Annotated in this window: 41 protein-coding genes (1 of these 41 running past the window's edge); 25 read left to right on the top strand and 16 right to left on the bottom strand. The window is 44.2% G+C overall.

Annotated features, from left to right (window positions below; all coding sequences use genetic code 11):
- The 4 genes from map to N473_RS26145 form a co-directional block, all read right to left on the bottom strand.
- On the bottom strand, positions 1-400 hold the 5' portion of the coding sequence (gene map / locus N473_RS09215) for a type I methionyl aminopeptidase (RefSeq protein WP_063367652.1). It extends 383 nt beyond the left edge of the window; 400 of the gene's 783 nt are visible here — the first part of the coding sequence; its start codon is at positions 398-400; its stop codon lies off the left edge, out of view.
- The gene (locus N473_RS09210; RefSeq protein WP_039607922.1) at positions 381-587 is read right to left on the bottom strand and encodes a ParD-like family protein; all 207 of its coding nucleotides are present in this window, start codon (positions 585-587) and stop codon (positions 381-383) included. The genes map and N473_RS09210 overlap by 20 nt, the downstream gene beginning before the upstream one ends.
- A 375-nt stretch (positions 588-962) precedes the next feature.
- Positions 963-2414, bottom strand: a complete 1452-nt coding sequence (gene rsmF, locus N473_RS09205) for a 16S rRNA (cytosine(1407)-C(5))-methyltransferase RsmF (protein WP_063367651.1) — start codon at positions 2412-2414, stop codon at positions 963-965.
- 129 nt (positions 2415-2543) lie between these two features.
- Complete coding sequence (locus N473_RS26145) at positions 2544-2702, bottom strand: hypothetical protein (RefSeq protein WP_023400447.1); 159 nt, start codon at positions 2700-2702, stop codon at positions 2544-2546.
- 324 nt (positions 2703-3026) lie between these two features.
- Here N473_RS26145 and N473_RS09200 point away from each other — a divergent pair, with 324 nt between their 5' ends.
- Together N473_RS09200 and arsJ are read left to right on the top strand one after the other, a co-directional pair.
- Positions 3027-4037, top strand: a complete 1011-nt coding sequence (locus N473_RS09200) for an ArsJ-associated glyceraldehyde-3-phosphate dehydrogenase (RefSeq protein ID WP_063367650.1) — start codon at positions 3027-3029, stop codon at positions 4035-4037.
- 4 nt (positions 4038-4041) lie between these two features.
- A complete protein-coding gene (arsJ, locus tag N473_RS09195; RefSeq protein ID WP_063367649.1) occupies positions 4042-5250 on the top strand; it encodes an organoarsenical effux MFS transporter ArsJ in 1209 nt (402 codons plus the stop codon).
- A 21-nt stretch (positions 5251-5271) separates the two neighbouring features.
- Here arsJ and N473_RS09190 read toward each other — a convergent pair whose 3' ends face one another.
- The 10 genes from N473_RS09190 to N473_RS09145 all read right to left on the bottom strand — a co-directional run bounded on the left by N473_RS09190 (position 5272) and on the right by N473_RS09145 (position 17194).
- A complete protein-coding gene (locus N473_RS09190; protein ID WP_063367648.1) occupies positions 5272-7263 on the bottom strand; it encodes a methyl-accepting chemotaxis protein in 1992 nt (663 codons plus the stop codon).
- A gap of 414 nt (positions 7264-7677) precedes the next feature.
- Positions 7678-8526: a protease HtpX gene (gene htpX / locus N473_RS09185; protein WP_063367647.1), complete on the bottom strand. Its 849-nt coding sequence runs from the start codon at positions 8524-8526 to the stop codon at positions 7678-7680.
- 321 nt (positions 8527-8847) lie between these two features.
- Positions 8848-9507: a 3-oxoacid CoA-transferase subunit B gene (locus tag N473_RS09180; protein ID WP_039607928.1), complete on the bottom strand. Its 660-nt coding sequence runs from the start codon at positions 9505-9507 to the stop codon at positions 8848-8850.
- 10 nt (positions 9508-9517) lie between these two features.
- A complete protein-coding gene (locus tag N473_RS09175) occupies positions 9518-10216 on the bottom strand; it encodes a CoA transferase subunit A (protein WP_063367646.1) in 699 nt (232 codons plus the stop codon).
- Between the two features lie 34 nt (positions 10217-10250).
- On the bottom strand, positions 10251-11159 hold the full coding sequence (locus tag N473_RS09170; RefSeq protein WP_063367645.1) for a hydroxymethylglutaryl-CoA lyase: 909 nt from the start codon (positions 11157-11159) through the stop codon (positions 10251-10253).
- Entirely contained in the window at positions 11152-13104 is a 1953-nt protein-coding gene (locus N473_RS09165; protein ID WP_063367644.1) for an acetyl/propionyl/methylcrotonyl-CoA carboxylase subunit alpha, read from the bottom strand. Before N473_RS09165 ends, N473_RS09170 begins: the two co-directional genes overlap by 8 nt.
- Before the next feature lie 10 nt (positions 13105-13114).
- Positions 13115-13897, bottom strand: coding sequence for an enoyl-CoA hydratase/isomerase family protein (locus tag N473_RS09160; protein WP_063367643.1), 783 nt, complete (start codon positions 13895-13897; stop codon positions 13115-13117).
- A gap of 10 nt (positions 13898-13907) precedes the next feature.
- Positions 13908-15515: a carboxyl transferase domain-containing protein gene (locus tag N473_RS09155; protein WP_063362433.1), complete on the bottom strand. Its 1608-nt coding sequence runs from the start codon at positions 15513-15515 to the stop codon at positions 13908-13910.
- A gap of 11 nt (positions 15516-15526) precedes the next feature.
- The gene (locus N473_RS09150; RefSeq protein ID WP_063367642.1) at positions 15527-16702 is read right to left on the bottom strand and encodes an isovaleryl-CoA dehydrogenase; all 1176 of its coding nucleotides are present in this window, start codon (positions 16700-16702) and stop codon (positions 15527-15529) included.
- A 96-nt stretch (positions 16703-16798) separates the two neighbouring features.
- Positions 16799-17194: a MerR family transcriptional regulator gene (locus tag N473_RS09145; RefSeq protein ID WP_023400459.1), complete on the bottom strand. Its 396-nt coding sequence runs from the start codon at positions 17192-17194 to the stop codon at positions 16799-16801.
- A gap of 356 nt (positions 17195-17550) precedes the next feature.
- Here N473_RS09145 and N473_RS09140 point away from each other — a divergent pair, with 356 nt between their 5' ends.
- From N473_RS09140 to N473_RS09100, 9 genes are all read left to right on the top strand, one after another.
- Complete coding sequence (locus tag N473_RS09140; protein ID WP_063362432.1) at positions 17551-18729, top strand: thiolase family protein; 1179 nt, start codon at positions 17551-17553, stop codon at positions 18727-18729.
- A gap of 74 nt (positions 18730-18803) precedes the next feature.
- Positions 18804-20294: a CoA-acylating methylmalonate-semialdehyde dehydrogenase gene (locus N473_RS09135; protein ID WP_063367641.1), complete on the top strand. Its 1491-nt coding sequence runs from the start codon at positions 18804-18806 to the stop codon at positions 20292-20294.
- 128 nt (positions 20295-20422) lie between these two features.
- Entirely contained in the window at positions 20423-21580 is a 1158-nt protein-coding gene (locus tag N473_RS09130) for an acyl-CoA dehydrogenase family protein (RefSeq protein ID WP_063367640.1), read from the top strand.
- Between the two features lie 11 nt (positions 21581-21591).
- Positions 21592-22368, top strand: a complete 777-nt coding sequence (locus tag N473_RS09125) for an enoyl-CoA hydratase (protein ID WP_046357797.1) — start codon at positions 21592-21594, stop codon at positions 22366-22368.
- Positions 22368-23507, top strand: coding sequence for an enoyl-CoA hydratase/isomerase family protein (locus N473_RS09120; protein WP_063367639.1), 1140 nt, complete (start codon positions 22368-22370; stop codon positions 23505-23507). Before N473_RS09125 ends, N473_RS09120 begins: the two co-directional genes overlap by 1 nt.
- Positions 23508-23517: 10 nt before the next feature.
- Positions 23518-24408 carry a 3-hydroxyisobutyrate dehydrogenase gene (gene mmsB / locus N473_RS09115; protein ID WP_063367638.1) on the top strand — a complete coding sequence of 297 codons (891 nt, stop codon included), beginning with the start codon at positions 23518-23520 and terminating at the stop codon, positions 24406-24408.
- A 24-nt stretch (positions 24409-24432) separates the two neighbouring features.
- Positions 24433-25194: an SDR family oxidoreductase gene (locus tag N473_RS09110; RefSeq protein ID WP_039607941.1), complete on the top strand. Its 762-nt coding sequence runs from the start codon at positions 24433-24435 to the stop codon at positions 25192-25194.
- 245 nt (positions 25195-25439) lie between these two features.
- Entirely contained in the window at positions 25440-25973 is a 534-nt protein-coding gene (locus N473_RS09105) for a hypothetical protein (protein WP_063367637.1), read from the top strand.
- Between the two features lie 179 nt (positions 25974-26152).
- A complete protein-coding gene (locus N473_RS09100) occupies positions 26153-26476 on the top strand; it encodes an alpha/beta hydrolase family protein (protein WP_269202334.1) in 324 nt (107 codons plus the stop codon).
- A 56-nt stretch (positions 26477-26532) separates the two neighbouring features.
- Here the strand turns inward: N473_RS09100 and N473_RS09095 are convergent, their stop codons facing one another.
- Both N473_RS09095 and N473_RS09090 read right to left on the bottom strand, forming a co-directional pair.
- Entirely contained in the window at positions 26533-27747 is a 1215-nt protein-coding gene (locus N473_RS09095; RefSeq protein ID WP_063367635.1) for an alpha/beta fold hydrolase, read from the bottom strand.
- 32 nt (positions 27748-27779) lie between these two features.
- Positions 27780-28664, bottom strand: coding sequence for a pirin family protein (locus N473_RS09090; protein WP_063367634.1), 885 nt, complete (start codon positions 28662-28664; stop codon positions 27780-27782).
- Between the two features lie 1220 nt (positions 28665-29884).
- On the opposite strand from N473_RS09090, the gene N473_RS09085 reads away from it, so the two are divergent.
- The 14 genes from N473_RS09085 (at position 29885) to N473_RS09020 (ending at position 57543) form a co-directional block, all read left to right on the top strand.
- On the top strand, positions 29885-31504 hold the full coding sequence (locus tag N473_RS09085; RefSeq protein ID WP_063367633.1) for an HAL/PAL/TAL family ammonia-lyase: 1620 nt from the start codon (positions 29885-29887) through the stop codon (positions 31502-31504).
- 40 nt (positions 31505-31544) lie between these two features.
- The gene (locus N473_RS09080; RefSeq protein ID WP_039607946.1) at positions 31545-31817 is read left to right on the top strand and encodes a phosphopantetheine-binding protein; all 273 of its coding nucleotides are present in this window, start codon (positions 31545-31547) and stop codon (positions 31815-31817) included.
- Positions 31818-31831: 14 nt separating this feature from the next.
- Positions 31832-32311: a MaoC family dehydratase gene (locus tag N473_RS09075; RefSeq protein ID WP_063367632.1), complete on the top strand. Its 480-nt coding sequence runs from the start codon at positions 31832-31834 to the stop codon at positions 32309-32311.
- Positions 32308-33846 carry an AMP-binding protein gene (locus tag N473_RS09070; protein ID WP_063367631.1) on the top strand — a complete coding sequence of 513 codons (1539 nt, stop codon included), beginning with the start codon at positions 32308-32310 and terminating at the stop codon, positions 33844-33846. Before N473_RS09075 ends, N473_RS09070 begins: the two co-directional genes overlap by 4 nt.
- On the top strand, positions 33833-36070 hold the full coding sequence (locus N473_RS09065; RefSeq protein WP_063367630.1) for a beta-ketoacyl-[acyl-carrier-protein] synthase family protein: 2238 nt from the start codon (positions 33833-33835) through the stop codon (positions 36068-36070). Before N473_RS09070 ends, N473_RS09065 begins: the two co-directional genes overlap by 14 nt.
- Positions 36071-36072: 2 nt before the next feature.
- Positions 36073-36846 carry an ABC transporter ATP-binding protein gene (locus N473_RS09060; protein WP_063367629.1) on the top strand — a complete coding sequence of 258 codons (774 nt, stop codon included), beginning with the start codon at positions 36073-36075 and terminating at the stop codon, positions 36844-36846.
- Positions 36839-37939, top strand: a complete 1101-nt coding sequence (locus N473_RS09055) for an ABC transporter permease (RefSeq protein WP_063367628.1) — start codon at positions 36839-36841, stop codon at positions 37937-37939. Before N473_RS09060 ends, N473_RS09055 begins: the two co-directional genes overlap by 8 nt.
- Complete coding sequence (gene fabZ / locus N473_RS09050) at positions 37936-38355, top strand: 3-hydroxyacyl-ACP dehydratase FabZ (RefSeq protein WP_046357813.1); 420 nt, start codon at positions 37936-37938, stop codon at positions 38353-38355. The genes N473_RS09055 and fabZ overlap by 4 nt, the downstream gene beginning before the upstream one ends.
- Positions 38348-39067: an SDR family NAD(P)-dependent oxidoreductase gene (locus N473_RS09045; RefSeq protein ID WP_063367627.1), complete on the top strand. Its 720-nt coding sequence runs from the start codon at positions 38348-38350 to the stop codon at positions 39065-39067. Before fabZ ends, N473_RS09045 begins: the two co-directional genes overlap by 8 nt.
- A complete protein-coding gene (locus tag N473_RS09040; protein ID WP_063367626.1) occupies positions 39064-39780 on the top strand; it encodes a hypothetical protein in 717 nt (238 codons plus the stop codon). Before N473_RS09045 ends, N473_RS09040 begins: the two co-directional genes overlap by 4 nt.
- 87 nt (positions 39781-39867) lie before the next feature.
- Complete coding sequence (locus N473_RS09035) at positions 39868-40626, top strand: SDR family NAD(P)-dependent oxidoreductase (protein WP_196766383.1); 759 nt, start codon at positions 39868-39870, stop codon at positions 40624-40626.
- Between the two features lie 90 nt (positions 40627-40716).
- Complete coding sequence (locus N473_RS09030; RefSeq protein ID WP_063367624.1) at positions 40717-49746, top strand: non-ribosomal peptide synthetase; 9030 nt, start codon at positions 40717-40719, stop codon at positions 49744-49746.
- Positions 49747-49749: 3 nt separating this feature from the next.
- Positions 49750-57018, top strand: coding sequence for a non-ribosomal peptide synthetase (locus tag N473_RS09025; protein ID WP_063367623.1), 7269 nt, complete (start codon positions 49750-49752; stop codon positions 57016-57018).
- Positions 57019-57030: 12 nt separating this feature from the next.
- Positions 57031-57543, top strand: a complete 513-nt coding sequence (locus N473_RS09020) for a DUF2141 domain-containing protein (protein WP_063367622.1) — start codon at positions 57031-57033, stop codon at positions 57541-57543.
- Positions 57544-57671 lie beyond the last annotated feature (128 nt).

The raw sequence follows: 57671 nt of genomic DNA, 5'->3' as shown, positions 1-57671 counted from the left end.
TTGCTTCATAGGTGGTTTGCACCAGTTTTTTAGCAAGTCCTTGTGCTGCCGCCATGACATACATTTTACTAGAGTCGGCAAGGTATCCTTCATATTTAAGGGTGATATCGACATTGATGATATCGGTAGACTTAATTTTTTGATTAGCCTTTGGCATGCCGTGACAAACGACTTCATTAATTGATGTGTTGATTGCATAAGGGTAGCCATATTGCCCTTTTGTTGATGCAATCGCGCCAAGCTGTTGCGTTATATACGCTTCAACAAAGTCATTCACTTCCATTGTCGTGAGCCCAGGTCGGATAAAGTCATCAAGCGCTTTAAACACCTGGGCTAATAACTGCCCTGACTGCCTCATCTTGATGATTTGGGCTTGGTCCTTAATGATCACAGGATTCATATTGCTTCTTTTTTACTTGTTCTAGTTCTATTTTTATTAGCTCTGCGAATGGCTTGTCGGGGTTTTGCTCTGCTAGGCGGCCCATTTTTAGCCAGAATTCAGCTTGTGAGTTGATTGAGCGAGACATAACTTGGCTGGCAAGGCGGATCTCTTCATGAAGTTCTTCGGAAATTTTAACAATGCCCATTTTTATATGATTTATGATAAAACATATATGAATTGTATTGTTTGCTCTGTTTTTATGCAACTCCAAATTGGGGCTGTACCGCAATGTTGTTTAAACATGTTGTTAAAATAGATTGTTGCGTATTTAGGCTCGAATTTTTGGCATAAAAAAACGCCCAGTAATGTGTGCATCTGGGCGTAGGGGAAGGCTCATATGGAGCCGTGCGCTAACTTAAACACCTTCTAAAACGTTAAGGGAGAAGTAGAAAGTTCTTTAAGTGTAGTTAATGCATTACAAAAGTTACAAACAGAATGACATTTTTAAAACATATAAAAAACATGATGTTATAGCCATATAAATTAATAATCTTAAAGTTGTCAAAAAGTTCTAATCAGGTTATACCCAAGTTATTAACTGACCTTGTGCGATAAGATCCCTAGGTAGGTTGTTTTTAATCTTGTTTTTTTGCCATTTTCCAAGTCCTACAGGGGCACCGCATAAAGTGAGTATGACTTCACCTGTTTGATTAGTTGGATTTTCTAAACGAACATCCTTACCTTGGAAGTACTCAGCCGCTTGTTTGCCGCTGAGTGCATGCACATTGGTTGCTGCCAAATGTCCGTAGGCAGTGGCAAGCTCGTGTTCAAGGCGAACGCCATTTTTATGTATTGATCCGACCTTGATACCTAAGCGGGCATATTTGATTTTGTTTTGCACTTCTTCGAGCTTCTCTGGAAATAACCACAGCTCTTTATCTCTTTGCATGAGCGTGCCAGGAAGCTGCTTAATCTTAAACTGCTTTTTTAAATAGCTGGAAAAGGCCTGATGCGCTTTAGCTGCAAAGGGCTCGAATGGAAAGGCGCCTTTTTTGCGTTGCTGGTTGTGGTGCTCAACAGAGCTGAGTTTCTTAAATTTAGCAATGAAGAACCCTTCACTGTCATAAATTTGAGGCCAAACGTGCAAGTACCCTTCGCTTGTGGTGGCCTGACTGGCATTTTCAAATAGGTTGTCTAGTGGGGTGATTTCGATAGCATCTGCGAATTCTTCGAGTAAAAATGTACAAACTTGCTGATTTTCAAGTGGTGTGAGGGTACATGTTGAGTACACTAAACTGCCACCAGGCTTTAAAGCTAAAAAAGCACTTCTGATGAGATCTTTTTGTACATCACTAATATCGACATTAGATTGAATAGACCAATTTTTAAGTGCACTCGCGTCTTTTCTGACTGTACCTTCACCTGAGCAGGGGGCATCGAGTTGTATGTGGTCAAAACATTCATACATGTAATCACCAAATATCTTGCCGTCAAAGTGTGATAATGCACAGTTGGCTATCCCCATACGTTTCAGATTAGCAGCGAGGACTTTTAAACGTGAAGATGAAAACTCATTGGCAACAAGTAAGCCTCGGTTTTCCATTAAGGCGCAAAGCTGTGACGTTTTAGAGCCCGGAGCGGCTGCCATATCGAGTACGGCGTAATGATCTGTCTGCATATTTTCTATTTCAGATCTTAATGCCAAAGGCGGAAGCATAGAGCTGGCTTCTTGCACGTAAATACAGCCACTTAAATGTAACGCTGTATTACCTATTGGGAGATTGGCTTGCTCTTCTTCACTTCGAGTGATCCAAAAGCCTTCCGGACACCAAGGTACCGGCGTTATCTGCCAGCCGAGTTTTTGCGCTTCGAGTTCAAATTCGTTTACAGACATTTTTAATGTATTGACCCGGATAGATAGCCTCAAAGGCTTTTGGCAGTGATCAATGAAGTCATCTAAATCTAAATGCTCAGGCAGGTAGCGCTTTACGTCTTCGATAAAGTCTTCTGGGATGTAGGTATTCTTATCCAATCTAAAATACTCGAAACAGCTGGGATTGAACACAGTTTAACATTAATCGCTTTGGAGTAGGTAAGAATTAGGAGGGGGTAAGCAAACGCCATCATCAATGTAACAACGTTTGCATCATGGTTATCTTAATTATGGTGTCTCAGAATCGCAGTGATAATACGTTTCACATTCTTGGGTTGGACCATTGCTTAAACCCGCCCCCCCTACAAGTGGAGTCAGTTTTTTATCGAGTGGAAGACTATCATAACTCAATTTTTTCAATGGCTTCTTGGTGACTTTAAGCTTCATAGTGATTAACTCCTTTCTATTTAACATTACTTTTTACTTTCAATTTCATGTTAGTAAATCGCGAAAAAGTTTCAAATAAAATTAATAAAAATGATACAAAATCATTACAATTATTCGCTTGAATATATGTGAAAGTGTATATATGATTTTCCGTATATTGTAATTACCTCAATCAATAGACATAATTTTGTCTGCTTGGCACTGGCAATGTAGATTCTGACTGTGCCTTAGCTCAAAGTGGGTAGTGTAATTTTAAAGATCTGAGTGTATTGACCATCGTTACATAGGCGTGCGTGAATAGCTCAATAATGGGAGAAAAAATCGATGACAATTAAAGTTGGGATCAATGGCTTTGGTAGAATGGGCCGATTGACCATGCGCGCACTGTGGAACTCACCGGGTATCGAAGTGGTAAAGATTAACGATCCAGCAGGCGATGCGCTCACTTTGGCACACTTGATGAACTTTGATTCTGTGCATGGTAAGTGGCAATACGAGGCGTTAAGTGAAGGAAGTGACATCATCATTGAGCAACAGCGTATTGCTGTCACACAGCAAGTGTCTGTTGCTGAGAATGACTGGTCAATGTGCGATCTGGTCATTGAAGCATCAGGTAAGATTAAAACCAAAGATAAACTCGCTGCTTTTTTTGCACAAGGCGTTAAACAGGTGGTCGTCACAGCACCCGTAAAAGAAGAGGGTGTACTGAATGTTGTGATGGGTGTAAACCATGCTGATTATGATGTTGATCAGCACCCAATCGTCACCGCGGCATCTTGCACGACGAACTGCTTAGCGCCAGTTGTTAAAGTACTGCAGGACAATATTGGTATTAAACACGGATCAATGACGACGATTCATGATATTACCAATACACAAACCATCATCGATGCGCCACATAAAGACCTGCGCCGTGCCCGTTCATGTGGCACTAGTCTTATTCCAACCACCACAGGTTCTGCGACTGCAATCACGCATATTTTCCCTGAGCTTAAAGGTAAATTAAATGGTCATGCTGTGAGAGTGCCTTTGACCAATGCATCGATCACGGATTGCGTGTTTGAAGTCAGTCGTGAAACAAGTGTTGAAGAGATTAACGGTTGGATGGAGCACGCAGCAAGCGGTGAACTTGCTGGTGTACTAGGCTATGAAACTCGTCCACTGGTATCGATAGATTATAAAACGGACCCAAGAAGCGCCATTATTGATGCGCCGTCTACCATGGTGGTAAATGGTACACAAGTAAAGCTTTACGTTTGGTACGACAACGAATGGGGTTATGCAAACAGAACTGCTGATCTGGTTCGTCTAGTTATCGACAAACGCTGGGGTTAACGCTATGACGCAGTCACTCATTGCAAGGCTATCACCAGAGATAAAGCAATATCTGGTGATCACAGGCAACTATTGGTCATTTACCTTGACAGATGGTGCGCTGCGTATGCTTGTGGTGCTGTACTTTCATCAATTAGGATACAGCCCACTGGCCATTGCCTCTTTGTTTTTATTTTATGAGATTTTTGGTGTAGTTACGAACTTACTAGGTGGCTGGTTAGGTGCCCGTCTTGGTTTAAATAAAACCATGAATATTGGCCTGTTTCTACAAATTGTGGCTGTATCTATGTTAGCACTAGATGAGCAATTGCTGACCATTGCGTATGTTATGGTGGCACAGGCTTTATCTGGTATTGCTAAAGATCTCAATAAAATGAGTGCTAAAAGTGCTATAAAATTACTTGTCCCCAAGGATCAAGATAGCACTTTATATAAGTGGGTAGCGCTGCTCACAGGTTCGAAAAACGCGTTAAAAGGTGTCGGTTTTTTCCTTGGTGGTTTGTTGCTGACTTTACTGGGTTTTCAAGGTGCCTTGTGGTTTATGGCGGCGATGTTGTCTATCACTTGGCTATCTAGCTTATTGTTATTGAAACAAGATTTAGGTAAGAAAAAGAATAAACCGAAATTTAATGAACTGTTTTCTAAAAGTCGTCAGTTGAACTTGCTGGCCGCAGCACGATTGTTCTTGTTTGCATCGCGAGATGTTTGGTTTGTAGTGGCTTTACCCGTCTTTTTGGCGTCAACATTTGGTTGGGATCATTGGTGGGTTGGCGGCTTTATGGCATCTTGGGTGATTGCGTATGGCATTGTTCAAGCGAACGCGCCAAAGATCACAGCCAAGCAGGGCGGTCATTATCAACAAGCGCTCAAGTGGGTTGTTTTGCTGTCTTTTATTCCTGCGTTGCTGGCGTTGGGCCTATGGGTAGACTGGCAAGTTAAAGTTGTGATCATCGCTGGGCTGTTGATATTTGGCGCGGTGTTTGCGGTGAATTCATCACTTCATAGCTTTTTGATTGTCAAAATAGCGGACAGTGACGGGGTATCTATGGATGTTGGCTTTTACTATATGGCCAATGCAATGGGCAGGTTATTAGGCACCGTACTCTCTGGACTTGTTTATCAGTTTTATGGCCTGGATGCGTGTTTATTGATCTCAAGCGCGATGTTGGTTTTGGCATCACTGTTTACTTATGGGCTTAGCAAGCGCGATTAAGCGCTTGCTAAGCAAGAAGGGTTAATTTAACTGCTGTGGCAGCTTAAAGGCTGAAGTGACTTGCTTTAACGTTTTAGATTGCTTATCCAGCTCTAAACTTGCGCTAGTCACTTGATCTGCACCAGCGGCGTTATCAATAGCAGCTTGCCTAATCGATTCAACATTATAAGAAATCTCTTCTGTGGTCGCAGATTGTTCTTGAGCGGCTTGCGCTATAGTTTGTGCACTGAGCGCAATTTGATTGATCTGATGTACACTTTGCTCAAGAAGCGAAGCGCTGTCATTAGCTGCCGTGATCGTCTGTTTAGTTGCTTCAGCAGATGCATGCATTTCAGATACCGCGGTCTGTGAAGTAGACTGCAAGCTAGCAATCATATTTTCGATATCGGCTGTAGACGCTTGCGTTTTTTGCGCAAGTTGCCTGACTTCATCCGCAACAACAGCGAATCCACGACCGTGCTCTCCTGCACGCGCAGCTTCAATGGCTGCATTGAGTGCGAGTAAGTTAGTCTGCTCAGTCACTGCTTGGATCACTTCGATAACACGGCTGATATTTTGCGTATTGTATTCAACTTCCTTAATCGCTGTTTCTGAGTTCTCAACAGCGGTACTGAGTGCTTCCATCTGTACCACTGTGTCTCTTAGGGTCTGGTTTGCTGACAATGATGTTTTTTCTGCATCTAAACTCAAGTCAGCAACCGTACGGGCATTGGTTGCCACTTCATCGATTGAATGAGAAGTTTGCTGGATTGCTTCTGCCACCTGCTCAATATTAGCGTGTTGTTCTTGTAAGCTGGCGTTAGCTTGTTCACTGGCAGCACTTGTCTGTGTTGCTGTGGAGGCCAGTTGTGCTGTGGTTTCAACTATGGTGCCAATGACACTGGTCAAATAGGTATTCATCTGTCTCATCGCGCCATAAACACCAATCGCATTTTCATCACGACTAAATTGTTCTCTGAGGTCACCTGCGGCAATGCGCTCACTAATTTTGCGCATTTCAATCGGCTCACCGCCGAGCGGTTTGAGTACCGAACGTGCAATGAGTACTGTAGCCACTGCAACCGATAAAACGGTAATCACAAAAATGGCTGCGATAATCCAATACAATTTATACACAGGCGCAAAAGCTTCTGCTTTATCAATCTCTGCTAGGAGTACCCACTTTAAACCAGCAAATGTATAAGGTAGATAAGCTGATAATACAGGGTTACCATTGTAATCGATGATGATTTCGGTATCTGACACACCCTGCAAACCTCTTCTAACCGCAACCGTATCAACACCGTTGGCTTCAACGGAACCTGCGAAGCTCGCAATGACAGTATGATTAATAGGATCTAGATATGAATCAGAACGCATACGGAAATCATTACCAACAAGATATGACTCTCCTGTTTCACCCATGCCATCTCGTTGTTGCATGATGGCGTTGATGGCATCAATCGATAACTGTAAAGCGAGGACAGAGTTAACTTGTCCGTTTATAATAACTGGGATACCAATAAACGCAGCGGGCTCATTATTACTTGGTGCGTAAGCACTATAATCCGCTAAGATGAATTTTTTTGAAGAAATGACTTGGGTGAATAAAGTAGCGAGTCCTGAGCTGTTAAATGGACCAGTGACCAAATTAGTTTTGTAGTCAGACTCTTTAGCGACGGTGTAACTTATTAAACCATCTCGTTCAATAACGAAGAAATCATAAAACCCTTTTTCTGTGATAAAGGTATCAAACAAGCTGTGGTAATTATGGGCAAGTTCAGAGTTTGAGAGTGTCGGGTTTTGTTCAACAAGTAGCTGCCATTTTTTAGCAATTACAGACAAATCGCCTTTTCTCGCACTGAGGTAGTCATCAATTTGTTTATGCTTTATTTGCTTGATGGAAGTAAGCTGATTATATGCCTGTTGTTCAAGTGCTGTAGACGCTGTCCACAGAGAGACCATCGCTAATATACCTGCTGGTAGTAAACCAATAAGCATAAATGAAATGAGTAATCGAGTTTTGATCAACATACTTCTTCTTACCTTTAGTATCTAGAATATTGCTATTATGTCAATAAAATGGGTTACATATTTTAAACAAATGGGCCTTGTATAGATACACGCAAAAAGTATGGTTTAGGTTAATATTACAGTTAAATGTCGGTTAACAATTAACCAAAAAGATACTTTTTATAAGGGGTGTATAAGATTTAAACGCAATTTTTACTGTTTTAGGGAAAAAGAGAAGACTTAAGTGCTGCTTTTAAGGTGCTACATAGAAAAATAGTTTATATGTGTTTGTCGCATATAGATATAATTTTTTATAACTGAATATGATATAAATACCCAAACAAATACTCTAAATTTAATTATTTGTAAATCGTCATTAAAAAGGCCCGTTAGGGCCTATGGTTATAAATCAAACAATTAATTTACATCAAAATGCTAAGATAGTGCGGCAATTCTTTGCTCCAGAGGCGGGTGAGAAGCAAATAAGTCGACCACGCTTTTTCCGGGGGCGATCCCAAACGCCATCATTGAGCCTTCGAGTTTAGACTCTTGATTGCTGCGTAGACGCTCTAGTGCAGCTTTCATTTTATGTGCTCCGACTAAGTCTGCAGCGCCTTTATCAGCCGCATATTCCCTTTTTCGGCTAAAGTAAGCAACAATCATGGAAGCTAAGAAGCCAAATAAAATTTGGAAGACTAAGTCAAAGAGCATATAGGTCCAACTAAAGCCTTCGTTTTCTTCATCGCCATTTAAGAAGCCATCTACAATATTGGCCAAGACTTTTGAAATAAAAATGACGAAGGTATTGACTACACCTTGGATCAAGGTCAGTGTCACCATATCGCCGTTGGCAACATGTGATACCTCATGGGCAAGCACAGCTTCTGCTTCACTTTGGCTCATGCCTGCAAGCAAACCACTACTGACAGCAACGAGTGAGTCATTTTTGCTGGGGCCTGTAGCAAAGGCGTTGATCTCTGGGCTGTCGTAAATAGCAACTTCTGGCATATTGATACCTGCTTTTTGCGCCTGTGATGCCACAGTACTGACTAACCAGTGCTCAGTCTCATTACGAGGTTGGTCAATCACATAGGCTCCGGTTGATTTCTTAGCCATCCACTTAGAGATATACAGTGAAATAAACGCGCCACCAAAACCAAAAAATGCTGATATGGTAAGCATGCCTTGATAACTTCTAGACGGTACCCCAAGAATGGTTAAAATAATGGACAACACAACCATGATGGCTAAGTTTGTCGCTAAAAAAAGTACAACGCGTGTCATAGTCACCTCATTAGAATTGAATTTACTTACTGATTGTTACGCTTTTTGAACGAAAAATGTTCATTACCTCATTATCAATATGGAGACCATATTGATATTCCCAAGGGCGAGTATGGCGTTAATGTGTTACAAGGTGTTGTCGCGTGAAAAAGCCTCTAAATAGCTTTGTCTTGCAAAGAGGGTAAGTAAACTAAACCAAGAGGATAAAAAAAACCCCTCTTGCGAGGGGTTTTGGGTAACTCAGCGCCTTTGGCACTGGGAATGAGGTCGGTACAATTGTGTTAGTTTTTAATCTTCTATGTTGACCACGTAATATACGTTTTATGCAAACTGCATTTCAGGGATATCGCCTTCGACGATTAATTTACCTGCAGTCTTGCTGATAATTTCATCAACACTAACACCTGGCGCGCGCTCAAGCAAATGAAATGCGCCGTCTTTTACTTCTAACACAGCGAGATCGGTGACAATCTTTTTCACACAATTTACCCCAGTCAGTGGCAGTGTACATGACTCAAGTAATTTAGAATCGCCGTGTTTACTAGCATGGGTCATGGTCACAACAATATTTTGTGCGCCCGCGACAAGGTCCATCGCGCCACCCATGCCTTTGATTAACTTTTTCGGGATCATCCAAGAGGCAATATTGCCGCTCTGATCCACTTCAAATGCACCTAATACCGTTAAGTCTACATGACCACCACGTATCATGGCAAAGCTTTCAGCGCTATTAAAAATAGCTGCTCCTGTGGCTGCTGTCACGGTTTCTTTACCCGCATTGATCATATCTGCGTCAACTTGGTCAGCATCTGGGTACGGACCCATGCCCAGTAAGCCATTTTCAGACTGTAGCATCACTTCCATATTGTCAGGTACGTAGTTTGCTACAAGCGTTGGTATGCCAATGCCCAGATTCACGTAGTAACCATCTTGAAGTTCTTGCGCAACGCGCATTGCAATTTGTTCACGATTTAAAGCCATGGTGATCTCCTTACTTGCGCGTGGTGACACGTTCGATGCGTTTTTCAAAGTTACCCTTGATAACGCGGTTAACATAAATACCTGGGGTATGTATCTCGCTTGGCTCTAATTCACCAGGCTCAACAATTTCTTCTACCTCAACAACCGTGATTTTACCTGCTGTTGCAGCCATCGGGTTGAAGTTCATCGCGGTATGACGGAACATTAAGTTACCATAGCGGTCCGCTTTCCAAGCTTTAACAATGGCAAATTCACCGGTGATAGATTCCTCAAGAATATACGGGCGACCGTTAAATTCTTTAACCTCTTTACCTTCAGCAACAGGTGTACCATATCCAGTTGCTGTATAAAAACCTGGAATGCCCGCACCGCCAGCGCGCATTTTTTCTGCAAGGGTGCCTTGTGGGGTGAGCTCTACGTCAATAATGCCGTCAAGTAACTGCTGCTCGAATAGGGCGTTTTCGCCAACATAGGATGCGATGATTTTTTTGATTTGACGGTCATGTAATAAAATACCAAGACCAAAATCATCAACACCGCAGTTATTAGACACCACAGTCAGCTCTTTTGTTTGCTTACGCTTAATTTCAGCGATCAAGCCTTCTGGAATACCACACAGTCCAAAACCACCGGCAATAACGGTATCTCCATCTTTGAGACCCTCCATTGCTTCTTCGTAGCTTGAAACTACTTTATCGAAACCGGCCATAAGCCCACTCCTCGTTGTCAATATTGTCTTGTTGTTAAGACTGGCACGTATTTTTTAATGCCAAAGAAACCTTACTTACAGGTGCTTTGTTGAGCGCATCGCAAATTTGCCAACCTGCTTTTGCTAGCCTTTCTAAATCAATTTCGGTACTAATGCCAAGTCCTTGCAGCAAGTAAATAACATCCTCAGTGGCAACATTTCCTGACGCTCCTTTGGCATAAGGGCAGCCGCCGAGACCTGCAACCGCACTGTCGATTGTTGCAATACCCATTTCAAGCGCTTTATGGATGTTTGCAAGGGCTTGCCCATAAGTATCATGGAAATGTACTGCAAGCCTTTGTGCTGGGATATGTTTGAGTAGCAAGCTTAGTAGCGATTCTATTTGATTTGCGGTGCCGACGCCTATGGTATCGCCGAGGCTTATCTCATAACAACCAAGTGCCAACAATTGTTTACATACTGCGAGAACCTGCTCGGGTTCCACTTTTCCCTGGTAGGGGCAGCCTGCAATACAACTGACATAACCTCTTACTTTAATGTTGTTTTTTTGTGCAAGTTCAACCACAGGTCGAAAGCGTTCAATGCTTTCTTCGATGCTACAATTGATGTTTTTTTGCGTAAACGCTTCACTCGCTGCTGTGAAGATAGCAAATTCATCAACTTGGTTTTCAAGGGCTAATTCAGCCCCTTTTAGATTCGGTGTAAGCGCACTTATCTCCACATCTTCTTTGCGTATAATGCCTTGTATCACTTGCGCCGAATCAGCCATTTGCGGCACCCATTTAGGGGAGACAAAAGCGCCTGCTTCGAGGTGCTTAAGCCCCGCATCTGCCAGAGCATTTAAAAGCGCTATTTTGCTTTGGGTACTGACCGAGGCCTCGTTTTGCAAGCCATCGCGAGCACCCACTTCGACAATTTTAACTTGAGTAGGGTAGTTAGCCATTCGCTTGTTCCTCAACGATAGCCAGCATCGCACCGTGGCTAACGAGTTCACCTTCATCAAAGCAATAGCTTGTCAGTGTGCCATCAAATGGTGCGTTGAGGGTATATTCCATCTTCATCGCTTCAATGACGACAATAGGATCTCCTTTACTGACTGTTGCTCCCACTGTTTGTAAGTGTTTCACGACCGTGCCATTGAGCGGCGCAGCCAAAGGGGCCTCTTGATGTTCTTGCTCGCTCACGTAGTGCTTAGTTTTGAGCTCGAAGGTGTGCTGATAAGGGCCGTACATTACGGTGATGGTTGACTCGTCAATGAGTACATCGGCAATCATGCGTTTGCCATCAACATTCGCAATCAGTTGGTGACCTTCAAGCTTGGCTTCTACGCGGTGTTCAAAGTCTTGGTAGTGAACTTGCCAATGAAGACCTTGTGCTTGTGCAACGACAAAGTGCTCGGTAAATGGTACGGTGAGTTTGCGAGCTTGATTGAGCCTAAAGCCCACTTGCTGCCACGGAGTGTTAAGTTTTGGTGCTTGTTTGTGAGCAAGATACGCAATGCTTGCTAAGCACACTAAAGTATCACTGGGGGCTTTAGATGCAGTCAGCTCGTCTGTTTGCGTATCAATAAAGTGCGTATCAGGCGCGCCAGCCATAAAGGTTGGGTGTTCAGCTAAATGATGTAAAAATGCAATGTTACTTTTAACCCCCGCAAGATGCACTTCATTCAGCGCAGATCTGAGCTTGAGCAAAGCCGTGCGTCTGTCGTGACCGTGTACAATTAATTTGGCGATCATTGGGTCATAGAACGGACTAATTTCATCACCTTGTTGTACGCCAGTGTCTATTCGCACACCGCGCTGTGTTTTAGGGAAGCTCAGATGCGCTAAATTACCCGAGTAGGGCATGAAGTTTTCTTCAGGGTCTTCAGCATAAATACGCGCTTCGAAGCTGTGGCCTTGCAATGTGATGTGCGCTTGCGAAAGTGGTAGGTGCTCATTATTTGCCACACGAATTTGCCATTCTACAAGGTCTTGTCCAGTCACCATTTCAGTCACCGGGTGCTCTACTTGCAGGCGCGTATTCATTTCCATAAAGAAGAACTCTTCACCGCACAGTAAAAACTCAACCGTACCAGCACCGCGGTAGTTAATGGCTTGTGCACAGCGAACAGCCGCTTCACCCATCTCTTTGCGTAGCGCATCACTTAAGTCGGGTGCAGGCGCTTCTTCAATGACTTTTTGATGACGTCGTTGCAGTGAGCAATCTCTATCGCCCAAGTAAACGCAATTGCCATGGTTATCAGCAAACACCTGTACTTCTACGTGGCGCGGTTTATCGACAAAACGCTCTAGTAACACTAGGTCGTTACCAAAGCTTGCCAAAGCTTCGCGCTTAGCGCCTTCTAATGCACTCAAAAACTCATCAGCACTTCTGACAACACGCATACCTTTACCACCGCCGCCAAAAGCGGCTTTGATAAGGACTGGGTAGCCAACCTTTTCAGCTTCTGAGGTTAAAAACTCGGTGTCTTGCTGCTGGCCATAGTAGCCTGGTACCAATGGGACATTGGCTTGTGCCATTATTTCTTTTGCGCGGGTTTTTGACCCCATGGATTCGATTGAGCTGGCAAGTGGACCAATGAAAACAATATTGTTTTCTTCACAAGCATTAGCAAAAGCGTCATTTTCTGACAAAAAGCCGTAGCCTGGGTGAATGCAATCAGCGCCACTTTGCTTGGCAACTTCTAAAATACGTTCACTGACAAGGTATGAGTCTTTGCTGGGGGCAGGTCCAATGAAATAGGCTTCATCTGCTTGTTTAACATGCAGTGCATCGGCATCTGCTTCTGAATAAACCGCGACTGTACTCATGCCTAAGCGTTTTGCGGTGCGCATGACTCGACAGGCGATTTCACCTCGGTTAGCGATTAAGATTTTTTTTAACATGCTATTCTCCTTATTCGCTTGCCGTCGGTTGCCAATTAGGCGCGCGTTTATCAAAAAAGGCACTCAAGCCTTCTTGTCCTTCTTCACTCACTCGAATTTCAGCGATGCGTTTTGCGGTGTGTGTGATCAGTTGCTCATCGATGGCTTTTCCAGCGACCTCATCAATCAGCGACTTTGCACTTTTGACGGCAGTTGGGCCGTTATTTAACAGCTGCTCAATGAAGTATTCTTCACTTTGTTCTAAATTGTCACTGATCTGGTGAATAAGCCCTAGTTCAAGAGCTTTTTCAGCCTGGAAGACTTCAGCTGTTAAAAAGTAACGTCTTGCTTGCCTTTCGCCAATCGCTTTAATCACGTATGGACTGATAACCGCAGGGATAAGGCCGAGTTTGACTTCGCTTAAGCAAAATTTTGCATTGGGCGAGGCAACCGCAATATCGCAACAAGCGATAAGACCAAGAGCGCCACCAAAAGCGGCACCTTGCACCAAACATAGAGTTGGGTGAGGAGAGGAAGCCAGCACTTGCATCAGTTTTGCCAGCTCTAAAGAGTCAGCGACGTTTTCTTCATAATTGTTATCCGCCATTGACTTCATCCAAGCTAAGTCAGCGCCGGCTGAAAAGTGTTTGCCTTGGGTTTTTAAAACCAATGCGCGAATGTCTAGTTCATTGGCATAATCAATGGTTTTGATTAGCTCTGCGATAATTTCAGCATTAAATGCATTGTGTTTTTCAGGGCGACTTAATTCTAAAATCGCCACTTTGCTCTTTGTAATATTTAAAGTGACAGACATGTACGCCCCCTTACATTCTGAAAATACCAAACTTAGATTCTTGACTCGGCGCGTTCGCCGCAGCTTCTAGTGCCAGACCTAATACGTTGCGTGTGTCTGCCGGGTCGATGATGCCATCATCCCACAGTCTTGCACTGGCGTAGTAAGGGTGACCTTGCTTTTCATACTGCTCGACAATCGGCTTTTTGAACTCAGCTACTTCGTCGTCACTCATGCTCAGGCCTTTGCGCGCTAAGCCATCTTGGCGGACTTGTGTGAGTACGCCTGCCGCCTGTTCACCGCCCATGACGGATATTCGCGCATTTGGCCACATCCACATCATGGTGGGCTCGTACGCACGACCACACATACCGTAGTTACCAGCGCCGTATGAGCCACCAATAAGTACCGTAAACTTAGGTACGTCTGCACAAGACACCGCGGTTACCATTTTGGCACCATGTTTGGCGATGCCTTCGGCTTCGTATTTTTGGCCAACCATAAATCCGGTGATATTTTGTAAAAACAACAGAGGAATATCACGTTGGGCACACAGCTGGATAAAGTGCGCGCCTTTTTGCGCCGACTCTGAAAATAAAATCCCATTATTTGCGACGATCCCCACAGGGCGACCAAATATTTCGGCAAAGCCGGTGACAAGTGTTTCGCCAAAGTAGCGCTTAAACTCATCAAACTGCGAATCATCCACGATGCGCGCAATCACTTCTCTGACATCAAATGGTTTTTTAAGATCGGTACCGACAATGCCGTAGATCTCTCTAATATCATATCTTGGTGGCTTGATGTCTTTCAAAATAGGTTGGGTAGGGCGTTGGTGGTTTAGTCGTTCAATGCATTGGCGGGCTATTGATAGGGCGTGTTCGTCATTTTCTGCATAGTGATCGGCCACACCAGACACTTTACAGTGGACATCCGCGCCCCCTAAATCCTCTGCACTGACCTCCTCACCAGTAGCCGCTTTTACCAAAGGCGGGCCTGCTAAGAAAATCGTGCCTTGCTCTTTAACTATGATGCTTTCATCAGCCATGGCGGGTACATAGGCACCACCTGCTGTGCATAAACCCATGACCACGGCAATTTGTGGAATGCCTTTGGCTGACATACGGGCCTGATTATAGAAGATGCGACCAAAATGCAGTTTATCTGGGAATACTTCGTCTTGCTCAGGTAAGTTAGCGCCACCAGAGTCGACTAGATATATACATGGTAAGTGGCAGCGCTCTGCGATTTCTTGCGCTCTTAAATGCTTTTTAACCGTCAAAGGGAAATATGTGCCACCTTTTACAGTGGCGTCGTTGCCAACAATCATACATTCGACGCCCTTGACGCGTCCGATCCCAGCGACCACACCAGCACATGGGATGTCTTGTTCGTATACGCCAAACGCGGCAAATTGAGAAATTTCTAAAAAGGGAGAGCCTTCGTCAAGTAGGGTATCAATTCTGTCGCGTACAAATAGTTTTCCGCGACTTTGATGGCGGGCTATCAGGGCTTCGCCGCCACCTTGACTTAAATTTGCGACCTTATCATTTAAATCTGCAACCAATGACGCCATTGCGTCATGGTTGTCTTTAAATTGCTGGTCATGCGTATTAACTGAAGTATTTAATACCGTCATGCCACTTCTCCTTAACGGCTTTCATTGAATAACTCACGACCAATCAGCATACGACGTATCTCAGACGTACCTGCGCCAATTTCATAAAGCTTGGCATCACGTAAAAGTCGACCTGTTGAGTATTCATTGATGTAACCATTACCGCCAAGTAGCTGAATCGCATCTAGAGCAAGTTTGGTAGCAAGTTCAGCGGCATATAAAATTGCGCCAGCAGCGTCTTTACGAGTGGTTTCACCACGGTCACACGCTTTTGCTACGGTATATACGTATGAACGCGCCGCATTCATTTGCGTATACATATCTGCGATTTTGCCTTGTACCAATTGGAATTCGCCAATCGATTGATTGAACTGTTGACGCTCATGAATATATGGCACAACCACATCCATACATGCTTGCATGATACCCAGTGGACCACCTGCTAATACAACGCGCTCATAATCAAGTCCGCTCATGAGGACTTTCACACCCTCATTCAACGTACCTAGAATATTTTCTTCAGGCACTTCACAGTCTTCAAATACAAGCTCACAGGTGTTTGACCCGCGCATACCTAACTTATCGAGTTTTTGCGCAGTAGAAAAACCAGGAGAGTTACGCTCAACGATAAAAGCGGTAATACCGCGAGGGCCTGCATCTAATTCAGTTTTGGCGTATATAACAAATACATCAGCATCAGGACCATTGGTGATCCACATTTTGTTGCCGTTCAGTATGTATTTATCGCCTTTTTTCTCGGCTTTGAGTTTCATTGAAACCACATCAGAACCTGAGTTAGGCTCACTCATTGCCAATGCGCCGATGTGCTCGCCGCTGATTAGCTTAGGTAAATATTTTTCTTTTTGTGCTTGGTTACCGTTGCGGTTGATTTGGTTTACACACAGATTAGAGTGTGCACCGTAGCTTAAACCAATAGATGCGCTTGCACGGCTAATTTCTTCCATCGCGATTACGTGCTCTAAATAGCCCATATTCGCACCGCCAAATTCCTCTGGCACAGTGATGCCGAGTAAGCCCATTTCGCCAAACTTTGGCCATAGCTCATTTGGAAAGTTATTTTCTTGGTCGGTCTTTTCTGCCAATGGTGCGATTTCGCTGGTGGCAAAGTTATTGACATGATCACGGATCATATCTGCGGTTTCACCAAGTCCAAAATTGAGTTCTTTATAGAGTGATACTGTGCTCATCTTGTTGTCATCCTGTGTGAGAATTTGTGTTATACCCTAGCGGGTGGCTGAAGCTGCTTTAGGTATACGCCTCAGCGAACAAATACTGTGTACTGATTAGTCTTGTAATTCTTTTAATGTATCGAGACAGCGTCTTTCTGCTGTCACGAGTTCCATAAGTACGACTTTTATGTCATCCATTTGCTGACTTAAATCTGCTTTTTTTTCTTCTATTAATTGCAGCATAGTATGGAGCTGTTTTTCGCTGGATTTGTCTGCATCATAAAGCTCAAACAATCTGCCAGTTTCGGCAAGCGTAAAACCAAGTCGCTTTCCGCGCAGAATAAGTTTAAGACGTACTTTGTCTCGTTTTGAATAAATACGGGTCTGACCATTACGTTCTGGCGAAAGTAATCCTTGATCTTCATAAAAACGAATACTTCGTGTGGTAATGTCAAATTCCTTAGCGAGTTCGCTTATTGAGTAGGTTGGTTCTTTATTGGTGTCTTGCATTATTTACACACTTACTTCGAAACTGATTAGACCAATATAAGTGAAGTTTACGTAAAGGTAAAGTGTCGTTTTTGCATCATGCTTTAGTCGCATATGCAAAATCTGGATCTTGAACTACTTTTAGCTCGCATAAGGCACTATATGCTTTGTTAATTTGCTCTTAAACATGGGATATAGCAAGGGAATGCGCAGTAAAATGCCAACTTGGCAAGACAGCTGTGCAAGTAAACTTTACATTTTTGAAAATCGCAAAGCGCTTGTTTTTAGATTTACGTTGGCGTAAACGTAAATTTTAGGTATGCTCGACGTAAGAGATTACTAAAAGCAAGCAATTTGCTTGTTAACAGGAGTTTTAAATGAGTAACGAAGCCGTAGTCATCGTAGCAGCAAAACGTACCCCTATGGGTGGTTTTATGGGAAGCCTATCTGGAGCAGCTGCAACAGATTTAGGTGCAACTGCAATTAAAGCTGTCATGAATGATACTGGTTTATCGGATGCCAGCATCGATGAAGTCATTATGGGATGTGTATTGCCAGCAGGTCTTGGCCAAGCGCCAGCGCGCCAAGCTGTTTTGCATGCAGGTCTTGCACGCTCAACGGGTGCAACAACCATTAATAAAGTATGTGGCTCAGGTCTTAAAGCAGCCATGTTCGCTCATGATTTAATTAAATCAGGTAGTATCAAAACTGCGATTGCAGGTGGCATGGAAAGCATGACCAATGCACCATATTTCATGCCAAATGCGCGTGGTGGTATGCGTATGGGTCACAACCAAGTGATTGACCACATGATGGCTGATGGCCTTGAAGATGCATATGATAAAAAAGCAATGGGCTGTTTTGCTCAAGATACTGCTGATCAATATGGCATTACTCGCGAAAATATGGATGAGTTTGCTCTTAATTCACTAAGTAAAGCAAACGCAGCAATTGAAAGCGGCAACTTCGACAATGAAGTGATCCCGCATGTTATTTCTACTCGCAAAGGTGACATTGAAGTAACAACAGACGAGCAACCAGGTAACGCACGTCCAGATAAAATTCCTTCACTGCGCCCAGCGTTCAAAAAAGACGGCACCATCACAGCGGCAAACTCGTCATCTATTTCAGATGGTGCAGCAGCGCTTATTTTGATGAGTGAGTCTGAAGCAAAGGCACATGGCTTAACACCGCTATGTAAAATTGTGGCACACGCTACACATTCTCAAGCGCCAGCTGAGTTTACAATTGCGCCAGTGGGTGCGATGAACTCATTGCTTGATAAAGCGGGTTGGTCAAAAGAAGACGTAGACCTTTGGGAAATCAATGAAGCATTTGCCATGGTAACTATGCTTGCTATCAATGAAATGCAACTTGATAGTGCAAAAGTTAATGTCAATGGCGGTGCATGTGCACTGGGTCACCCAATTGGCGCAAGTGGTGCGCGTATTTTGGTGACACTTATCCATGCACTTCGCAATCGTGGCCTATCAAAAGGCATCGCATCACTCTGTATCGGTGGTGGTGAGGCGGTTGCACTAGCAGTAGAAGTTTAAAATCGTCAAAGCGCCGCACTTATACTAATTTCTAACGCGGCGCTACTTTCAGTTTTTTTGGGGAGGAGTGCAAAATGCACCAGGTACCACTATACATCAACGGTGAATTCACACAGTCGCAGTCTGACAAATGGTTAGACGTTGTTAATCCAGCAAATCAAGAAGTCCTTGCACAGGTACCTTGCGCTACGTCACAAGAAGTACAAGCAGCTATTAATTCAGCACAAGAGGCGTTCAAAACTTGGAAGAATGTCCCTGTACCTGAGCGTGCACGTATCATGATGCGCTACGCTGCATTATTAAAAGAGCACCAAGAAGAAATCGCAACCATCATTTGTCACGAGCTTGGCAAAACATTTGAAGATGCGAAAGGTGATGTTTGGCGCGGTATCGAAGTGGTTGAGCAAGCAGCTAATGCGCCAGCTATGATGATGGGTGAAACTGTTGAAAACGTAGCACGTAATATTGATACATACTCATACATTCAACCGCTTGGCGTGTGTGCGGGTATCACGCCATTTAATTTCCCTGCAATGATCCCACTTTGGATGTTCCCAATGGCGATTGTATGCGGAAACACATTTGTACTAAAACCATCAGAGCAAGACCCACTAACACCAATGCGCCTAGTAGAACTATTCGAAGAAGCCGGTGCGCCAAAAGGGGTGTTACAGGTTGTGCACGGTGGCAAAGATCAAGTTGACCAGATTTTAGAAGCTCCAGAGATCCGTGCGGTCTCATTTGTTGGTTCGTGTGGTGTTGGTCAATACATTTATAGTAAAGGCACGGAAAACCTTAAACGCGTCCAAGCTTGTGTAGGTGCGAAGAACCACATGGTAATCATGCCTGATGCGAGTAAAGAGCAAACAATTAATAACCTTGTTGGTGCATCAGTGGGTGCTGCTGGCCAGCGTTGTATGGGTATTTCAGTTGCTGTATTTGTCGGTAAATCACAAGAGTGGGTTGATGACTTAAAAGCAGGCCTTGAAAAAGTACGCCCAGGTGTTTGGAATGACCCTGAAGCTGCGTATGGCCCACAAACGTCAGCGGCGGCAAAAGCGCGCATTCTGTCTTTGATTGAATCGGGCAAAGAGCAAGGTGCAACTTGTTTACTTGATGGCTCTAACTTTACCGTGGAAGGTTATGAAAACGGTAACTGGGTAGGCCCAACACTATTTACCAATGTGACAACAGACATGGACATTTATAAAGAAGAGATCTTTGGTCCAGTATTAAATTGTGTGTTTGTTGATACGCTTGAAGAAGCAATTACACTGGTTAATAACAGCCCGTATGGTAACGGCGTTTCGTTATTCACAGCAAGCGGCGCTGCTGCTCGTAAATTCCAACAAGAAATTCAAGTAGGTCAGGTTGGCATTAATATTCCTATTCCTGTGCCACTTCCTTTCTTCTCATTCACGGGTTGGAAAAACTCTTTCTACGGTGATGTGCACACGTATGGTAAACAAGGTGTTCGTTTCTACACAGAGACGAAGACTATCACATCTCGCTGGTTTGCTGATGAAGCGGTAACCGGCCCTAATATGAGTATTAACTTACGTTAATTCAATATATTTCCAAAGCCCAGTACCTATGCTGGGCTTTTAGTAGTACCGCCTGACGCAGATCAGGTGCAACAAGAATAAAAACAAGTGATGAAAATCGCTTGATACGACAACAAGAGAGGTCTTTTATGGACTTTAATCTGAATGAAGATCAACAGGCATTCGCCGAAACCGCTTACCAATTCGCTATGACTGAACTTGCGCCAAATGCTGCGCGCTGGGATCAGGAGCATATTTTCCCTAAAGATGTAATTAAACAAGCGGGTGAGTTGGGTTTTTGCGGCTTATACACACCAGAAGAAGCGGGTGGCCTAGGTCTATCTCGCTTAGATTCAAGCATTATCTTTGAGCAGCTATCTATGGGCTGTACCGCGACGACAGCGATGTTGACTATCCATAACATGGCAACTTGGATGATCGCCAGTTTTGGTACCGATGCGATAAAGAGCCAATATATGGACCAACTGGTGATGGGTGAATTATTAGCGTCTTACTGCTTAACTGAACCTGGTTCAGGTTCTGACGCGGCGTCACTTAAAACCAAAGCGGTGCTTGAAGGTGATGAGTATGTCTTAAATGGCTCAAAAATGTTTATCTCTGGTGCAGGTGAAACAGATGTGTTAGTTGTCATGGCACGTACTGGCGAAGAAGGCCCTAAAGGTATCTCAGCATTTGTTGTCCCAGCGGATGCGGCTGGCGTTATTTATGGTAAAGCAGAAGAGAAAATGGGCTGGAATGCGCAGCCAACACGCTTAATTACCTTTGAAGATGTCAGAATTCCAGCAGCCAACCTGATGGGTAAAGAAGGCGAAGGCTTTAAGTTTGCGATGCAGGGCCTAGATGGTGGTCGTATCAATATTGCGACGTGCTCTATTGGTACTGCGCAGCAAGCACTGAATACAGCAAAAGAGTATATGCAGGAGCGTCAGCAGTTTGGTAAACCTCTGGCTGCATTCCAAGCACTGCAATTTAAAATTGCTGATATGAACACTGAGCTGGTTGCAGCACGCCAAATGGTTCGCTTGGCTGCGTTTAAACTAGATAGCAATGACCCAGAAAAAACCACTTACTGTGCGATGGCTAAACGCTTTGCGACTGATGTAGGTACAAAGGTGTGTGATGATGCACTGCAGATCCACGGTGGTTATGGTTATATCAAAGAATACCCACTTGAGCGCCATTTACGTGATGTGCGCGTTCACCAAATCTTAGAGGGCACAAACGAGATCATGCGTGTGATCATTGCCCGTCGAATTTTAGCCGAAGGCGCTGCAAGCGTTTTATAAGGAGCAAATAAATGTCTGCACAATTAAAACTTGAAAAACGTGGTCACATTGCAATTGTTACTATGTCTAATCCACCTGCAAACACGTGGACACGTGACACGCTGGTTGGCTTAAAAGAGCTGGTAAACGAATTAAACGCGGATAAAGAGATTTACTCGTTGGTTATTACCGGCGAAGGAGAGAAGTTCTTCTCAGCGGGTGCTGATTTAAATGTATTCGCGGATGGTGACAAAGGTGTTGCTGCTGATATGTCGCGCGTCTTTGGTGAAGCATTCGAAACGCTTAGTAACTTCCGTGGTGTATCAATTGCGGCCATCAATGGCTTTGCTATGGGCGGCGGTTTAGAGGTGGCGTTGGCATGTGATATTCGTATTGCTGAAGCACAAGCTCAAATGGCACTACCTGAAGCAAAGGTTGGTCTGCTTCCTTGTGCTGGTGGCACACAAAACTTATCTTGGCTGGTTGGTGAAGGGTGGGCGAAGCGTATGATTTTATGCGGTGAGCGCCTTAAAGCTGATAAAGCAGAGAAGATTGGCTTAGTTGAAGAAGTGGTAGAGCAGGGTCAAGCTCTAGAAGCTGCGCTGGCACTTGCTGCAAAAGTAGAAGATCAAAGCCCTGTTGCGGTTACAGCATGTAAGTCACTCATTCAAAAAGGTCGTACAGGCACGATTGACAGTGCACTGCCGCTTGAGCGCGAATTGTTCGTGACATTATTTGATACACAAGATCAAAAAGAAGGCGTAAACGCATTCTTAGAGAAACGCAAAGCAAATTGGGTGAATGGCTAATGGTTGAATTACAGTTACTAAACCAAGAAGACGCGCCAGTCGTGTTCCAATTGGCGCACTGTAATAACGACATGAAGGTCGCAGTTGCGACCTTAAATGCGCCAAAAGCGTTGAATGCGCTTAACTTAGATATGATACGTTTACTTGCACCGCAGCTAAGTGAATGGTCGGCAGATGACAGTATCGCCATGGTGGTGCTTAAAGGTGCTGGTGAGAAGGCGTTTTGTGCAGGGGGGGACGTTGTTAGCCTGTACAAAGCAATGGCTGCTGACGATGACAATAATTACTTGGAGACCTTCTTTAGCGAAGAGTACCGTCTAGATTATCAAATCCATAATTATGACAAGCCTATCCTATTGTGGGGCAACGGTATCATTATGGGGGGCGGCCTTGGTCTAATGGCAGGCGCTAGTCACCGTGTGGTTACAGAGACATCTCGTATTGCGATGCCTGAAATTACCATAGGTTTATACCCTGATGTGGGTGGCTCTTATTTCCTAAATAAAATGCCAGAAGGTGTTGGGTTGTTTTTAGGCCTAACAGGTGCTTCTGTGAATGCCAATGATGCAAAATTTGTCGGCCTAGCAGATCATTTTATTAATGCGGATCACTTTGATATTTTGCTCCATAATTTAAGTGAAGTGAACTGGGGCAAAACCAATGTACTTAATCATGATAAGTTAACGCAGCTTCTATTATCGATAGAAGAGGGCGCACATTCATTGCCAAACAGTGCAATAAAGCCACTGGAAAAAGACATCAAGAAGTTAGTTGAACATACTGATTTAGCAGCACAGGTTGATCATATATTGTCAATGGATAGCAGTGATAATAAATGGCTAAGTAAAGCGCAAGCGGGTTTAAAACATGGTTCACCTTTAAGTGCTGTGCTGGTCAGTGAGCAACTTAAACGTCTTGCTGGTCAATCGTTAAAAGTCTGTTTTTCACAAGAGCTTGGTATGTCCGTTCACTGTGGTGAGGTCGGTGAATTCCAAGAAGGTGTGCGTGCACTGTTAATTGATAAAGACGGCAAGCCAAATTGGCGCTTTAAATCAATTGCTGAGGTTGATAGCAAGGTGGTTGACGGCTTTTTTGTACCAAAGTGGGATGATGAAAACCACCCATTAGCAAGTATGTAAGGAAATAAAAATGGCAAAAGTTGGATTTATTGGCCTAGGCAATATGGGTGGCCCAATGGCTGCAAACTTAGTCAAAGCAGGTCACGATGTCACTGTATTTGATTTAAATGAAGAAGTGGTAAATCAATTAGTTGAGCAAGGCGCAAGCGCTGCTAATAAAGTATCTGATACTTGCGCAGGTGCAGACTTTGTGATCAGCATGCTGCCTGCGGGCAAACATGTTCGCTCAATTTATACTGGCGAAGATGGATTAATCAACTACCTTAGTAAGTCGGCACTGGTTATTGACTGTTCGACAATAGATGCAGAGTCTGCTCAGTTTGTTGGTAAAACACTGGCAAATGCGGGCGTGTCTTTTGTTGATGCACCAGTGTCTGGGGGTGTGGCAGGAGCCGCTGCTGGGACGTTGACTTTCATTGTTGGTGGACGCGACGAAGAATTTGCCAAAGCGCACACAGTGTTGAAGGATATGGGTAAAAATATCTATCACGCTGGGGACATAGGTGCCGGGCAGGTCGCAAAAATTTGTAATAATATGCTGCTGTCAATTTTAATGGCAGGGACCAGCGAAGCACTCCAAATGGGTGTAGATCACGGCTTAGATCCCAAAGTATTGAGCGAAATTATGCTTAATAGCTCTGGGCGTAATTGGACACTTGAAGTGTATAACCCATGCCCGAATGTACTGGACAATGTGCCTTCTTCAAATGAGTACAAACCGGGTTTCATGGTGGATTTGATGGCAAAAGACTTAGGACTTGCAATGCAGGCCGCTCAGCAGACAAATTCAGCCACCCCAATGGGCGCACTGGCTAAAAATCTGTATAACCTGATGCAAAATCAAGGCAAAGGGTCAGAAGATTTTAGTGCGATATTTAAACTTTTCTCTGAAAAGTCTTAAAACGTAAAGGTTTAAAATTTAATTATGAATGTAGAAAATAAAACGGTTGTTATTACTGGGGGCGCGCAAGGCTTAGGTCTTGCTATGGCACATAAAATGGCAAGCTTAGGTGCAAACCTTGCACTTGTAGACATGCAAGAAGAAGTATTGCATGCTGCAGTTGAAGAGCTTAGCCAATTTGATGTAACCGTTAGAACTTACGTTGCAAATGTCAGTATTGAAAGCAACGTAGAAGAAGTATTTGATAAAATTGTACAAGACTTTGGCTCGCTATCTGTGCTTATCAACAATGCGGGTATTTTACGTGATGGCTTGTTTGTTAAAGTCAAAGAAGGTGAAGTGGTTAACAAGATGTCGCTTGATCAATTCCAATCACTGATGGATGTCAACCTAACAGGTGTATTCCTATGTGGTCGTGAGGCTGCTGTAAAAATGATTGAGGCAGATCAAGGTGGCGTGATTATTAACATGTCGAGTGTGGCGCGTGCTGGTAACATTGGCCAAACTAATTACTCAGCTGCAAAAGCAGGTGTCGTGGCAATGACCACAACATGGGCAAAAGAGCTTGGTCGTTACGGTATTCGTGTCGGCGCAATTGCACCAGGTGTTATTCGTACGAAGATGACGGATGCGATGAAGCCTGAAGCTAAAGACCGCTTGGTTAAAATGAAACCAGTGGGTCGTTTGGGCGAAGCACAAGAAATAGCCCATACTGCACAATATATTATTGAAAATGAGTTCTTTACGGGTCGTGTCGTTGAAATTGATGGTGGTATTCGACTTTAAAAAAATATCGGGTATTTTCGCTATTTTGTAACAAAATATCGTTAATATTCAAAGTATTCGCATACTTATGTTCCTTTATCTTCGAAAGAAGAGAGTGTGTTGAATAAAGCGGTGGGGGTGTGTCCCGCCGCTTTTTTAGTTTAAATCCCTCAATTTTACATCTTATTCCCTTTTGCGCTTTTAATCGCAGCAAGTTATCCTGTTCAAGTTATAAGTTTTATGGCCAAATTGGCTGGATTTTTATTATGATTTATAAGTTACTTGTTCTTGTAGTGTTGTGCACGCTACTCACCGCGTGTCAATCTAATCGTGCCATCATTAAAGATATTGATGCCATCCATAAGCAAGAAAAAAAGGGCATTAAGCTCTATCATCAAAAAGCATATCCTGAAGCATTTGAGGCGCTTGGCGAACTTGCTACTTGGGGTTATAAAGATGCACAGTATTATTTGGCATTTATGTTTTTAAAAGGCCAGCACGTTGAGCAATCAACATTAATTGGTATGGGCTGGTTAGGTGTGGCTGCCGAGTCCGGTATTGAAGAGTGGGTGAATTTTTATGATGCACTCTATGCGAAAGCAACCCCTCAGATGCAACAGAAAATAGACAAAGTGGTTGCTGATTACCAACGTAAGTTTGGCATGAAGGCGCAATTTGTTACCTGTCGAAATTCCACGACTGTAGGGTCAAATAAGGTTGCCGTAAAATGTACCAAAGAAGATAAAATATCGACAGTGTATCCGTTGGATTTACACGAAGCGCAACTTAACCTCGACTAATATGGTTTGTACTAAGGTCAACCATGGTGTTTCTAGAGTTCACTGTGGTTGATTATTCTACTTAAAATTAACTTCATGATGACGTCTCTACATTTTTGCCTACTTTTTCATATGGCTTAAGTTTCTGTTTTATAATCTTTTAATTTATATTTCTCCTGACTGTTTTCTGATAAAAGAGTTTGATCACTGGCTGGATAGTATTGGTCGTTATACAAAGAAAGCACAGGAGGAATAACGATGAAAAAAACCAATGTAATTGCAACTATATGAATAACATCAAAACACCGAGCTTATTGATCACCGGAGAGGCAGACTATCGCACGCCCATTTCTGAAACAGAGCAGTTTTATCAAGCATTAAAGTTACAGAATGTTGATACAGCCATAGTGCGAATGCCACATATGAGTCACGCGCTCACAGCAAGACCTTCGTACTTGCAACAAAAGTTAGAATATATCTTATGGTGGTTCGATAAGTATAAAGATAGGCTTGAAGAGAAATAAATTGCTGCAATATTCACTTGGCGATGCACACTGCATCGCCAAGTGAGTGTCCAAATCTATTTGGCATCATTGACTAACTGTGTTTTGACCTCGATGTGATTATGCAGCGTTTTATGCACTGGGCATTTATCGGCAATGGCCAGCAGCCTTTGCTCTTGCTCTGGTGTCAAATCACCTTCAATCTTAACTTTGCGAGTGATAAGTTCCGCATAACTGTCTTTTTGCTCACAGTTGTCACAGTCTTGGTGGTGGTCTTTTTGATGTTGCAACGTCACTTTAATGTGTTTTAGTGGCAAGTTTTTATGGGTCGCATACATGCGCATTGTCATCACTGTGCACGTACCCAAAGCCGCTAGTAAATGCTCATAAGGATCGGGGCCGAGGTTTTTTCCGCCGACTTGTGTTGGTTCATCAGCAAGCCAGCTGTGACTGTCACTGATAACATTCACGGTAAATTTATGGTCTTTTTCGCTGACAACTAGATGACCATTTTGAACCGCTTCAGTTACGGTTTCAGGGTGTGGATCAATGTATTTACTGGCCCAGCCAGAAATTGCAGTTGCTGCGTATTCAGCATCTTGCGATTTGCTTAATAGATGATCTGCATTGTCTAAAGAAATAAAGCTTTTAGGATGCTTGGCTGCTATATAAATCGTTTCTGCTTGTTCAATGCTAACCACGTCATCAATAGGGCTGTGCATAACAAGCAGTGCCTTATTCTGTATAGTGTGTTGTGTCTTACTATGCGTATCTAAATCGTCTAAAAACTGCTTTTTGATGTTAAAAGTACGTCGACCGAGTTGAACCTGTGCTTCTCCAGTTTGCTTTATTTGCTCAATTTGAGCTGAAAAGTTGTGCGCGACATGTTTGGCGTTCGCAGGTGCGCCAATGGTAACGACTGCTTTAGCCTCTTCAATTTGATCCGCCGCCGCTAATACCGCTGCGCCGCCCAAACTGTGCCCAATAAGTAGTTGCGGTGCATGCAGGTTTTGGCGCAAATAGTCTGCTGCTGCATATAAATCCTCTAGATTTGATGAAAAATTACTATTGGCAAAATCCCCATCACTATTGCCAAGCCCTGTAAAATCAAAGCGCAGCACGGCGTAGCCATGCTTTACCAAAGCTCTTGAAATACGGGAGGCTGCCGCAATGTCTTTACCGCAAGTAAAGCAATGTGCAAACAGTGCGACTGCTTTAATATGTTGAGCTGGACGCTCCAATAGCCCTGCAAGTGTGTTTCCATTACTGACGAATTCAATTTTTTCTCTCATTACTTTTCCTCAAATTAATTAAAGCTAAATTGTTAGCGCAGTGGCTGAGCTTTTGGTTTGCCTGTTGGCAGCGGAACAAATTCACGGTCATCATCGGGTATGGACGGAAAGTTGCCTTCACGCCAATCTTGCTTGGCTTGTTCAATACGCGCTTTACTAAAGGAAACAAAATTCCAGTGTATATAAGGTACATTTTCCCATTTATCGCCACCCAATAAGATCAGGCGAGTATCTTTGGTGGTCGTTATATGTGCGTCCTGTTGCTCTAAAAGTACTAATTGTCCCGGCGAGTAGGAGGCTCCAGAGATGGTCACTTCACCAAAAACCACATATAAAGCGATTTCTTGATCGGGGTTTGGCACAGTGATGGTACGTTGAATTGGTGCGATGACATCCACATAAAACATCGCTGAATAGGTTGTTATTGGTGACTCAAGGCCATACGCCTCACCAGCTATAACTCGCGTCATGACGCCATTATGTGTGATCTGTGGTAGGTCATGTCGGCCAATGTGTTCAAAGCTTGGGTCGATGTCAGAGTATTGTTCTGGCAAGGCAATCCATGTTTGCAAGCCATTGATGGCATGATCTACCCCTCTAACTTCAAAGCTCTCTCTTTCGGAGTGCACAATGCCGCTTCCTGCGGTCATCCAATTTACGTCACCTGGGGCTATCTCTAATTTATTACCCAAAGAATCGCGGTGCAGGATATGTCCCTCAAACAAGTAAGTTAAGGTGGATAAGCCGATATGAGGGTGAGGTTGAACTTCAATCCCTTGCCCAGCAGGAAAATGGGTCGGGCCCATATGGTCGAAGAAAATAAATGGACCAACCATACGCTTTTTCATATGTGGCAGTAGTCGGTTGACTGTCAATCCGCCAATGTCGTGGGTGGTTGCATTAAGTATTTGAGCCACAGATTGAAACTCCATAAAGGTGAGAAGTGATAAATATATAAATCAGATAGTAGTTTCAAAGTACTTAGGCGTAAAACTTAAAAATTGGGATAGATTGTTCGGATTTTTAGAGTGTTCTTCCCAATCGTATTGCTGCTTTCTGTTTGTGACGATGGTGGAAATAATACGTCAAAGTGTGAATGAAGCACTGTGTGCAATAAAACGAGCTGAGCGGTTTTGTAATATGTCACTAAAGTGACAGAGTTGTGATGTTTTTAATGGGTTAAAATCTGACCTAAAGTATGAATTATAACTAGAATATGAATCAAACAACCAGATTACAGGTTTTTTTGATCAATAATTAAACCTTAGTTGCTTAGCTTGAAATAATAAATAAAGAAAAACAAAGAGATTATTTAGCTTTTTTTTATGCGTCATGAAAACTTAATTGTTGATAAAATCGGCATTTTTGAAGGGTTTATTGGATTGTACCTTCTATGGTTACTTGTAAAAATGAAAATGTTTTCACAAAAAAGTATCGATTCATAAAAATATAAAATTATGCCAAGTCTGCACTTTTTAATCTCGAATATTCTACGTCATGTGTTCATGTAAATGACATAATAAATTAACCATAATGGGTACGGTAGATTTGATTTCTTAATTCTTGATGTTGAGTATATATTCTAAAATTCTTTTTGCGAGTTTATCTGTGTGGAAAAGTAAAATGTCAAACATATTTTCATTAATTTGATATTAATCTTAAAGCACCTTTGATTTTAAACTTTATTGTAATAATTAATACATGATTGAAATTGCACGAATCCACTTGAACAAAGAAATCTCAACTTAGCCTTTCACTTTGAATACGTTTTTTAGAAGAACATTCCCCATTGTCGCTTGTATGTTTTTTGTTAAGAGTGGTTGTTTTATCCACTATTTTGTAAAAGTTTATAGCAATAAATGTATTTGGTGTAATTCTTGTGGGTACTATTGATTGATTAAATGTAATGGTGTAAAAAATGACACACACGCTTTTAGGTGGGTGGTTTAGTTACTGATGACTGCTTTTTCAGTTGATCAAGATCAGTAACTAGCTATGTGAGTGACTTAAAGTTTGCATCAGAAATCATTATTTATAATGCCCAGTGATGCATGTGTTATTTATATTTAATCTGATTATAAGTCTTGAATATAAATTAAAAATGACCGTTTTTTTAATTGTTAAAGGAAGCAAAAAAATGAGTAATGAACTCTCTTTTTCAGAATCAAAAGTTGAGTCTGAAAGTAAAGTAGTATCAACGATAGATATAGACTTAATAAGCCAACTAACACTTGAAGATATCAAAAAATTTATCAAGGAAAACTATCCAAAAGTGCAGTTGAATGGAGAGGTTCACAAATCACTCATTGAGAATAACCGCCGATATATAGATCAGCGTATTTCTGATAGGGATGACATTTATGGTGTAACGACAGGATTCGGTAATTCGGCCAGTAATAGAATTTCACCAATCATGTCTCAAGAGCTACAAAAGAACCTAATGGCGTACCATGGTTGTGGTGTGGGTGAGTACCTCAGTGAGCGCGATTGTGCGGCGACTTTGCTGATCCGTTTAAACTGTAATGCACGTGGTTATTCTGGTGTAAGCTGGGAATTACTAAAACAGATGGAGCTGTTTTTACAACACAACATTTTCCCTGCTATCCCAGCGAAAGGCTCCGTGGGTGCAAGCGGCGATTTAACGCCACTTTCATACATTGGTGCAGCATTAAATGGACAAAGAAATGTGTATTACCAAGGCGTGATTAGACCTACATCAGAGGTCTTAGAAGAACTCAACATTGCGCCTTATGAATTAAAAGCCAAAGAAGGTTTGGCAATCATGAACGGCACGTCTGTGATGAGTGCCATTGCTGCCAATACCATCAATGAGATAGACACAGCGATTGATACCTCGTGTAAGTTAATTGCGCTGTTTGTAGAACTAATCGATGGTAGAGCGTCACCATTTCACCCGAAAGTGCACGAGTTAAAGCCACATCAAGGTCAAAGGTATTGTGCTGATTTAATCTACAAGCGTTTATCTAACCCTGAGCAAAGATTAGGGCGTAGGCAACGAACGGATGACCAAGTGATTGAACATGGTCTAAAAGAGAAGTTCCGCTTGCAAGATAGCTACTCAATTCGCTGTTCTCCACAAGTGTTAGGTTCGTTAGTCGATACGTTGAACTGGGCAAAGTCAGTACTTCAAGTAGAAATCAACTCTGTTAATGACAATCCATTGATTGACCATGAAAGTGATTTAATTCTCAACGCAGGTCACTTCTATGGCGGTCATGTTGCAGCAATTTGTGATGCGCTTAAGCCGCAAGTAGCCAATATGGGCGCATTGTTAGAGCGAGAGTTGGGTATTCTTGTGGATGACAGATTAAATGGGGGCATTCCAAATAACCTAGTGGCTGTTGACGACTTAGGCGATAAAGCGTGGATCAACCATGGCTTTAAAGCGATGCAGATCAGCGCATCGGCATTGGTTGCAGAAGCACTCAAACAATCTGGCCCTATGTCGGTCTTCTCTCGTACTACCGAAGCCTTGAACCAAGATATTGTGAGCATGGGCACCATTGCCGCGCGTGACTTACAAACTATTTTATCGCTCGTGAAATCAGTGATTGCAATTCAAGCAATGGCAATTCGTCAGGCTTACTACGTACTGGATAAAGACCAATCTGCACAGAAGCTCAATAGCTTGTCTCGTCCTTTCTTTGATTCGCTTGCGGCGACCTTTTCACCTGTTATTCAAGACCGAGCATTGGATGGTGAAATCGAAGAAATGGTTGCCTTTTTATTCGACTAAACACTGATTAAATTCACTTTTTATAAGATAAGGAAGAACAATGAATAGTACACAAGACATCATCACTTTTATCAAAACTGACATCTTAATTGAAGAGCTTGAAGTGGCTGACTCACTGGAAGAAATTGATGAACATGCAGAGCTAGTCGGTGCGGGTTTAGATTTAGACAGTATTGAGCTGTTGGACTTGGTCTCAGCGGTTGAGAAAAAATATGGCCTGAAGTTTAAAGAGTTTCCAAGCGAGCTTGTACAGCAGAAAATGTCGTCAATTCATACACTAAGTGAATTTATTTCTGAGCAATTAGCAGCATAAAAGTTGAGGTGGTTATGACTCTTTACACGGCTGGCAAAACGTATAGGGAAATCAATGAAGGAGATAGTGCAGTGCATTCTAAAACCATCTCCGAATCAGATGTATATAGTTTTGCTGGGATCACTGGGGATTTTAACCCGTTGCATGTCGACACTGTATTTGCAGAGCAAATGGGATTAGCAGGCAGAATCGCCCATGCAGGGATAGCGCCAGCCATGGTTGCGCAAGTCATTGGTATGAAGTTGCCTGGTGTGGGCTCAATGGTTACCAATATGACCGTAAGTCATCATGCACCTTTGTATATCGGTGACACCATTTATGCGCAAGTTAAAGTGTCTGAAAAATTGCCAAATCGGCACGTACGTTTGGCCATTACCATTGTAAATCAGAATAAAACGCTGATTTGCAGTGGTGAAGTTGAAGTCGTGCCACCTAAAGCATCGTTCAAGAAACGCGTTGCAGCAATTGAATTACAGGAATTGGTAACTGAATGAAGGATTTTGAAGGCTTAGTCAATCAGGTACGTCGACAAATCGTAATCTCGGTTGAACTTGAAGAGTCAGAAATAGCGCAGCTATCAGATGATGATGATTTATTGGGCAGTCCTTTATTTCTTGATTCAGTCGATTTACTACAAATTTACGCTGATTGTCAGCGTAAATTTGGTGTCGTGTTTAATAACGCCGACTATGAGGGTACGCATACAGTGAGCAGTATTGTGACTCGAACTATATCGGCAAAAGAGACTAAAAGTGTAAATACGGGCAGTGCACTGTTTTACTCCTCAGATGGCAATCACTATAGCAGCGCAGAGTTTAAGCAGCATATTGCGCACTTAATCACAGCACTGCAAAGCGCAGGGTTTGATAAAGCAAAGCCATTGAGAGTACTGGATGTGGATCCGGTCAAAATGATGATGGTCGCGTTTGCTGCGGTACTAAGTGGTTATAAACCGCTGATGAGTGCACAACCGCAAGGTGAAAACGCGGTGAGCTTTGCACAATTGCTATCCAAGCAGGGTGAAGCGTCGTCGTTGTTGGACACAAAGTCTATTTATCAGCAGCTAGCGACGTTGCCGTCAAAAGCTGTGATTTTCTTTGAAACGTCCGGCAGCACAGGTGTGCCTGTGCGCATTGAAAAATCGTTAGCGAGCATGGTGCAAGAGGTAGAGGAGCTGACGACTTTATTTGATTTTAGTGCCCTTGATTTAATCGACGCCTATGTATCACCTGTGCACATGTACGGGTTTATTTGGAGCTTTTTGTTGCCACTTAAGCTTGAGGCACCAGTAATGTATCAATCAAATACGCTACTGAGACCGGTCCCTGAGACGGTCAATCATGTCATGGCGGTGATTGTCCCCAGTATTTGGCAGAGCTTGTCTGACGCTTTGACGGCTCAATATCGCTATATCGTTAACTCAGGAGGGAAGTTCGGTGAGCAAAGAGATACCCAGTTTGCCGAGCGAGTACAAAGCAAGCTGCCACATCTACAAGGTATTGACGTGCTCGGCAGCACCGAAACGGGTGCCATAGCCTATCGCATGATGGGTCAAGACCATATTCAAACGTACCAGTTACTACCTACCGTTCGTTTGCAACCATCGGATGGTGAACATTTCATTTATTCTGACTTCCTACCTTTGGGCGTCGAATGCGCGCCGCTAGATGACAAGATTGAAATACTCGCTAGCAATCAAATTTTACATCTGGGCCGAAAGGACAGCGTATTTAAGTTCAAGGGCAAACGCTACTCGTTGAAGGCCATCGAAGACAAGCTCTCTCAGTTGTTTTTAGGGCATGCTTTGCGGGTCTATTTCATCGAGCAAGCAGACAATGTGCGTGGCGGAGAGCTGATAGCCTTTGTTGCCAAAGAATCTTCGCACTTTGACATCACAGATGAAGTCAGAGCGCTATTTCAAGATTTACCCATCCCAAAAATAGAATTCATTGATGAGTTACCTACCAATGCAATGGGCAAAGTGACATTGCAGGGTTTACAGGAGAAAGTAAGAAATGCCAGAGTGTAAATCACAAGTTGTGATAACCGGATATGGTGTAATTTCTTCGTGTGGTGATAATGCACAAGAGTTATATGACTCAATGCAATCACAGCGCTCGGGAGTTGTACCACTAAGCTGTTTTGACGTCACTGGCTTACCAAGCGATATTGCAGGTATTGTTCGCTCAGTGCGAGAAAAGCATCAAGATAAACAAACGGATTTACCTGATTTTTCAACTCTGTTTGCCATTGAAGCGATAGAAGAAGCACTGAATGCAGCAAATCTCTCTCGTCATATCTTGGCAAATAAGCGTGTTGCATTGTGTGTTGGCAACGCCAACACTGGGATGGAAAAGCTTGAAAAGGGCATCATGGAAAATCAGCATGAAGGCCTTGTTGAGTACCCAGCGCACAAGCAAAGTTACAACATCGCCAAACATTTTGGCGTGCTCGGTCCTGTTTTAACCTTTACCAGTGCATGTACATCGAGTAGCAGTGCACTGGGCTTTGCAAAACAGCTTTTAGACAATGATGTGGTTGATATTGTCATCGCGGGTGGCACTGATGCCTTGGCTAAAACGATCTATGCCGGCTTTCATTCTTTACAGTCAGTCGCGCCCGAAGTTTGCTCTCCTTATGATGTAAAAATGGGTTTAAGCCTAGGTGAGGGCGCAGGCTTCCTTGTGCTAGAGAATCACAATCATGCCGAGGCTCGAAATCAACCGAGCATCATGCAATTGGCGGGCACAGCCTCCAGTTTAGATGCATTTCATGCGACCGCACCCGAGCCGGAGGGGGCAGGTGTAAGGCGCTCATTTGAAACGGCTTTGCGCTCTAGTGATGTTACCCCTGAAGACTTAGATTACGTCAATACCCATGGTACTGGCACACCGGCCAATGACGGCGCTGAACTAAAGGGGATTTTTGCTGCATTGAACCCACAAGATAAAGCATCTATCCCAGTATCCAGTTCCAAGTCTTATTTTGGTCATACATTAGGCGCAGCGGGCGCCATTGAGTTTATTTCTGCGCTGGTCGCTATCGACAAAGGACAACTGCCTTCGACCTTAAATGGCGATGATATTCGCGAAGACTGCCAAGGTCACCATATCGTTGTGAATGGACTGATAGATCACAAGGTTGCGTGCATCGGCGCAACCAATTCGGCATTTGGTGGACACAATACTACCATGCTGGCACGTAAATCTGTCACAGCTATCCCTAAAGCTGACGGTAAGAAGGTTTATATCCTCGGTCACGGCAGTATTGCTGAGCAAGGTGGTTATAGCAATGGTGCGGATCAGCCTTTGCTAAGCTATGAGGGAGAATTTGCTTTAAAGCCTTTCCAATCAAAGTTGTATCGCCGCCGTATGAGCACCATAGGCCAATATGCCATTGGCGCGTCATACCTTGCCTTTAGCGGAGCGGATGTGGACTACAGCGACGCAGAAAAGCCGCCGATGGGCGCGTATTTCGGCACGACCTTGGGGGCATCTCAAGTACAGCAACGCAATTTGTCTGACCTACAAGAATATGGCCCGACAGGGGTTAAGAGTACTTTGTTCCCAGATACCGTGCTCAATGCGCCGCTTGGAAACCTGGCTTTGGCATTTGATTTAAAAGGCTGCTCTGCCAATTTTAGCGACTTAGGCAATGAAGGTATGCACGCACTGTGGCATGCATTCATGGATTTAAGTGAAGACAAAATTGCCTGTGCTTTGGTGTGTAGCGCAGAAGACAAGAGCGATACATCTGATTTAGTTTGGCAGCAAATGCAAGTGGATGAGCACAGGTTGGCAAGTTCAGCCAATGCACTGGTCGCGGTCAATGAACAAGACCCACGTGCGAGTCGAGCACTTGCCCAAGTGAGTGATTTCAATGCCGGTCGTTGGGTGTTTGATGAAGACAGCCAACAGTGGGACTGTGCAGCGCTTGCACAACTTACTGTCAAACCAGATTTGATAGTCCTTTCTATGGTTAACGCTGAACAATTTGAGGCGATTTCAAAAGCGCTGCAAACGCAGTTTTCAACTACTCAAGTGATTGATAGTAGAGCGTATAAAGAGTCGGGCATTGCGTGTCAAAGTCTTGATGCAATCAGCCTTGCTACCTGTGCACTGAACGGGCGTATGTTTATAGGCCGTGAAGTAGCACTGCAACATACCAGTAAACCAGAGTCCGTATTGGTAATGAGTGTAAATACACAGCTCAGTGCAACGACATGTTTGGTGTCGACAGTAAAAGGGAAATAGAGATGTCAGCGGTCATTGATGTAGCAGACTTAAAGAAGTCTTATAACAAGAATAATACGCTTGTTTTAAAGGGGTTATCTTTCCAAGTTAAAAAGGGGCAATGCTTTGGTTTACTCGGTCCAAACGGGGCGGGTAAGTCAACTACATTGGAAATATTACAAGGTCTGAAAAAACCAACGTCTGGTAAAGTCAGCTTATTTGGCATGGATTGGAAGGACAGCGAAAAGCAGATCCGCATGAAAATCGGCGGACTGTTGCAGTCCAATAATTTGTACGGCAGAACCAAAGTAAAAGAAGCGGTCCGCTTATTTGCCAGCTTTTATAAAGATCCGATGGATGTCGATGAGTTGATTGAACGCTTTGGCTTAACTGACAAAGCCAATGCATGGCTAGACAGCCTCAGCGGTGGTCAAAAGCAGCGGGTTTTTTTAGCCATGACCATAGTGGGTAAACCTGAACTGATTTTTTTAGATGAGCCCACCACGGGTCTTGATCCAACCAGTCGCCAGAGCTTTTGGGAGATCATCAAATCGCTCAAAGAAGAGGGCATGACAGTCATTCTCACCACGCATTATATGGATGAGGCGGATTACCTGTGTGATGAGTTACTTATCATAGAGCAGGGCAAGATCATTGAGTCAGGTACGCCTGATGCCATTATCCATCGTACTTTTACCGATCCGGTTATTAGAGAGCCGCGCAAAGCCACGCTCAATGATGTGTTTTTAAAACTCACTGGCCACGATATTCTTAAGCAGGAAACAAGTCATGCCTAGTAATGTACTGACAAGAAAGCCATTTTGGCAGCTCATGCTGCTTAATATCCGACCGTTTTTCCGCGAGCCAGCCACCTTGTTTTGGACTTTTGGCTTCCCCATTTTTATGGCGTTGCTATTAGTACAAGCCTTCTCGGGAGAGAAGCCAATGGCAAAAGTGAATGTGGTTGTCATTGAACAGGAAAAAATCGACGCTGAGTGGTATCAAGCCATCGAAAAAGACAAGCAGGTCAGCATACTCAACATTGAAGATGTCGCGTTGATCGCACGGATCAATGCGCATTTTTCTGAGCCAAGCTCGGAAGTGTCTCCTGGTGAGGGGCTGTCTTCCATTCTTTCAAATCATGGTGATGTATTGATTTTGACGCCTAGCGGTTTGTTTTCAACACGCAACAGCCATGAGCAAGCGATTGCTTTTAGCCATGTTATGGCACTTCAGGATCAAGCTCGTAAGCCTTATCTGGATGGAGTGATTGATCTTCAGGGGTTTAGGTATATCGATTGGTTGATCCCCGGCATCATCGTGCTGCAGATCATCGGTATTGGTATCACCTCTATTTCAAATGGATTGGTTTCAGACCGTCAGCAGGGCTTTTTTAAGCGCTTGAAGTTATCTCCGTTTAGCCGCTTAGATTATGTGATTGGGATTGTTTTCGCCAGAGTATTTTTATTGATATTCCAGCTGGTTGCGCTGTTTGCGACTTTCTACTTTTTATTTGGCTATCAACCTCTTGGCAATTGGTTAAGTATTTTAACCGTACTGTTATTGGGCTCTGTCGTCCTGTGTTTAATCGGTGTGCTGGTTGGTGCGCGCAGCCAAAAAGTGGAGGTGGCCACGGGTATCTCTAACTTACTGTATTTCCCACTGATGTTTTTATCTGGGATTTATTTTGACACCTCTAACTTCCCACAGACGATTCAAAATATCGTTCAGTGGTTACCGTCTACGGCATTTCTAGATGCATTTCGTTTAACTGCCAATCAAGGTGCATCGCTTGCAGACGTCTCTGTGCAAGTGCAAACCCTTGCAGGGTTTACCGTGGTGCTATTAGTGATGATTTACTTTTTATTCGACTGGGGAGATGAAAAATGATTTCACCGGATAATTTACCGCATAAACCACCATTTAAGTTCGTTGATCGAGTCGTCGAGGTACAGCCAAACGAGTCTATTATCGCGCAAAAGTTTATTGGCTATAACGAACCCTGTTTAGAAGGTCACTTTCCAGATGAGCCCGTGTTTCCTGGCGTATTAATTGTCGAGGCGATGGCTCAAGCCAGTGGCCTATGTATTACTGGCAAATCCAAAGGCGTGATTGCTGGGATAGACAAGGTCAAGTTTCTAACACCGGTGTTACCTGGTCAGGTTTTGGAAATTCGCGCTATGGTAGAGATTGCATTAGGTGAGCTGGTGAAGTTTAAGGTTGCAGCTTGGGTCAATGAGCAAGAAGTTGCAAGTGCACGCATAGCCATTCGATATCTAGAGCAAATAGGAGAAAAGGATGTTTAAAGGGAAAGTCGTGATTGTGAGCGGCTGCTCAAAAGGCATCGGGTTGGAAATTTGCCGCCAATATCTCGCTGAAGGAGCAAAAGTCTATGGGATTGCGCGCTCAAGTGTGCCAGATGAATTGCAATCCAACCCTAATTTTATGTGGCTACAGGGGTCGATATCTGACAGTGGCTTTGTATTAGACAGCATCGCGACCATTAAAACGCAAGATGAACGCATTGATATTTTGGTTAATAACGCAGGGATTAATCACGATAGCTTGATACAGCTGATGGCCCTAGAAGATTGGCAAAAAGTACTGACGACAAATTTAACAGGCACGTTTAATTTATGCCAACAGGTGCTGCCGATTTTTAAAGCGCAGCAATTTGGTCGCATTATTAATATGGTCTCAAAAAGTGGTGTGGTGGGACGTGAAGGTCAAATTAACTATGCCACGTCTAAAGGCGCCATCATCGGTATGACCAGAACCATCGCGCGTGAGTATGGTACAGACAATATTTTGTGTAATGCCGTCGCTCCGGGTTTGATTGAAACACAAATGGTGGACAGCGCAGAGCAGTCTATTGTTGCGCCTATTATTGACTGTACCAGTGTCAGACGTATGGGGCAGTGTAGTGAAGTTGCACGAACGGTATTGCACCTCACATCAGATGCGCCAAATTATCAAAATGGAGAAGTCATCCATCTGGACGGAGGATTTTTAATATGAGCGCGGCGCAATCTTTATTATTGGTACAAGCAGAAAGTGAGTTTGATCAGGCGGTGGTTGATCACTACGTCAGTGCAAACGTCAATGTGATTTTGATAGCGCCTTCAGCGCAATTTCAATCGCAAAATGTGGCGCTACCCAGCTTGTCACTGGCTGAAATTCAAGCGCAAGATGAGCCTGATATTCAGTTGCTATTGACTGAAAAAGGCTTGCTCGATAATGGACAACCTCTGGTTGTTATTCAAGGTGTGCAATGTGCAAATGAGCAGGCACTGTTTACAGATGAGAGTTGTTTGGCGCAGATAACAACCTACTTAGATAATACTTTTGTAATTTATCAAAGTCTGGCGACGTTTGTGAAAGAGGTGGGCGCGAACATTGTTTTCCCTCTGTATTCGGACAGTTTGAGTTATCTCGGGCAAGAGGTGAATTCAGTGGCCAACCACGCCTTGAATGCATTTATGAAAACCTTAGCCAGAGAGCTGACGAGCGATACCGTATTCATTAACAGTGCTGTGATCCCTTATTTAGCAAAAGATGAAGCTGAGCGAAAGAAAATGCGCCGCGCACTAAAACGTTCAGTATTCGGTATGCGACCAACTGTATTTTTGCAGCAGGAGTTTATCGAGTTTATCGCGCACTTTTCACACTACAACAACATGATGACAGGGCAGTGTATGACCATGCGCCCGAGCACAGAAATATCCGTTTAACAATTCAACATTGAGTATATGCATATGAGCCAAAAGCACAGCCGTGCTTTTGGCGTGATGTGGCCTTTAAAGAGAAGAAGCATAGTAATGGAAACAATGAATATTGATGGGGCTCCATTAAGAGTTTTGGTGCTTGGTGCAACCTCAGATCTCGGGCAGAAAACCTGCCTTGATTTAGCAAATAAAGGTTACGAACTCCTATTGATAGGGCGAAATGAAAAAACCTTAGGTGCGTTGGCCGAATCTTTACCTGGGCAGCATAAAATGGCGGTGGCTGATTTGAATATGCCAGACGATTTGACGCCACTCATTATCGATAATGCCAAGCAACATGGTGCATTTAAAGGGGCTGTATTTTGTGCAGGTGTACACGCGATGACCACGCTACGCCAATCGAGCTATGCTGACTTTGAGCAGATTTACCGCGTTAACTGCGGCGGTGCGCTGGCCATGATTAAGGCATTTACGCGCAAAAGCGTGAGAAATACAGCGGGTACAACTTCACTAGTTTTGCTGTCTTCGGTCAGTCAGTCCGCTGGTGAGGCGGGCATCTCCGGCTACGCGGCCAGTAAAGGGGCGCTAGGCAGTTTAAGTCGTTGTGCAGCGTTGGAATTGGCTAAAGATCGCGTACTGGTCAATTGCATTGCCGCTGGCATGATCCAAACCAAGCTCAATGATGGCTATCAAGGCATGGCGCAACCGGGTCACTTTGAAAAGCTAGCCAGTATGCACCCGCTAGGATTTGGCTCACCAGAGCATGTTTCAAAAGAAATTATTAACTTATTAGAAAGTGAATGGACAACAGGTAGCACTGTGTATGTCGATGGAGGCTATACATGTGCCTAATCACTGACAGCATTCAGCTAAATCATAACGCTCGCGGCGTTGAACGCCTTTTTATGCCATCACAAAAATAATAATGGAAGTATAAACCCAATGCGTAACGAACATTCTCAATCACTGTCTCAGCGCCAACTACAAGTTTGGCAAGGGCAAGAAATTGCACCAACTAGCCCTGTTTTTAATGTTTCTAGTGCACTAAAAATTACCATGGACGATTGTTTTGAACAGCTACAAAATGCACTTGTTCAATTACAGCAACGTCACCCAGTGATCCACAGTAAAGTCGAGCTGACAGCGGATACCCCTAAACTCATTTTCAAAGAGGGCGCTGTGCTGTGGCAAGCTATGGCGGACACCGCGTTTAGCGCCTCAGAACTGTGCGATCAGTATAATGCGCAATTCATTGATACCAGCGTGCACAACTTTGAATTTTTCTATCAAGTACTGACAGACTCTGAGGTCATAGTGTTGATCAAAGGTCACCACATAGTGTGTGATCAGTGGTCTTTACAAATTTTAGTGAATGATTTACTGAGACTCTTATCGAGTGAGGATGACAGCTCAGCACTCACACCAGATATTGAATATTACGCTGCCAAAGAGCAAGACTTTGCAGACGTGCAAGTGAGCCCTGTGGACTTTATCATGAAAAAGCCACACAACACTGATGTCAGTGATGACGTTGCTGTATTATTAGACAATACCACTGAGTGCATTGAGTCAATCAAGCAAGTGGCTGCTGAGCACGGTATCAGCCCTTACTGCGTTATTCTTGCAAGCACCATTTTAACGGTGAGCCGTTTAACTAACGATGAAGACGTCACCATAGGCGTACCGATCGCCAGAAGAACGCGAAAAAATCGTTACTTGTTAGGCCATTATGTTGATTTAGAAGCGTTGTCTATCACTGCGGTTCATCAAAAGTCACTGATTGAATTATTACAGACCATCAATGAGCAGCTGAGCGCACTGCTTTTGAATAAAGCCCCATCAGGCTTGAGCAGCAAGAACATCAATGTGGTGTGTAACTATCTTGCACAGCTAAAAACATCTCATATTATTCCGGGCTTGATGCAGGTGTTGGCAGGCTTACCTGAACAGCAGATCCGTTTGGGTGAAGATAATGCGGTCACAGTGGAAGGTGTGCTGTTAACGCCGGTTGTGGCACAGTTTGAGTTAGACTTTACGTTATTTGAAACAGGTTCACAGTTGCTGCGTAAAATTGTTGCGGCAGACGCGCAGTTTAATACACAGGCTTTGCAAGAAATTGGTGAAATACAAAAACGGTTTATTACGCATCTAGCGCAAGATGATGCCCATCAAATATGTGGCTGTATCAGCACGCTGACTGAGGCGCAAACACAACTGATTGAACACCAGTGGAATGACTTCCCTGCAAAATACCCAGAGCACAATTTAATCGATGGTTTTGACTTACAAGTTGCACAGTACCCTGAACGTGTCTCTGTGATCACGGCAAGCCGTCAAATTGATTATCATACCTTGAGTGAATACCGCTATGGTATTGCCTACCAAGTAGCATCTAAAGCTACTAAGCGCGGTGAATTGGTTGCTGTCATGTGCGAAAAGAGCGAATATCAAGTCGCCGCATTGCTTGCCATTAATACCGCAGGGTGTGCTTATTTGCCAATTAACGTGGCGTGGCCAAATTCTCGAATTCATCAGGTTTTATTAGCCGGTGGCGTACAGCAGGTATTAATTTCGAATGCGTTATTTGAGCGTATTCAAAATGAGCCGTGGTTAAGCGAATTCCAATTCACTTTAGTTGAGGAGGCCGCCGCAAACAGTGCGCAGGCAGATAGCCTATGGCGAGAAAGCTTAGCCTTGCCTCTGCCGCATGAGATTGCGTATGTGATCTTCACATCGGGCAGTACTGGCCAGCCAAAAGGGGTGGTGATCACCCACGAAAGTGCCATGAATACCATTTTTGCTGTTAATGCGCGTTTTGAGGTTATGCCAGAAGACCGTATTTTTGGCATTTCGGATTTGAGCTTTGATTTATCTGTATACGATGTGTTTGGTGCCTTGGCTGTGGGGGCTGCGATTGTGCTGCCTGAGCAAGATAAAGTGCAGGACACAGATCATTGGTTAGATATGGTCGAAGCGCACCAAGTGACAATTTGGAATACAGTACCACAGCTTGCACAACTGCTCTCAAATGAGCAAACATTACAAGCACGCAATGTGGATAGCTTGCGTGTTTACATGATGAGTGGAGATTGGATCCCACTGCGCCTACCCACGCAGCTAAGCAATATGACACCTCATGCCACAGTGATGAGCTTAGGTGGTGCCACTGAGGGCAGTATCTGGTCAATTTGGCATGAAATAAAAACAGTTGAGCCGGATTGGCAGAGCATTCCTTATGGTTTGGCAATGCCGAACCAAGCTATGTGGGTGCTGGATCAATATGGCAATCATTGTCCTGCTGGTATTTTAGGTGAAATTCACATTGGCGGCATTGGAGTCGCTCAGGGCTATTTTAATGACCCAGAGCGTACTCAACTTGCATATTTTGAACATCCTAAACTTGGCCGACTATACCGTACTGGCGACAATGGTTGTTGGAATGAGAAAGGCTATATTGAATTCAAAGGCCGTAAAGATTTTCAGGTAAAAGTACGTGGCTACCGTATCGAAATGGGCGAAATAGAACACTGCTTATTAAAACGCCCAGAAATAAAACACGTTGCGGTGATTGATAAAGAGCACAATCAACAAAAAGCGCTGGTTGCTTATCTTGTTGGAGAACTTAATGCATCGATTGATTTAGATGATGTGAGACAGTTTGTGGCACAGCAGTTGCCAGAGTACATGGTGCCAGCTGCTTTTGTGGTTATTGATGCATTACCTTTGACTCTCAATGGCAAGTTAGACAGAAAAGCATTACCAGAGCCTAAGTTTAGTGCCAGTACTGAATACCAAGCACCGCGCAATGAATTAGAGACAGAACTCTGTGACATCTGGCAAGGTGTACTGGGTCTTGAAAAAGTGGGCATAAACGATAACTTCTTCCAAATCGGTGGCGACTCAATCGTCAGTATCAGTTTGGTATCAGCCTTGAGACGCGCGGGCTACTCCCTTAAGGTGAAAGATATTTTTGTCGCGCCAAGTGTGGCGGAGTTGGCTGAATTTATTACCGAGAATGATGATGTCGCGAAAGTGGAAGTACTCTCAGAGCAAGGGGTTTTATTAGGTGATTTTGACCTGCATCCAACGCAAAGTTGGTTCTTTGCACAAAACTTTGCCAATGTGCACCACTTCAACCAAGCATTTAGCGCCTATTGTCCGAATGACTTATCTCATGATGACCTAAATGAGGCGCTAACCACACTGAGCTATCAGCATGATATGTTGCGCAGCCGAAGCATTGTTGAGCGGAAAAACCGCTATTGTGAAGAAATATTGTTTGAATTAACTGAGCTGGATATTTCGCTGCTGGACGAGGTACAAGTTCGTGAGAGCTTGAGCACTTTACAAGCCAGCTTGGATATTTTTGTAGGCCCGACATGGCGTGTGGTCAGACTGAAAGGGCATAGCGATGGCCGCGATAGACTGTGTTTTATTTTCCATCATTTAATTGTAGATACCGTCTCTTGGGGCATTTTACTTAACGACCTTGAGCAACTTATTGCTGGACAAAGCCTGTTGGCAAAGCAAACCAGTTATCGTCAGTGGGTTGAGGGACTGGCGCAATACGCAGCGCGTAACCAAGCGCAAACGACTTATTGGTCTGAGGTGTTAGCAGGACAGCCAAGTCCACAGCCTTTACATGCAATGCAGAAATTATCCTTGTCTTTATCGGCCGAGCAAACAGAAATTTTGCTACAGCAAGCAGCTCAAGGCTATAACACGCAAACGCAAGAGTTGTTACTCAGTGCGCTTGCCATTGCCATGGAAACTGTATTTGGGTCAAAGTCTCATCATATTATGCTCGAAGGCCATGGCCGAGAAGCCATTGATGATGCACTAGAAGTGAACCAAACAGTGGGTTGGTTTACCAGTTTATACCCAGTTAAGATCGAATGTGCACAATCTATAGAGCAAACCATTGCTGCAAACAAAGACATGCTGCGCGCTATTCCTGACAAGGGCATTGGTTTTGGTGCGCTGTATCAATTTGACCCTGAAAAGTTACCTGCGCCGCTGCCAAAAGTATGCTTTAACTACCTTGGGCAGTATAAAACGGCTGAACCTGCTCATTGGCAAATTACCGGAGAGCCTGTTGGCGCAGCGGTTAGCGCTGACAATGACAGTGATTTAATGCTCAATGTGTTGGGATTAATTAAGCAGGATGCGTTGAGCATTGAGGTTGAATCCAGACTTGCGCCAGCGCAAGGTGCGCAATTTGTCCGTGCTTTTGAGCGTGCACTTGAGCAGGTGATTGCTCAAGGTGTGACGGCGATGCAAGCAGGCGGGGTGAGCACGCCAAGTGACTTCCCGCAGGCGCAGATTAGTTTTGAGCTGCTGCAAAACCTCCAGTCACAGGCTCCTGTAGAGGCTTTATATCCTGCCAATAGTTTGCAACAAGGTTTTATTTATCATGCCTTACATCAGCCAGATGATGATGCATACCGAGTACAATTGTTGGTGGACTATCATACTCAGCTAGACCTTGAACTGTATCGAGCAGCTTGGCAGCTAGCGACAGATAAACACCCAGCGCTGCGTATGGCATTTAATTGGCAAGCGCAAATGCTGCAAGTGATCAGCCAAAAGCTGGTGCTCAATGACGCGCATTTCAAGGTGGTAGATCTAACTACTTTGCCTGATGGTGAAAGCGCGCAAAAAATGAATGAGCTACTCACTCAAGATAGGCTCACAGCGTTTGATTTGGCAGCGCCTGGGCTCTTTAGAGTGGTGGTGTTCAAGCACAGCGACACCCATTATAGCGTCCTAAAAACGGAGCATCACAGCATTGGCGATGGCTGGAGTGTCGGCAATCTACTGGAGACGGTCAACGGTTTTTACAACCAGCTGAAAGCCGGTGAACAGCCCGTTATCCAACATGACAGTGCATATCAAGCCGCGCAGGTATACCTGTATGAAAACAAAGACAAAACGGATGCATTTTGGCAGCAAAAAATGCCTGAATTTGAGCATGCCAATGATGTTAATTACCTGCTGAGCCAATCATTTGATTTAGCCAATGAGCGCGTCATCACTGAACCTGCACGCAGTCAGTTTGTGATTGCAGGTGATGAGTTTAGTGCGTTAAATAAAGTGTGTAAGCACGCAGGTGTGACACTCAATGCTGCCATGCAATTTGCTTGGCACAAGTTACTGCAAAGCTATTGCCAAGATCAGCAAACAATCGTTGGGACCACAGTATCTGGTCGAGATATGCCAGTTGCGGATATTCATGCAAGTGTAGGTCTGTTTATCAATACCTTACCTCTGGCGGTAAATTGGCAAACGGATGCAACGATCGCTCAAATGATGTCGCAAATTCAGCTGGGAATCGCCGATATTAATACCCACAGTGGTGCAGAGTTATCTCGTGTGCAAAGCCAAGGGGATGCGTTATTCCATACCTTATTTGTGTTTGAAAATTATCCAATTCCAGAAGTGCAAGAAAGTGATGCTGAGCGCGTGGAACAGGCAATGCAGTATCGTGAGACGCGTGAGAAAAGTGATTACCCGATCACCGTTATTGTCACCGCCACACCGGAGCAGGTTGAGTTTTCTTTAAATTATTGTGCACGGCAAATTGATGCACCTCAGGCTGAGCAATTAATCGCGCAGCTGCAAATTATCGTTCACGCCATCGCTACTGAAGTTGAGCAGCCACACAGTCAAATTAGCTTGCTGTCAAAGCAACAAAGCCACGAGTTGCTGATGCAAATTCAGCCGCAAATTGCGCCACTGCCTAAGCGTGGCAGCTTGAGTGAGATTTTTGCCGAACAAGTGCAAAAGTGCCCAAATAATACAGCGCTTAAGTTCCAAGACAAAGCGCTTAGCTATCAAGCATTAGATACACAGTCGACGGCATTGGCCAAGGCGATTTTAGCGCGAGATCCGAGTATTGCCTCTGCCACAAGCCAAACGCCGGTTTACATTGGTCTGTATTTTGCGCCCAGTCTTGAGTTATTGGTGAGCATGATGGCGATATTAAAGCTTGGGGCCACCTATGTACCTTTGACGCCAGAGTATCCAAAATCACGTAGCCAGTTTATTTTGAGCGACACACAAACGCCAATATTACTCTGTGAAGCAGGATTAGAGGCGGACCTTTCGCAAGTAATCGATGGCTTAGATACATCTGTACAAGTACTCAGTTATGATGAACTCAGTCAGGAAGAAGTGGATATCGACTTGTCTGTGGTGAATACTACGGCAGATGATTTGGCATACGTGATTTACACATCAGGCACCACAGGACAGCCGAAAGGCGTGATGCAACCGCATCACAACGTGGTACGACTGTTTGATTCTTGTGAGCAAGCGTATCAGTTCACCGAGCAAGATGTGTGGGTGATGTACCATGCTTGTACCTTTGACTTTAGTGTATGGGAAATTTGGGGCGCACTATTACACGGCGGCTGTCTTGTGATCCCTGACAAAGCCTGCACCCGTGATCCGCGTGAGTTCATTACTTTGTGTCAAAACCAAGGGGTCACGGTATTAAACCAAACGCCGAGTGCTTTCTATTCGTTTACCGATACCGCAGTATCGCAAGGTGCCCAGCTACCTGCGCTGCGTTATGTGATTTTTGGTGGAGACAAGCTTAATATGGCACGCCTTGCCCCTTGGTGGCAGGCCTACGGTGATACGCAAACCAAATTAATTAATATGTACGGCATCACAGAAACCACCGTGCATGTGACATATCAGGAACTCTCACCGGATAATAATCAGCACCAATCACTCATTGGCCGCCCACTGAGTGACATGTCAGCGTATGTACTTGATGCCAACCAAAACCTCGTGCCAGTTGGAGTTGTGGGTGAATTGTATGTTGGTGGAGCAGGTCTTGCGCGAGGCTATTTAAACCGCGAAGAGCTGACCCGTGAGCGCTTTATTGACAATCCATTTGCCGCGCAATTACCAGCTTCTCAAGAATCCCGCTTGTACCGCAGTGGTGACTTGGTGCGCCGACTTGCGGATGGTCAGTTAGAGTACATTGGCCGAAATGATGAGCAGGTTAAGATCCGAGGCTTTAGAATCGAGCTGGGAGAAATTGAAAACATTCTCATTGCACATCAAGATGTGAAGCAAGCAGTTGTGATCCCGCGATTGCTGCAAGGCACACAGCAACTGATTGCGTATGTGGTATCACAAAGTGAAACCGCACTTAACCATGACGTGCTACGCACGTATTTAGCTGAGCAACTGCCCGAGTACATGGTGCCCAGCGCCATTATGGCCATTGAGCAAGTACCGCTGACTGTAAACAACAAAGTCGATCGCAAAGCCTTACCAGATCCTGTATTTGATGCACAAAGCGATTATGTGGCACCGACCACTGAACTTGAGAGCCAGCTGTGTGATATTTGGCAGGCGTTACTTGGCCTTGAAAAAGTGGGGATTGATGAGCACTTCTTCCGTATCGGCGGCGATTCAATCATTAGTATTCAATTGATGTCGCAGCTGCGCTTATTGGGTTATACGCTCAAAGTGAAAGACATCTATGAATCACCGACTGTGGCGCAATTGGCGAAAAAGCTTGAGCAATTGCCGCAAGCCCAGACAGTACAAACAGAGCAAGGAGTACTAACAGGTGAGTTTGATTTACTGCCTGTACAGTCTTGGTTCTTTGACTTAGGTCTGTCGCACCCTAATCATTGGAACCAGTCATTTATGCTGACGGTACCTGAAGCTTTAACCACGTCGCAAATTGAGCGGGCATGTCAGGCTTTGGTTGAGCACCACGATATGATGCGCGTCCGTTTTGCGCCGCAAGGTGATAGTTATCGTCAATCTTATTTATCTCTTAACGAGTTAGATTTGGCTGCTTGGTGTGGTGTCGCTCAGTTAGATGTGACAGGGCTTCCTGATACACAAATTGGTGAGCAGCTGAGCCAATGGCAGCAAAGTTTTGATCTTAAAGATGGGCCGTTATTTAAGCTGGTTCACCTGCAAGGTTATGGCGATGGTGTTGCGCGGATTTGTTTTATTTTCCACCATTTAATTATTGATGGCGTGTCGTGGCGGGTGTTGTCACAAGACATGCAAACCTTGCTGACAGGTAAAACATTGGCTGCAAAAACCAGCAGTTATCGCCAGTGGGTTAATACCATGCAAAATTACCCAACAGATCACAGCAGTGAGTTAAATTACTGGCAACATGTGGTTGAGCATAGCAATGAACTCAATGTTACTGAATCTGTCAGTGAACATTCCCTGTCTTTGTCGGTTGAGCACACACAAATGCTACTGAGGCAATCAAACGAAGGCTACAACACGGAAATCAATGACTTATTGTTAGCTACGCTGAGCTTAACTTTGCCGCAAGTATTATCTGGTACAGAGCATGTGATCACTTTAGAAGGTCACGGTCGAGAAGACATTGATGAGCACTTAGATGTATCGCAAACCCTTGGTTGGTTTACCAGCTTATATCCAGTGAAGTTAACAGCGTATGACGACCTCTCTACGACGGTGGTGCAAACCAAGGAAATGTTGCGCGCCGTGCCGAACAAAGGGGTAGGTTATGGGGCCTTTTTCCAAGCAGGCCACATTACTCAAAAGCTGCCACTTATTAGCTTTAACTACTTAGGTCAATTTAATAGTCGTGCTTCGGGCGCAGAGAGTTGGCAGATTGTTCAAGAATCTTGTGGGCAGTTAATTGGCGAGCAAAATGAGATGGCATTGATGCTTAACATTAACGGCATGATTGACTCTGACCAACTGATGTTTTCAATTCAGTCGCGTCTAGGCCTGCAGCTCAGTGCTGATTTTGAACGCTACTTTGCGACAAACTTGCAACATGTAATTGAACATACCGCACATATTGCTGAGCAGGGCGCAGTCGCCACCCCTAGTGACTTTATTGCCAATGACTTATCCGTAGAGCATCTAGCGCACTTAAACAGCGTACTCGAAGAGGCTGATTTGGATGAACAAGACGGTACCTGCGACGACAACATCATGGAGATTTAAGCAATGTTACTTATCAAGGAAATCAGTGCACATAACCTGTCTATTTGGGCAGAGCAAGGTAAGTTAAAACTGGCTTTTGGCAAAGCGTCTCCGGATCCGCAGCTGGTGAATAAAATCAAAGCCAATAAGCCAGAGTTAATTGCATTTTTGAGTGAGCAAAACATTGACTCGGCGACAGCGTTTAAGCGTTATATCCAGAGTCAAACTGCGCCCTCGCGTGGTATTGAGTCGGTAAGTCCGGCAAACAGCTTGCAACAAGGGTTTATTTATCATCATTTGAACCAGCCAGACGATGATGCGTATCGCGTGCAAATGATGTTGGATTATCAAGAGCCACTGAACGTGCCTTTGTATCAAAAGGCCTGGGAGTTAACCTCTTTAAGATTCCCTGCGTTGCGTACTTTTTTTAACTGGGATGAAGCCCTTTTACAAATTGTCTCACCCAAAGCGAGTATTGATTGCAATAGCTTTTATTATGAAGATTTTAGTGCATTAGGTGAAGTAGAGCGCGCTGCAAAGATAGATGCGTTGCAGCAAGCGGAGCGCGCAAAAGGGTTTGATTTGTCAAAGCCGGGCTTGATCCGCATTTCACTTATCAAGCAAGCAGATGACTTATACACCTTACTAAAAACGGAGCATCACAGCATCAGCGATGGCTGGAGTGCGCCTTTGTTGCTGCGCAGCGTTCATGAGTATTATGAGCAGTTACTCGGAGGCACAGTGCCGACGGTCGAGGTGGAAACAGCCTACTTAGCAACGCAGCAGTATTATCAGCAACACCAAACGCTAACACAGCAGTATTGGCAAGAAAAGAAACAACAATTTGAAGGGGCAAATGATATTTCAGGAATGTTGAGTGCGCCCCTTGATTTGACCAAGCCGATGCAGGTCACAGAACCTGATACGCAACAATTGATGATAACGGGTGCTGAGTTTCACGCACTCAAAGCCATGTGCCAAAACGCTGGGGTGACACTCAACGTGGCATTACAATTTTGTTGGCACAAGCTGATCCAGGTTTATGCGGGCGATGAACAAACTACTGTAGGCACCGTTGTCTCGGGGCGTAACTTGCCAGTCGAAGGCATCGATAACAGTGTCGGTTTGTTCATCAACACCTTACCACTGCAAGTGTTTTGGCCACAAGATGCGTCTTGTGCGCAAATCATGGCAGAGATTCAGCTGTCGATTGCGTCACTCAACAGTGCCAGTAGTGTTGCATTGGCTGAGTTACAGCCACAAGGTGAGCGGTTATTCCATACCTTGTTCACCTTTGAAAATTACCCGATAAATCATCAAGGTGATACGCGTAAGTGGCAGCTCAAAAAGGTGGTTGAGAAAATTGATTATCCGCTGTCCCTTGTTGCGACAGAGCAAGGGGATACGCTCGATATAGCCATTAACTACAGTGCAAATTGGCTTGATGCTGACAAAGCGAGCAAGCTGGTATCGCAGCTTAAAGTGCTGCTTGAGCAGCTGGTGGAAGCGCCAGAGCAACCGCATCAGCAATTAGGGTTGTTGACATCTGCAGAGTGTGAGGCAATCACGCAGCAGTGGCACTGCCAACAAGCACACTTTGAGTTTGAAAACGACATTGCAGGCATGATTGCCCAGCACGCTCAGGCAATGCCAGACAAGGTGGCTGTCAAAGCAGGGAAAGTTCAATTAAGTTATCACCAACTAAATGAGCGTGCTGAGCATTTAGCAAACACCATAGTGCAGCGCCTAGCTCAGCAAGGTGAGTCGGTGCAAGCCGATACCTTGATTGGACTGTATTTGAGTCCAAGTGCTGACACTCTGGTGGCCATGTTGGCGGTATTGAAGCTAGGAGCTGGATATGTCCCCATCTCACCTGATGCCCCAGAAGATAGGGTGCACTTTATTCTGGCGGACACAGACACGCGCTTGGTACTGACGCAATCAGAGTATGCCCATCGGCTAGATACTTGGCTGACTGGCACTGATGTTGGTTTTATCAGCTGTGATAAACCCATGTTGGTGGCGAATAACCCACAAAATTTTGCTGAGCGTCGCAGCCGCATGAGTAACATTGCGTATGTCATTTACACCTCGGGCACCACAGGCAAGCCAAAGGGTGTAATGGTAGAGCAAGCGCAGGTACTTAATTACTTTTTTGGGGTGCAACGTATTTTATCAGATGCCCTTGAAGTATGTGATTTTTCGACCAATTATTGCTTTGATTTGACCGTGACAACCACTTTATGCCCACTCATGGCAGGTGGCACTGTGTGTGTTTATCAGGATGATATTGCCAATGTGTCGGCATATCAGGCTCATTTGACAGACAACCTAGTGCGTTTTGTAAAAACTACGCCAAGCCTTGCCAACCTCTTATTGTCTGACAGTGAGATAACCTTGCACAGCTTAATGGTGGGCGGTGAAGCGCTGACTAAGTCTGTGATCGATAAGCTCTCGGTGGTCACGGAGGCATTGATTGATGAATATGGTCCAACAGAGGCGACAGTAGGTGCCATGAATAAGCGCGTTGACCCAAGCCAAGTGGTCAATGGTATCGGGCATGCTTATCCCAATGTAGCACTGTATGTTTTGTCATCGGCACTTAAACCTGTGCCAGTAGGTGCAATCGGTGAGTTATATATCGGTGGGGCAGGTGTGGCAAGAGGTTACTTAAATCGTGATAATTTGACACAATCGCGCTTTATTCAAAATCCATTTGCCAGTAGTGATGATCTGTACAATCAGCGGATTTACAAAACGGGTGATTTAGTTCGTTGGCTCGACAATGGTGAAATTGAATATCTTGGGCGTAATGACAACCAAGTCAAAATTCGTGGCTACCGAATTGAGCTTGGTGAGATTGAGCACGCCATATGTGACGTTGAGGGTGTTCAAAGTGCGGCCGTCATTGCGGATAAAGGCCATGCAGATGGTGCGTTACATGCTTATTGGATAGGTGGCGCAGATAGTACTGCCTGTGAGGAAAGTATTAATGCATATTTAGTGTCAACATTACCAAAATACATGGTGCCAGCCAGCTATACACAATTAGATGTGTTCCCTTTAACAGGCAATGGTAAGTTGGATGAAAACGCTCTGCCCATTCCTAGTCAAAGCGTTAAACAGAGTTACAAAGCGCCAAGCAGTGAGCTTGAGTCGACCTTATGTGCGCTTTGGCAACAGGTGCTCAATGTTGAAACTGTGGGTGTGGATGATAACTTTTACGAGTTAGGGGGGAATTCAATTACGGCGATTCGTTTATCTGCGGCCAGCCGCAAAGCGCTCAAGCGTGATATTCCACTCGAAATGCTGTTCACCCATAATACCGTCGCCAAACTGGCTAACGTCATTGATGCGTCACAGGCCATTGTGATCCCTCGCAGTGCCGCGGAATCTTTACCGCTGTCATTCGCACAGGAACGATTACTCTTTATTGATAGTTATGAAAAAGGCAGTAGCGCGTATCATATTCCAGCCTTGTTTGAAGTTGGTGAGTCGCTAAACCTGGATGCTTTTCAAAAAGCACTTAATCAAGTTGTGGCTCGCCATGAGGTATTAAATTCGGTATTTAACACCCAAGATAACGGCATTTTAAGTCAGCACACATTACCATCAAATATCGCTATTGTGCAGCACTCGGTGGCGGATGAAGTAGCCCTTGAGACACTGGTTTTTGAACTGGCCTCAAAACCATTTGAGCTATCGCAAGATAGCCCAATGCGGGTGTATCACATTAGTCGTGCACCCACCCAGTATTTGCTCTTTGTGTGGCACCATATCGCATTTGATGGTTGGTCGACGTTTGTATTTACTGAAGAGCTAACGAAAGCGTATCTAGCAGCGTTGAATGGTAAAGCAGCTCAACTGCCAGATCTGAGTATCCGTTATGCGGACTACGCAAAATGGCAAAGAGATTATCTGCAAGGTGAGACATTAAGCAAGTTACAAAGCTATTGGAAAGGCGCGCTGCAAGGGTTTGAAACACTGGAATTGCCTTATGACAGGGCAAGACCAAGCCAAGTGAGCTATGCAGGTGATAACCTTGATTTAGCCCTAGATAAAACGCTGTCCAAGCAGGTTAAGGACAGTGCTAAAGCACAGCAAACCAGTGTGTACACTGTGATGCTGAGCGCCTTATATGTCACTTTGAGCAGTGTATCTGGGCAGCAAGATATTGTGGTTGGTACGCCTTCGGATAACCGTCATCATAGCCAAGTGCAGGCGCTGATCGGATTTTTTGTCAACTCGATGGCGCTGCGCAGCCAAGTTGATAAAAACAGGAGGGCGAGCGAGTTTATTCAGCACACGCATCAGCTGGTTACCCAAGCGAAAGTGCATCAGGATTTACCATTTGAGCAAATAGTGGAGCTGTTGGCGTTAGAAAGAGACAGCTCGCGCCATCCTATTTTTCAGGTGATGTTCAGTGTGCAGAGCATGAGTGCCGAGCAAATTGTGCAGGGTGATTTGCAGTTAAAGCCAGTGCTAAGCGATAAGCTCAGTGGCAAGAGTGCGAAATATGATTTGACCTTAGTCGTTGATGACAGTACCGAGCAGCTGAGTTTGCAGTTTAACTACGCGACCAGTTTATTTGAGCAAGCGACCATCGATGCATTTGCACAGCGTTATGTTCGAATACTTAAAAGCATGCTGGCGGCGCCTGCTGACGCGTTGCAGCACATTAATGTACTGAGTGACGCTGAGCGCACACAAGTATTAGCACAATTTAATCACAAGCCCGTGCATACACCAAGCTCACTCTCTATTCATCGTATTTTTGAGCGTGTAGCCACCAGGCGTGGCAGTGACATTGCTGTGGTGTGTGGCGATGAGCAATTGACATACCAGCAACTTAATCAAAAAGCCAATAAGCTTGCTCGATTTATCCGTCAGGCCTATGAAATAGACCAAAAGTCCACAATCAAACCGGATACTTTGATTGCGCTCTATTACCCACAAAATATCGATATGGTGGTGGCCATTTTAGCGGTGCTCAAAGCAGGCGCTGCTTATGTCCCGCTGTCGATGGATAACCCTGATGAACGCACGCGGTTTATTGCCAGCGATGCAAATGTCTCTTTGGTACTCACCCAAGCGGACTATCATGCTGAGCTATCTGGTATTTTTAATACGGACTCGGGGCCGAGTATCTTAGTTGCAGAGCATGTCGGTGGTGAGAGCATCGAGAATTTGGACGTGGATACGGATTTAACGAGCTTGGCGTATGTCATTTATACCTCAGGAACCACGGGCCAACCTAAAGGGGTTGAGATTGAACACCATGCGGTAAATTCTTTTGCACTGGGCAACAATTATTTGGATGCGACTAAGGTGCGCCGTATTGCCAGTATGTCGTCTTATGCATTTGATGGATTTATTTTTGATGCCATGTTCAGTTTGCTCAATGGCTTGTGTGTGCATTTAGTGGATAAATACACGCGACTCTCACCCGAGTTATTTGCTCAGTATATTGAAACACATAAAGTTGATGCGAGTTTTATGACCACCGCATTATTTAATGCACTGGCAACCAGTGGACAGCTTAAAAATAGCCCGCTTAAGCACATTTTGTTTGGCGGCGAGCAGGTTAATTTAAATGTGGTGAATGCCTTTAAGCAAAGTACACCGCAGGTGAAGCTAAGTCATGTATATGGTCCGACAGAAACCACAGTGTTTGCCTCTGTTTGCCATCTTGATGATAGTCGAACCAATGCGCCTATTGGTCACGCCTTAACAGGCAAAACCTTGTACGTATTAGATCCGATGGGTGAGCCAGTTCCTGTGGGTACACCAGGTGAGCTTTACATTGGTGGTGAAGGGCTTGCAAGAGGGTATTTAAACCGTCCAGATCTCACGGCAGAGAAATTTGTTAAAAACCCATTTGTAGAGACTTCAAAAAACAGCAATATCGAACCTCGCATGTATCGCACTGGAGATATTGTAAAGTGGCAAGCTGATGGCAATATAGAGTACGTTGGTCGAAACGATAAACAAGTTAAGATACGCGGCTTTAGGATTGAGCTGGGTGAAATCGAAAGTGCCATTTGTAGCGTTGCTGGTGTGAAGCAAGCTGCGGTAATAGCAACGCAAAACGGGACTGAAAAGTATCTCGCAGCGTATGTTGTGAGCGACGATACCGATGCTGATCAAGCAGAGCAGATCATGGGATATTTGCAGACTGCCCTGCCTGATTTTATGGTGCCTTCAGCGATGACGTTACTTGATAAAATCCCGCTTAATGTCAACGGCAAGCTGGATGTAAAGTCTTTGCCAGAACCTAATTTTATTAAAAGTGATGAATATGTAGCGCCACGCGATGCCCTTGAGCTTAAGTTATGTGAGTTATGGCAATCAGCACTAGGTCACTCGCAAGTTGGGATCAGCGATGACTACTTTAAACTCGGCGGGAATTCAATTGCAGCGATTAAACTGACACAAGTGATAAATCAAACCATTAACTGTAAGCTCTCTGTGGCTGATTTGTTTAAATCTCCAACCGTACGAGGCCTTGCAAGTTTGGTACGTAATCAAGCGCGTGATGGGCAATTAGTGAAACGTTTAAATGATTTTAGTGACGGCTTACCAACGCTTGTGATGATCCATGCTGGTAGTGGTGGCTGTGAGGTTTATCAAGGGCTTGCAGCAGAGTTAAGCGGATCGTTTAATTGCTTAGGCGTGGACAATTATAATCTCATTAATGACGAAAAAATTAGTCAGTTAGATGTGCTTGCCAAGGTGTATTACGATGAGGTTCGCGCCCATATTGAACTTGATAAAGTTTGTCTTTTAGGCTGGTCACTGGGGGGCAATATCGCACTAGAAATGGCGGGTTTATTTGAAAGAAACCACAGCGCTGACATAAAAGTGCTGCTTTTAGACACTATTATCAAGTCAGGGAAGCTCAAAACGCTGACGCAAGAATTTGAGTCTGAAAATGAGCAATTATTTGTTGCCCGAATGCGTGAGCTTGGCCACGAGATAGGCAGTATCGACGCGATGATCAAAGCGCGTAAAGCAGAAGGACAGCTGGATTTATGTCCTTTGAGCCGTCCGCTAAAAACGGCTCAGGTGCATTTATTTAAAGCAGGTCAATATGAGGCGCAGGTGTCGGATGCGCTGACACGTGAATGGTCACAAACGCTAGATGCTATTTCGGATAACAACGTAGAAGCATTTATCGGTGGTAAAGTGGATTGTACTTTACTCAAACAGCGACACCATGGTGATATCATACAAAGTCACGCTGAAATCAAGGCCGTATTGGAGCATGAGTTTGGTTTTGGCAATAAAGGTTAAAAGGTATTTTATATGAAAAAGGTATTGTTATCGTCATTGGCGCTTACGGTGTTAGCGGCTTGCTCGTCTACCTCTAACATGAGCGTGAATGAAGTAAAAGGTGCGCCGACTGAGGTCCGTATTATGGTGAATCAGGTGGCAAGTACTGAAGGGCAGTTGTTAGTGTATTTGCATGACAACGCGGATTCCTATTACAGCGATGATAACTACAGCGCGTCGAGTATCAAGTATTTTCACCGTATGGTGGTTCAGCCAAGCATTCCGGCAACAGAAGTGGTGCTAGAAGGTATTCCTGCAGGTAAATACGCCATCAGTGTCGTGCATGACAAAGACAGTGATGGCACGCTTGATCGCATGGTATTCCCATTTATTGGTATGCCAAGCGAGCCATATGGGTTATCTAATGACGCATACAGTGCGTTATCTAAAGGGGACTTTGAAGATGCGTTGGTTGATATTGCGAACCAGCCGCAGCCAATTCAAATAAACTTAGCAACGCATTTGACTAAAACCTTTGGTGGTTAAGTATTGGTAATTGATATTTACCTGAACATATTTTTCCCGGGCTCGTCCCGGGATTTTTGTATTTGAGCTAAGTTAAATAAATCCTGAGTCGAGTTCAGGACGACGGATTTAGTTAATGGGGAGCTCTG

The sequence above is a fragment of the Pseudoalteromonas luteoviolacea CPMOR-1 genome (assembly GCF_001625685.1).
Lineage (GTDB): Bacteria > Pseudomonadota > Gammaproteobacteria > Enterobacterales > Alteromonadaceae > Pseudoalteromonas > Pseudoalteromonas luteoviolacea_K.
The sequence above is the reverse complement of the archived record's forward strand: the minus strand, read 5'-3'. Positions and strand labels throughout refer to the sequence as shown.

Coding starts and splice junctions, on each gene's coding strand:
- N473_RS26145 (WP_023400447.1), bottom strand. CDS start 2,702: ATGAAGCTTAAAGTCACCAAGAAGCCATTGAAAAAATTGAGTTATGAT.
- N473_RS09060 (WP_063367629.1), top strand. CDS start 36,073: ATGTCAGCGGTCATTGATGTAGCAGACTTAAAGAAGTCTTATAACAAG.
- N473_RS09075 (WP_063367632.1), top strand. CDS start 31,832: ATGACTCTTTACACGGCTGGCAAAACGTATAGGGAAATCAATGAAGGA.
- N473_RS09080 (WP_039607946.1), top strand. CDS start 31,545: ATGAATAGTACACAAGACATCATCACTTTTATCAAAACTGACATCTTA.
- N473_RS09040 (WP_063367626.1), top strand. CDS start 39,064: ATGAGCGCGGCGCAATCTTTATTATTGGTACAAGCAGAAAGTGAGTTT.
- N473_RS09180 (WP_039607928.1), bottom strand. CDS start 9,507: ATGGCTTTAAATCGTGAACAAATTGCAATGCGCGTTGCGCAAGAACTT.
- N473_RS09170 (WP_063367645.1), bottom strand. CDS start 11,159: ATGGCTAACTACCCTACTCAAGTTAAAATTGTCGAAGTGGGTGCTCGC.
- N473_RS09130 (WP_063367640.1), top strand. CDS start 20,423: ATGGACTTTAATCTGAATGAAGATCAACAGGCATTCGCCGAAACCGCT.
- N473_RS09070 (WP_063367631.1), top strand. CDS start 32,308: ATGAAGGATTTTGAAGGCTTAGTCAATCAGGTACGTCGACAAATCGTA.
- N473_RS09155 (WP_063362433.1), bottom strand. CDS start 15,515: ATGACGGTATTAAATACTTCAGTTAATACGCATGACCAGCAATTTAAA.
- mmsB (WP_063367638.1), top strand. CDS start 23,518: ATGGCAAAAGTTGGATTTATTGGCCTAGGCAATATGGGTGGCCCAATG.
- N473_RS09175 (WP_063367646.1), bottom strand. CDS start 10,216: ATGGCCGGTTTCGATAAAGTAGTTTCAAGCTACGAAGAAGCAATGGAG.
- N473_RS09135 (WP_063367641.1), top strand. CDS start 18,804: ATGCACCAGGTACCACTATACATCAACGGTGAATTCACACAGTCGCAG.
- N473_RS09035 (WP_196766383.1), top strand. CDS start 39,868: ATGGAAACAATGAATATTGATGGGGCTCCATTAAGAGTTTTGGTGCTT.
- N473_RS09125 (WP_046357797.1), top strand. CDS start 21,592: ATGTCTGCACAATTAAAACTTGAAAAACGTGGTCACATTGCAATTGTT.
- N473_RS09105 (WP_063367637.1), top strand. CDS start 25,440: ATGATTTATAAGTTACTTGTTCTTGTAGTGTTGTGCACGCTACTCACC.
- arsJ (WP_063367649.1), top strand. CDS start 4,042: ATGACGCAGTCACTCATTGCAAGGCTATCACCAGAGATAAAGCAATAT.
- N473_RS09055 (WP_063367628.1), top strand. CDS start 36,839: ATGCCTAGTAATGTACTGACAAGAAAGCCATTTTGGCAGCTCATGCTG.
- N473_RS09030 (WP_063367624.1), top strand. CDS start 40,717: ATGCGTAACGAACATTCTCAATCACTGTCTCAGCGCCAACTACAAGTT.
- N473_RS09025 (WP_063367623.1), top strand. CDS start 49,750: ATGTTACTTATCAAGGAAATCAGTGCACATAACCTGTCTATTTGGGCA.
- N473_RS09120 (WP_063367639.1), top strand. CDS start 22,368: ATGGTTGAATTACAGTTACTAAACCAAGAAGACGCGCCAGTCGTGTTC.
- N473_RS09140 (WP_063362432.1), top strand. CDS start 17,551: ATGAGTAACGAAGCCGTAGTCATCGTAGCAGCAAAACGTACCCCTATG.
- N473_RS09150 (WP_063367642.1), bottom strand. CDS start 16,702: ATGAGCACAGTATCACTCTATAAAGAACTCAATTTTGGACTTGGTGAA.
- htpX (WP_063367647.1), bottom strand. CDS start 8,526: ATGACACGCGTTGTACTTTTTTTAGCGACAAACTTAGCCATCATGGTT.
- N473_RS09200 (WP_063367650.1), top strand. CDS start 3,027: ATGACAATTAAAGTTGGGATCAATGGCTTTGGTAGAATGGGCCGATTG.
- N473_RS09020 (WP_063367622.1), top strand. CDS start 57,031: ATGAAAAAGGTATTGTTATCGTCATTGGCGCTTACGGTGTTAGCGGCT.
- N473_RS09085 (WP_063367633.1), top strand. CDS start 29,885: ATGAGTAATGAACTCTCTTTTTCAGAATCAAAAGTTGAGTCTGAAAGT.
- N473_RS09110 (WP_039607941.1), top strand. CDS start 24,433: ATGAATGTAGAAAATAAAACGGTTGTTATTACTGGGGGCGCGCAAGGC.
- N473_RS09045 (WP_063367627.1), top strand. CDS start 38,348: ATGTTTAAAGGGAAAGTCGTGATTGTGAGCGGCTGCTCAAAAGGCATC.
- N473_RS09095 (WP_063367635.1), bottom strand. CDS start 27,747: ATGAGAGAAAAAATTGAATTCGTCAGTAATGGAAACACACTTGCAGGG.
- N473_RS09190 (WP_063367648.1), bottom strand. CDS start 7,263: ATGTTGATCAAAACTCGATTACTCATTTCATTTATGCTTATTGGTTTA.
- N473_RS09165 (WP_063367644.1), bottom strand. CDS start 13,104: ATGTTAAAAAAAATCTTAATCGCTAACCGAGGTGAAATCGCCTGTCGA.
- N473_RS09160 (WP_063367643.1), bottom strand. CDS start 13,897: ATGTCTGTCACTTTAAATATTACAAAGAGCAAAGTGGCGATTTTAGAA.
- N473_RS09145 (WP_023400459.1), bottom strand. CDS start 17,194: ATGCAAGACACCAATAAAGAACCAACCTACTCAATAAGCGAACTCGCT.
- N473_RS09065 (WP_063367630.1), top strand. CDS start 33,833: ATGCCAGAGTGTAAATCACAAGTTGTGATAACCGGATATGGTGTAATT.
- fabZ (WP_046357813.1), top strand. CDS start 37,936: ATGATTTCACCGGATAATTTACCGCATAAACCACCATTTAAGTTCGTT.
- N473_RS09210 (WP_039607922.1), bottom strand. CDS start 587: ATGGGCATTGTTAAAATTTCCGAAGAACTTCATGAAGAGATCCGCCTT.